Genomic DNA, 40,664 nt, shown 5'->3' with positions numbered 1-40,664 from the left:
GATCAGCGCGCCGTTGGTCGCATTGGGCTGTTCGGCGCCCGAGACGAACACGATCCGGCCGCTGTCGCGGGTCCAGCGGATGTCATAGCGGACCGTCTTGTCCAATCCGAGCGCGGCGCCGCGCGCGATGCTGCCCGGATCGGCGATGACGACCCGGACGGCCGTGACGTCGGGGTTCAGCCGACGCGTGCGCAAGGTAAAGGTCCGTTCGATGCCAGAGGGGCTGAAGGGGTCGTAGCTGAGGCTGAGTTCGCTCGACGATGCCCGAAAATCGGCGCATGTGGCGAGGGCTGCCTGCGGCGCGGCACAGGCCGCCGCGGCGACGAGGATCATTGCTGGCGTTTTCATTTCCGTTCCTCAGGTTCCAGGACGCCGCCGCGTTCCATTCCGGTGCTGCCCGCGGGAATTTCGATACGATAGACCGCAGTACCGTTAGCTGTCGGCATTTCGATGCGCCAGCGGCCTGGGCGAAGTCCCTGCACCGCGAAACGTCCCGCCCGGTTGGTGAACATGCGAATGGGTTCGCGATCGGGCGCCGCTTCTTCATAGGCATAGCCGGCAACCAGGCTGACCGGATCGCCGCGGCCGTCGAGCAGCTGGGCCATATAGCTGATGAAATAATCCGAACCGATCTCGACCACATGGCCCGACCGATAGGGCGGCTGGAATTGCAGGATGCCCGTGCCCAGGTCATATCCTGCCTGTGCATCGGGTACGTCATAGCTCATCAACCGCGGCGTATGGGCGTTCAGTTCGGGCATGACAGCGCCGCCCAATATGCCCGATCGCGCCGTATATTCTTCCTTGCGCGGGTCGAGATAGACGGCCGCCTTACCGAGCGATTCATGCGTTTTGACGATCGCGAAACTGTCGTAGATCGGCCGCGACACGGCGACTGTTCCGTCGGCATAGGCCAACGAAAAGGCGCCGCGAAGCGAGGTGCGCTGGTCGGTGATCCGACCGCTGTTCGAGAAAGAGGTCAGGTGCGATGCCCCGATTTCGGCGCGATTTGCGATCATGTTGAAATTGGCATTGGCGCCGACCGAATTTTCTACCCGATCGATACTGACCGACCCATTATAGGACCCGACGCCGGTTCCGCTCGACCGCTGATAGCTGATCCGCGCGCGTTCGCGGCGGCTGTCGAGGTCGGCTGTTGCGCTGGACTTGCGATCGAAACGATAGGTGAGCGAAAACCGAACGCCGAACCCTGACCGTTGCTGGCGATCTTCATAAGATGCCTCGGTCGTAAGCAGAAGTCGCTGGTTGGGACGCCATCCATGGGTGGCACGGAAGGACGACTGATTGGGGGTGTTGCCGCGGCCCACCGAATAAAAGGCGTCGGCGGTCACATAATGTTCGGCGCCAAGCGATTGTGAAAAGGTCGCTCCGAATTCGTACGCAAAGGGGTTATTCGCCACCATCGCACCCGGCGTCGCGAATTTGCGGCTGATCGTCTGGAACGTTGCGGTCAGCGACCGCGAATTATTGTCCGATCCCAGCCGGGTGAATTCATATCCGGCGTTAAAGGCGTAGCCGCTGCCGACCCCGTCGTTCTTTGACCCCGCGAGGTTGAACGCCAGCGTGCCGAGCGGCGCCGCCCAGACGATCTCTGCGCCGGCAACCCCGCCCTTGTCGGACAGTTGGAAATTGCCCCCGGCGGTCAATTCGTCGGTCAAGCCCCGGCGGTAAAAGCCCGAGGCGACGGGCCGGTCGCTGTAGCTGCGCCCGTTCAGGCTGAATGGCGCCTCCACGCCTGCGTAAAGGCCGAATTCGGTCAACCCCGCCGCGAGAAGGGTGCGGTCGAAGTTGAGCGAAAAGGACACGACCTGTTCGCGTCCCGTGTCGTCGCGAATGATCAGCCGGACGTCGTTCGATCCCTGGGCAAACGGAAAGTCGCCGATGTCATAGGTGCCGGGGTTGAGGCGTGTCTGCTGCACCGTCTGTCCATTGACGATCGTTTCGATCGTCGACGGCCGCGTCAGCGTGAACGATCGCTGGCCGCGCGGCTGGATGTTCCGCTGGGGCTCCAGATCGGCGTAGACGCGCACGATCGATGCACCTGCCATCGGCGATGCACCCGAAAACCCGCGGGAGATCGGCTGGAGATCGCCGGCGGTATAGCGTGCGGTGCGGCGCAGGTCGTCATAGACAAGGCGTGTCCCCTCGCGCCGGAATCGCCGCTGGACGCTCGCTTCGTTTTCCAGCACGAATCCGCCAAGCCGCGCTGCGCTGTCGAGGACGATATTGGGGGTCGACAGGCCTGTGTCGTCACCCTTGTGGACATAATCGGCGTTGATCGCCGCGGTCACATAGGCAGAGAAATTTGCGGGCGCGACAATCGGCCCCGACAACGGATCGATGCCGCCCGAAACGCTGATCATCTGCCGCGGGCGGAGCGCCGGGTCGATGTCCAGTCGCAGCCCGAAATTCGACGAGTCATAGGTCAGGCGGACGCCGAGATCGGCCAGTTCGGTGGTCGAGATCGCGTTCCGATCGCCGATCGCGGCGATCAGTTGTTGCAGGACGTCGGTGGTCAAGATGCGTTGCAACATCGGCAACAGCGTTTTGGCATCGACAAGGATGCGGTCGTCGGCCGTCAGCGTGTAGGAAACATCGCCCAGGATAAACCCGTTATCGACAAGCGGCCCGCCCATCGGGATGTCGCGTCCGGTGGGGTTCAACCGCTGGACGGGTTGCTGTGCGACGGCTAGCAGGCCCAGCGGCGCCGCGCCCGAGGGCGGCGCGCTGGGGGTGGATACGCCGGGCGCGACGTCCCTGGTCGCCATGCCCGCCGCGGGATGGGACAATATAAGCCCCCCCAAGGCGATCAGGCTGGAACGGGAACGGCGCACGGTCTCAGTTGTTTCCGGCCAGCGCCAGCTCGATCGACAGGGTTCCGGCTGCTTGCGGCAGTTCGACGTTGACGGGCAGGATACGGCTCTGGCCGGAGGGGACGAGTCCCATCCCCATGCGCTGGCTGATTTCGTCGGGTTCAAAGGTCTGACGGAAGATTTCTTCACCGCCGACACCGCGCTGGACGATCGTCATCCGCCGCTGCCCGACATAGCCATAGGTCGTTCCGTCGTTCCTGATCGTCAGGACAGGGCGCGGCTTGCCATTGGCATCGACATCGATCCGCGCTTCGGAAACATGCAGTTCCGACGTTGCCGAAGCGGCGCCGACGCTGACAAGAATCTTGAATCGGTGCAGCACCTGGATCGCGTTCTGATTTTCGGACAAGGCGACGGGAAGCTGCGCCGCTGTCACATAAAAATGTTTGCTTTCCGTGAGGTCGGGTTCGCCGACCCACTGGACGCGAAACGCCTGTGTCTGGCCGCCGGGGATCGTGGTCTGAGCCGGGAAGATCAGCAGGTCTTCCGCCTCCTCATCCTCGATTTCCTGCAACTCGCCATTCACGATGCGAATGGGGTGCGCGGTCAGTTCGACGGGAACGGTTTCGGGAAAAGTGTTCTGGAGGCTGATGATCGCCGACGCACTTCGGCCGGTGGACTGAAGATCGACGATCACAGGCTGCACGTTGATCGCCACCGCGGGCACGATAAGCGCCAACAGCAAAAGGGCGGCGATGACGCAGGCCGACCAAGGGCGTGCGAAGCGCAGGGACATTTTGTTCATATAATCGGGTTCACAAAAGAATCCGGGGGCAGGGCGAACCCTGCCCCCGGAAACATGTTAGGCAGCCGGCGTCAGTTCGATGGTGACGTAGCCGGTGTAGCTTCCAGCGATCAGCCGGCGATCGGTCAGCGACGACCAGTTGGTTGCAACCGGGGTCGAACCGTTCGACGAAGCGACGGCGTCGCCCTGCGCTGCGGCCTTCACGAACTTGATGTGCGTGTTGGCATCGCCAGCGCTCGTGTGGCCGCCGAAGGGCTGCGCAACGGTCGAGGCACCCGCGACCGAGGTCGTGTCGAGCGGCAGGCCGTTGATCGACGTGTCGAGGTTGTAGCGAACGAACTGCGCATAGCCACCAGTGGTGGTGCTGGTGCCGACAGCACCGGCGAGGGCGAGCACGGCGCGCTCGACCTTAACCTGGCTGCCTGCTTTGTTGCAGAAGGGGATAACCTTCGCCTGGTTCAGCTTCGTTGCGATTTCTTCGGTCACGTTCGAGCGGACCTTGGCATCGGTGCCGGTGATGTCTTCGAGCGAGATCAGCGACGACGATGCCGAGATGCCGCACTTGCTGGCGACTTCGGCGTTGATGTTGATGGTTGCGGTTTCAGCAGCCGATGCCGCGCCGGCAGTTGCGGCGAGAGCGATGGCCGTGCTGGCGGCAAGAACGATACGCTTCATAAAATTCAACTCCTCATTAAGTTAATTGACGCCCAAATATTAAGGACGCGGGTAAATCGAGGCCGGCAGATGGCCCCATCGGCTTCACCGGAACCCGCGGAAGGAATGTCCGGTGTGTCAGCGGCGCATCGACCCGCGCGCCGCCCTTCGTGGAGTGGGTCCGCATTATCCGCGAGGCCCCACCACCAGAATTAAAGTATCCTTGTAACGGCCGGCGGCGAGCCGGCGCGGCAGCGTCGACTGGGCCGGCCAGTCGATCGTGATGATCGCGTCGCGGCCGACGCTGATCCCGCGTCCCGACTTCAAGCCCTTGCCCGCGCGCGACGCGGCGAAATCGCAACGTCCATCCGCCGACAGTTCGTTCGACCGGCACCGTTCGCTGCGGACGGTGCCGCGGTCGGTTTCCAGCGCAATGGCAACGCGATATTTCTTTTCAAAGGCATAGCCCGAGCCGTCGTCGCTGGCATCGAGATTGACCAGCGCGCCATTTTCGGACGTCACGCCCACGGCATAAGGGGTGTTACAATCGAGCCCGACCTTGATCGACAGGCTGGCGGCATCCTCCAGGTCGCGCGGCGCATCGACGCTCGTCGGCGCCGTGCCCGTGAAGCCGCAGCGATCCTTTATTTCGGCGGTGACATCGATTGCGACGGAATCTGGGTGCGCCTGCGCAGGTGCCATTGCAGCGAGCAGCCCGGTAGCGATACACGCAATTCTGATTGCGGGCATAGCAAGCCCACCCCCGGTCACCATTCGCATCATTTTCCCCCAACCACATGTGCGGCGATCCCCAAGGACGCTTTACCGATGTGGACGCCGCGACAGGCGTTTTGGCTTCTCAGCGATTCGCTTCCTAAAAAGTTAAGGAAATTTAAGCAAATTGAAAGTTTGATTAATATGTTAGGTGCCCGATTTGGGACACAGCGCCGGGTGCATGTTAATGTTGCGGGCAGGGGCTGATGTCGCCGCGTCTGACCCCGGCGCCGTCGCCGATCGTGCGGATCATCTCTCCGCTTGCCCGCGACTTCGACAATCTATATCATTAGTATACTAAGCAAATCGGCCTAGAAAACGGGGTGCGCGGATGCGGGGATTTTTTCATAAGGACGGTCCGGACGGTCGGCGTCCGCCAAGGGTGGCCGCATGAACATGTCCTCGGATTTGCTGTCTCAACTGATGCATCGCATTGTCGGCGCAGGGGCGCTGTCGGATCTGAATCGTTTGTCGGGCGGCGCGAATATGGAAAGCTGGTCCTTCGGCTGGGGCGATTCGGCCTATGTTCTGCGCCGCGCGCCGTCGGCGGCCTATATGGCGGATCGGCCGTTCGGACATGCCGACGAGGCGGCGCTGGTGATGGCGGCGCATCGCGCGGGGGTGAAGGCGCCCGAAGTCGTCGGGGTGCTCGAGGACGCCGACGGGTTGGGCACGGGCTATGTGATGCGGCGGGTGGCAGGAGAGGTGTCGCCCGCGAAGATCTTGGCCGATCCGCCGCGATCGCTTCTTACGGACCTGGGGCGCGAGCTGGCGCGTATCCACGCGATCCCAGCTGACACCATTCCCGCGGCGATCCCTTTGATGGACACCGCTGCCGCGCTCGCCGAACTCAAGGCGCGCTTCCTGACCTATGGCGGCGACCGGCCGGTGATCGCGCTCGCGATCCGATGGTGCGAGGATCATCTGCCCGCACCTGCGGCGCCGGTGCTGGTCCATGGCGATTACCGGATGGGCAATATCATGGTCGATATGGCGCGCGGTGCGGACGGGGGCCTGGCCGCGGTGCTCGACTGGGAGCTGGCGCATCGGGGCGACGCACATGAGGATCTGGCTTTCGGCTGCATGAGCGTCTGGCGCTTCGGGCGGCTCGACCAGCCTGCGTTCGGCGTGGGCAGCCTGGAAGATTATTTTTCGGCTTATGAGGCGGCGGGCGGCGCGCGTGTCGATCCGGAGCGTTTCCGCTTCTGGCTGGTCTACCGGACGCTATGGTGGGCGCTTGGCTGTTTGCAAATGGGCGCGGCGTGGCGCAGCGGCGCTGACAAGACGGTCGAGCGCGTCGTTGTCGGGCGGCGGACCGCCGAGCAGGAACTCGACCTCTTGTTGCTGCTCGAAGAAGAAGCGCCCGCTGCCGAACGGACGCGGGACCTGCCCCCATCACCGGGGGCCACATCCGCGCCAACAGGCGAGCCGACCAATGCCGAGATGGTCAAGGCCGTGCGAGACTGGATCGAGAGCGCGATCAAGCCGGGTGCGGAGGGGCATGGCAAGTTCGAGGCGGTGGTCGCGATGAATGCGCTCGGCATCGTGATCCGCGACCTCGCGGCCGGGATTCGCGCCGAGGACGCGGTGCTTGCGACCGCTTTGCTGTCGGGCGCCACGACGATCGCTGAACCGGGCCTGCTCGCGAAACTGCGGCGCGACGTGCTGGACAAATGCGCGGTCGACAGCCCCAAATATGCGCCGCTCAGCGAAGCGCGCGCTGCCTGGCGCGGATAAAGGACAAGGGAGAGAAATAATGGATTTTGCGGTTCCAGCCGATTTGCAGGCCTATCTCGACGAACTCGACGCATTTATCGAAGCCGAGATCCGGCCGCTCGAAGAAGCGGACGACAATATCCGCTTCTTTGACCATCGCCGCGAGCATAGCCGCACCGACTGGGACAATCAGGGGCTGCCGCGCCACGAGTGGGAGCAGCTTTTGAAGCAGGCGACGCGCAAGGCCGATGCGGCGGGCCATTGGCGCTTTTCGGCGCCGAAGAAATACGGCGGCCAGGATGGCAGCAACCTGTGGATGGCGGTGATCCGCGAGCATCTGGCGGCGAAGGGGCTGGGCCTGCACAACGACCTTCAGAACGAACATAGCATCGTCGGCAACTTCCCCTTCGTCGAAATGTTCGAGCAGTTTGCCACCAGCGACGAACAGAAGGCGGAGTTCATCCTCGGCGGGTTCGAGGGGCGCCGCCGTACCGCGTTCGGCCTGACCGAACCCGATCATGGATCGGATGCGACACATATGGAGACGCGCGGCGTGCGCGAAACCCGCGATGGGATCGAGGGTTGGCGGATCGACGGGCGCAAGATGTGGATCACCGGCATGCATGTCGCGACTCACTGTGCGACCTTCTGCCGCACCGACGGCGAGGATGGTGATGCCAAGGGTATCACCTGTCTGCTCGTGCCGACGGGCACGCCGGGAATGACGGTCGACGAATATATGTGGACGTTCAATATGCCGACCGACCATCCGCGCATGACGTTCTCCGACGTCTGGGTGCCCGACAGCACGCGGCTCGGCCCGGTAGGCGGCGCCCTCGCAATCGCGCAGAGCTTCGTCCACCAGAACCGCATCCGCCAGGCCGCCTCATCGCTCGGCGCCGCAGTCTATTGCATCGAGGAGAGCGTGAAATATGCGCGCGAGCGCAAGCCGTTCGGCGAGGCGCTGGCGAAGAATCAGGCGATCCAGTTCCCGCTCGTCGAACTGGCGACGCAGGCGGAAATGCTGCGTCTGCTGATCCGCAAAACCGCCTGGGACATGGACAACACCCCGCACAAGCAGATCGAACGGACCCTTTCCGACAAGGTGAGCATGTGCAATTACTGGGCGAACCGCCTCGTCTGCGAAGCCGCCGACCGCGCGATGCAGGTCCATGGCGGCATCGGCTATTCGCGCCACAAGCCGTTCGAGCATATCTATCGCCACCACCGCCGATACCGCATCACCGAGGGCGCCGAAGAAATCCAGATGCGAAAAGTCGCTGCCTATCTGTTCGGCTATCTGGGACCACGAAAAGAGATGCTTGGGTAAATCGTGACCCGGCCCCGCACACTCTATGACAAGATATGGGATGCGCACGCTGTCGCCGAAGATGACGGCGAAACCTTGCTCTATATCGACCTCCACCTGTTGCACGAGGTCACGTCGCCGCAGGCGTTCGCTGGTCTTGCTGCCGCCGGGCGAGCGGTGCGGCGTCCCGAACGCGTGCTGGCGCTGTCCGACCATGTCGTGCCGACGGCGGACCAGATGCACGGGCCGGCCGGGGTCGATGATGCCGACGCGCGCGCGCAACTCGAAGCCCTGGCGGCCAATACGCGCCGTTTCGGGATCGAGAATTTCCCGATGGGCGACCCGCGCGGCGGCATCGTTCATGTCGTCGGCCCCGAACAGGGACGATCGCAGCCGGGGATGACGATCGTCTGCGGAGACAGCCATACCTCGACCCATGGTGCCTTCGGTGCCCTCGCCTTCGGGATCGGAACGTCAGAGGTCGAGCATGTGCTGGCGACGCAGACGATCCGCCAGCGGCGGTCGCGCAATATGCGCGTCACTGTGGCGGGTAAGCTGGCGCCGCATGTCCATGCAAAGGACCTCGCGCTGCACCTGATTGGCGCAATCGGGGTCGATGGAGCCGCGGGGCATGTGATCGAATATGCCGGCGAGGCGATCCGGGCGCTGTCTATGGAAGCGCGAATGACGCTCTGCAACCTCAGCATCGAAATGGGGGCACGGGCGGGGCTTATCGCGCCGGACGCGACAACATTCGCCTATCTGGCACGGCGGCCCGCGGTGCCTTCGGGCGCGGCGTGGGAGGCGGCGGTCGCGCGCTGGAACAGGCTTGCAAGCGATGCCGGGGCGGCGTTCGACCGCGAAGCGGCGCTGAACGCGAGCGACGTCCGGCCGATGGTGAGTTGGGGCACCGACCCGTCGCAGGTCGTCGCAATCGACGGGCGCGTTCCCGACCCGGCGATGCTGGAAAATCCCAAGCATCGCGCCGCGGCCGAGCGTGCGGTCGCCTATATGGGGCTGTCGCCCGGCGCGCCAGTCGCCGGGCAGCGGCTCGACCGGGTGTTCATCGGCAGCTGCACCAACAGCCGGATCGAGGATCTGCGTGTCGCGGCGGATATCGTCCGTGGCCGCCGCGTTGCCCCGCATGTCCGCGCCATGGTGGTCCCGGGGTCGGGGCTGGTCAAACGACAGGCGGAAGCGGAGGGAATTGACGCGGTGCTGCGCGACGCCGGGTTCGATTGGCGCGAACCTGGTTGTTCGATGTGCGTCGGGATGAACGCCGACCGGCTGCAAGTCGGCGAACGCTGCGCGGCAACATCGAACCGAAATTTCGAGAACCGGCAGGGGCGCGGCGGCCGGACACATTTGATGAGCCCGGCGCTTGCCGCAGCGAGCGCCATTGCGGGGTGCATCGCCGCGCCCGACATGATGCCCGATTTGGGGGGCTGACTTTAGCCCGTCGCTTCAAACCGCGCGATCGCGTCGGCATGGCGCAGCGTGCGGCTGATATCGTCCAGCCCTTCCATCAATATGCGGCGATCGTCGATGTCGATCGCGAAAGCGATCGTCTCGCCCGATGCCAGGCGGATCGTCTGCTCCGCAAGATCCACTTCGATCGGTGCATATTGCGCCAGCGCCACGGCGTCTCGCAGCCGCGCACACAGATCGTCGGCAAGGCGGATCAGAAGCAGCCCGTTCTTGCGTGCATTGCTCGCGAAAATATCACCGAAGCTTGGTGCGATGATGCAACGAATACCGAAATCGGTGAGTGCCCAGACCGCATGTTCGCGCGACGATCCGCAACCGAAATTGCGGTCGGCGATCAGAAACCCCGCTGCGCGGCAGGGTGGCCGGTTGAGGATGAAATCGCTGCGCTCGCTGCCATCTTCGGCATACCGAAGCGCCTGGAAGAGATGTTTGCCGAGCCCCGACCGGGTAAGCGCCTTCATATATTGCGCAGGGATGATCATGTCGGTGTCGACGTTCGTCAGCGGCAAGGGTGCCGCGATCGCTGTCTCGCGCACGAATTTTTGCACACCACCTCCTTTAACTTAGTAATCTAAGTAATTATCAAGGGCGACCTTGTCCAATATTATCGCGGATGATGCCGCCGAATGTCGTGCGAAACGGCGATGAAGATGGTTGCCGGGTGATTCTTCGCGTCCTAAGGTTCCTCCTTGCGCGGACGGGCGCCAAGCGCCGGGTGCCGCGACAGGGGAGCAGGATTTTGGCGAAAAAAACTCAGGATTATCGGCATCCAGCCGAATATTATACCGACCCGGAAAACAGCATCGGCTATCTCGCGCGCGTGGTCTTTCGGTCCTTTTCGCGGCTGCTCGAACGCCGCACGCTGACGCATGACGTATCTGCGGGGCAATGGCGTTTTCTGCGCCAGTTGTGGCGCGAGGACGGCATCACGCAGCGCGAACTCAGCGAACGCGTCGGGATGCGCGAACCGACGACGGTCGTCGCGCTGAAGGGATTGGAAAAGGCCGGGCTGATCACGCGCAAGAAGACCGCCGACGACCGGCGCAAGACCTTTATCCACCTGACCCCGCATGCCAAGAAGCTCGAACTGATCCTCGCGCCGATGAACGCCGAGATTCACGAGATCGCGACGAAGGGCATGACCGACGAGGAGGTTGAGGTGTTGCAGGGGCTGATGCGCCGCGTGATCGAAAACCTCGGCGATGAAACGCGCAAGCTGGCAGTGCTTTCCGACATCAAGGCCTGATGCTTGCAATTTGGTCGCCGCCCGGACAATAGGTTAGTATTCTAATTATCTTGTCGGGGAGAGAAAATGACCAGCATCGCCGTCGTCGTGGGCAGCACCCGCGAGGGATCATTCAACCGCAGGTTGGGCGAGCTCGCCGCAGCAAGCCTCGAAACCCAGGGCGCGAGCGTCACGCGCGTCGATCTGTCGGCATTCGACCTGCCGCTCTATTCGGCGGCGCGCGAAGCGAATGATTTTCCGCCCGACGCGCTGAAGCTCAAGGCGCTGTTCGCGGCGCAGGACGGGCTTTTGTTCGTGTCGCCCGAATATAATGGCTCGCTGCCCCCGCTGCTCAAAAATGCGATCGACTGGGCGTCGCGGCCGACGGGGGACGAGAGCCTTGTCGCGCTGACCGCCTATCGCGGCAAGGCCGCGGCGATCATGTCGGCGTCGATCAGCCCGTTCGGCGGCCTGCGGGGGTTGATGCACCTTCGTCAGATCTTGTCGACAATCCAGATGCTGGTGATCCCCGAACAGGTGCTGGTGCCGAACGCGCACGCCGCTTTCGCCGAGGACGGCAGTCTGAAGGAAGCGTTGCCGACGTCGCTGGTCGAGATGACCACGGGCCGATTGATCGCGGTCGCGACGGCCCTGTCGGGGTAGGTTCAGGGTGTTACGCGCCGGGGCGCGCGGAGGCGGTGGGTCCGATATTGTCGCCCCAGTCGGCCTCCAGCGCCGCGAGCAGAGCGTCAAACTTGTCCTGCCCCAACTTGGCCGCGATCTGCGCGGTAAGTGCGTCCATCGACCGCTGGGCATCCTTGCGCATTCGCGCCCCGAGATCGGTGAGGGATACGATCATGTGGCGGCGGTCGGCGGGGTCAACGTCGAGTTGCACCATCCCGAGCGCGACCATCTGGTTGATCGTGCTGTGGATCGCCTGACGCGACACGCCCAGGTTGCGCGCGATGTCGGACGGCCGGACGATGCCGCTGACGATATTCGTCATCACCATCGATTGCGGGCGATTGACGTCGGGCCAGCCATGATCGTGAAGTCGCGCTTGCAGACCTTCGTCGAGCCAGCAGAAGCGTTGGAAAAGCGCGATGATAAGCTGGTTTGTGCGCATGGACGCTATGTTATGCCCCTTTGTCGGCGGGGTGCCGACGAGCGTCACGCTAGAAGAGCGGAGCGGGCGAAGCAAGGCAGAGCGGCGTTGCAAAGGCAAAATGCTTAGTATACTATCTATTATAGCGAAAATAGAGAGAGGGTCGCATGGACGGGTTGATGCAGAATGTGCCGCTGACGGTCGACCGGATCATCGACCATGCCGCGAACTGGCACGGCGCGCGCGAGATTGTGTCGCGCGATGCCGAGGGGCGCGTCGCGCGTTCGACCTATGCCGACGTCCATGCCGATGCGAAACGTGTGTCGAACGCGCTGGCCGCCGAAGGAATCAAGCCCGGCGACCGCGTCGCGACGATGGCGTGGAACGGCGCGCGGCATCTGGCGGCGTGGTACGGGGCGGCGGGGATGGGCGCCGTGCTCCATACGCTCAATCCGCGGCTGTTCCTCGAACAGATCGCCTATATCGCAAACCATGCCGGCGACCGGCTGCTGATCGCCGATCCCGCGACTGCCGATCTGGTCGAACAATTGCTGCCGCAGGTGCCGTCGATCGAGAAGGTGATCTTTTTTTGCGATCGGGCATCGCTGCCGCAGACCGGCTTTGCCGCAACCGCCTTCGACGACTGGATCGCGGGGCAGCCGGCCGAATATGCGTGGGGCGGGTTCGACGAAAATGCCGCGTGCGGGCTTTGCTACACCAGCGGGACGACAGGAAACCCGAAGGGCGTGCTCTATTCGCACCGATCGAACTATATCCATGCGCTGATGACGTTGCAGCGCGACGCGCTGGCGCTGTCGGCGCGCGACACGGTGCTGCTCGTCGTGCCCATGTATCATGCGAACGCGTGGGGCGTTGTGTATTCGGCGCCCGCGGTCGGCGCGAAACTGGTGCTGCCGGGGCAGCGGATGGACGGCGAATCCATCTATAATCTGATCGAGGAAGAGGGCGTCACTTACTCGGCCGCGGTGCCGACGGTGTGGCAGATGTTGCTGCAATATATGCAGGAAAGCGGCAAACGCTTCACGACATTGGAGCGTGTGACGATCGGCGGTTCGGCGTGTCCGGAATCGATCATCCGCACTTTCCGCGACGATTATGGCGTCGATGTCATCCAGGGGTGGGGAATGACCGAAACATCGCCGCTCGGCACGGTGTCGGTTCCCAATGCGTCGGTCGCGGCGAAATCCGAACCCGAGCAGATGGCGTATAAGCTGAAGCAGGGGAGGCTCCTTTGCGGGCTGGAGATGAAGCTGGTCGACGATGCGGGCCGCCGCCTGCCGCATGACGGCAAGACGCCGGGGCGGTTGATGGTCAAGGGGCCGACGATCGCCGCCGCCTATTATGGCGGCGAAGGCGGCGACGTGCTCGACACCGAAGGCTTTTTCGACACCGGCGACGTCAGCACGATCGACGGCGACGGTTATATGCAGATCACCGACCGCGCGAAGGATGTCGTTAAATCGGGCGGCGAGTGGATCAGCTCGATCGAGATCGAGAATATCGCGATGGGTCATGACGCGGTCGCCAACGCCGCGGTCGTCGGCGTCGCGCATCCGAAATGGGACGAGCGGCCGATCCTGCTCTGTCAGCTGAAACCCGCCGCCCGCGCCTCGGCTGACGACCTTCGCGCCTATCTCGACGGAAAGATCGCGCGCTGGTGGATGCCCGACGACATATTGTTCGTCGACGACATCCCGCTGGGGCCGACGGGCAAGATCGACAAGAAAGCGATCCGCGCCGGGCTGGAGGGGTATAAGCTGCCCTTTGAAGTCACCCGCTGACCAATACCATAAACAGGAGAGAGATTGATGGACCCGAACGGGATTGAGGGACTGGACGCGCAATTCATCGGACGCGTGTCGCCGACGGCGCCGCGCATCCAGGCGGGCGGGCACCCGTGCCAGGGCATTTACTGGACCGAGGCGGGCAAGCGGCCCAAGGTTGCGGTTATCGCCACCCATTATAATGTCGATTTTTCCGAACATTATATCGCCCCATGGTTTGCGCGGCAGGGCTTCGGTTTCCTTGGCTGGAACACGCGCTATCGCGGCTTCGAGGATCAGTTCCTGCTCGAACATGCTGTGCTCGATATCGGCGTCGGCATGAAATGGCTGAAGGAAGAGGCGGGCGTCGAGGCGATCGTCATCCTTGGCAATTCGGGCGGCGGCTCGCTGATGGGCGCTTATCAGGCCGAGGCGATTGCGCCGACGCTCACCGATAGACTGCCTTCGGTTGGGCAGGATGCGCTCGCGCAATTGGTAAAGGGCGATCTCTATATCAGCTTCAACGCGCATCAGGGGCGCCCCGAAGTGCTCACCGACTGGATGGATGCATCGGTGATCGACGAGAGTGACCCTGTCGCGACCGACCCCGAACTCGACCCGTTCAACCCTGACAATGGTCCGCCTTATTCCGACGCCTTCGTTGCGAAATATCGCGCCGGGCAGCGCGCGCGCAACCAGCGGATCACCGACTGGGCGAAGGCTGAACTGGCGCGACTGAATGCGGCGGGCATTCCCGACCGCATCTTTCCCATGTTCCGCTGCTGGGGCGACATTCGCTGCGTCGATCCCGCGCTCGACCCATCGGATCGCAAGCCGAACTGGTGCTATCGCGGCGACCCGGCGGTCGCGAACCGGACACCCAGCATCGGCCGTGCGAACACGATCAAGACCTGGCTCAACATGTGGAGCCTAGAAACCTCGCCATGCCAGGGACAGCCGCACCTTGCGAAGCACGACACGCCGGCGCTTGTCGTGCAAGGGACGGCCGACACCGGCGTATTTCCGAGCGACGCGCGCAAGATCTTCGATTTCCTTGGCAGTGCCGACAAAAGGATCGAACTGATCCCCGGTGCCCATTATTTCGAGGATTCGGTCGAAGAGCGCCGTAACGCTGCCGACCTTGTCGGCGCGTGGATCCGGGAGAAGCTGTAACGTGACGGCGGACGCCGACATCATCGACGAATTGCGCGTCGCCGGTCTGCTGGGTGAGGGCGATATTGTGCTCGACCCCCTGACCGGCGGCGTGTCGTGCGACGTGTGGAAGGTTGAGAGCCTTGTCGGCCCGATCGTCGTCAAGCGTCCGCTGCCGCAGCTTCGCGTCGCCGCCGAATGGCTGGCGCCCGTTGAACGCGGGACCAGCGAGGTGCGCTGGCTGCGCCGCGCGCGCGGCGTCGATAGCATGATCGCACCCGAGGTGCTCGCCGAACTGCCCGGACACGCTTTCGCGATGCGCTTTCTTCCCGGCTGCCCGGTGTGGAAGGACGAGTTGATGGCGGGGCGCATCGACAGCGCGTTCGCGGCCCAGGTGGGCACGGGTATCGCTGCCGTCCACGCTGCTACGGCGGACAATGATGGCGACCGCGCAGACTTCGCCAATGACGAGATGTTCCGTGCGCTGCGCGTTGATCCTTTTCTGCTTTATGTCGCGCGGCATGACGCCGACTTGGCGCCGGCGCTGACCGCGCTCGCCGACGATCTGTCGGGGCGAAAGATCGCGCTCGTCCACGGCGACGTCAGCCCCAAGAATATCCTCGTCAGCGCCGATGGCCCCATATTCCTTGATGCGGAATGCGCCGTCTATGGCGATCCGGCCTTCGACCTGGCCTTCTGCACCACGCATCTGCTGCTCAAGGCGGTGTGGTCGGGCGACGTACGGCTCAATGAGGCCGCCGCGGCGCTCGTTGCCGCTTATCGTGCGGGCATCGACTGGGAGGATGCCGGGGACATATTGCTGCGGTCGGGAAAACTGACGGCCGCGCTGATCCTCGCCCGCGTCGACGGCAAGTCGCCCGCGCCCTATCTCACCGACCCCGAACACAAGCATGTCGTGCGCGATCAGGCGCGGGCGCTGATCCGCGCGCCAGAGCCCGTCGACGCGCTCGTGACTCACTGGAAAAGGACCCTCGCATGACTTCGCATATCGCCTCCGTCACCGGCCGCCAGCTCTGGGATTCGCGCGGCCGCCCGACTGTCGAGGCCGAGGTCGTGCTGGCATCGGGAGCGATCGGACGGGCGATCGCCCCCGCCGGTGCATCGCGCGGCGCGCATGAAGCGATCGACCTGCGCGACGGTGGAGCGGCTTTCGGCGGCTATGGCGTGGCGCGCGCCGTCGCGGGCATCGGCGCGGAGATCGCTCCCGCGATCGCTGGCATGGATGCACATGACCAGGCGGCGGTCGACGCGGCGCTGTGCGCGCTCGACGGCACCCCCAACAAGGCGCGGCTCGGCGCCAACGCTGTCGTTGCGGCGTCGATGGCGGTGCTTCACGCCGCCGCCGCCGATGCGCGGCTGCCGCTGTGGCGTTATCTCGCGGGCGACGCGACGGTGCGTGTGCCCCTCCCCGAAATCCAGATCTTCGGTGGCGGCGCCCACGCTGGGCGGCGCACCGACGTGCAGGATTTCATGGTGATGTGCCCCAAGGCGGGCAGCTTCCGCCGCGCGCTCGAAATTACCGACGATGTCTATCGCGCCGCGGGCAAGCTGATGGAGGCGAAAGGGCCGCTGAGCGGCGTCGCCGACGAGGGCGGCTGGTGGCCGAACTTCGCGTCGAACGAGGATGCGCTCGATACGTTGACGAAGGCAATCGAAGCGAGCGGGCACCGCCCGGGCGAGGACGTGTTCATTTCGCTCGACATTGCTGCGAACGAACTCGGCGACGCATCGGGCTACAGCCTCGCGCTCGATGACGGGCGTCTGACGAGCGAAGCGATGGCGTCGCGCATCGTCGAATGGGCGGGGCGCTATCCGATCCTGTCGATCGAGGACCCGGCGGGTCAGGACGACTGGGCTGCGATGGCGGCCGTCACCGCGGCGATCGGGGAGCGTGTTCAGATCATCGGCGATGACGTGCTGGTGACGAATGCCGAGCGTGTCGAACGCGCCGCCGAAGCGGCGGTGTGCAACGCGGCATTGATCAAGGTCAACCAGGTCGGCACCGTCACCGAAGCCAAGGCCGCACTCGACGCTGCGACGGCGCGTGGTTGGGGCGCGATCGTCTCGGCGCGGTCGGGCGAGAGCGAGGATGTCACGATCGCGCATCTCGCGACCGGATGGAACGCGGGGCAGCTCAAGGTCGGCAGCTTCACGCGCTCCGAACGCATGGCGAAATGGAACGAGATGCTGCGCATCGAGGAGACGATGGGCGCAGACGCCGTGTTCGCGGGCTTCTCGGCCTTTGCCGGGGCGATCGGGCGGGTCGCGGCATGATCGTCCTGCACGCGCGTCCGAGCCCGGGGTTTCGCGAAGCGGTCGATGCGATCTTTGGCGTCGGCGTCGTCGTGCATGTCGACGAGGCGGCACCGCTCGACGAGGTCGCACCCGACATCACCGTATTGCTCCATGTGCTGACCCCGGTGACCGCCCAATTCATTGCCGCTGCGCCGAAACTCAAACTGATCCAGAAGCTCGGCGTTGGGGTTAACACGATCGCGCTCGATGCAGCGCGTGGGTCTGGCGTCGCAGTGTGCAACATGCCGGGCACCAACAGCCAGGCGGTTGCCGAAATGGCGCTGTCGCTGATGATGGCGGTGTTGCGCCGGACCTGTTTCTTCGACGCGCGGACGCGCGCCGGGGAGGGCTGGACCGCCGACCCGTCCGAATTGGACAGTGTCGGCGAAATTGGCGGGCGTACCGTCGGCCTGGTGGGTTTCGGCAATTCGGCACAATTGCTCGCGCCGGTGCTCGCCGCGCTCGGCGCGAAAATCGTCTATACCGCGCGAAGCACACGCGATGGTCCTTATGAATTTTGGCCGATCGATCGGTTGCTCGCGGAAAGCGATATCGTATCGCTGCACATGCCGCTGACCGAGGAAACACGTGCGAGCATCGACCCCTTCGCGATGAAAAAGGGCGCGGTGCTGGTGAACACCGCGCGCGGTGAATTGGTCGATCAGGCGCGGCTGGTCGACGCGCTGGCTTCGGGACATCTTCGCGGCGCCGGGCTCGACGTTTTTGCCGACGAGCCATTGCCGCGCGGCAACCCTTTGCTGGGACTGCCGAATGCGGTGCTGGCACCGCATATCGCCTGGCTTACGCCCGAAACGCTGGTGCGCAGCCTGGCCGTGGCGCACGAAAATTGCCGCCGCCTTGTCGCAGGCGAACCACTCCTGCATCAGGTGGTCTGATGTCCCTGCCTATTGTCCTCATCACCGGCCAGCTGCTCACCGATGCGGTCTGGCAACCCTTGCTCAATGCGTGGCCCGATCGCGAAGTCATCATCGCCGACAATCAGAGCGACGACACGATCGAGGGTTTTGCGCAGCGCCTGCTGGTCGATGCCCCGCCGAAATTCGCGCTGGTTGCGCACGCGATGGGCGGCTTCATCGCGTTCGAGGTGATGCGCCGGGCGCCCGAGCGCGTCGCAAAGCTCGCCCTGATCTCGACGCTCGCCTCGGCCGACGGACCGGCACAGACGGCGCGGCGGCAGGGCTATGTCGACTTGGTGGAGAGCGGCCGTTTCGACCAAGTCGTCGAAGAGCGCATCCCGATCTTGTTTCCCGAGGAAAAGCGGGGTGATGCGCGTCTGCTGGGTATCGCGCGGGGGATGGCGGCCGATACGGTCCCTGACATCTTCCTCGCGCAGCAGCGCGCGATCATGGCGCGCATCGACAGCCGCCCGCGGCTCGGCGAGATTGCGGTGCCGACCTTGCTGATTTGGGGCGAGAAAGACGGCATCACCAGCCGCGCGCACCATGACGAAATTTTGGAGGCGATTGCGGGCGCGCGGCTTGAGGTGATCCCCGGCGCCGGACATCTGCCGACGGTCGAGGCGCCTGACGTGGTCGTGCCGCTGCTGACCGATTTTATCGACGGTTAAACCCCTCCCGCGCGCGGGAGGGGCAGCGAGACTTGCGAACTTGTTCGCTAGTCGCAGCGGGGAGGGCCATTGCTACGCTGCTGCCCACCCCCGACCCCTCCCGCAAGCGGGAGGGGAGCGTTAAGCCAACTCCGCCCGCACCATCGCGGTGCCGTCGACCATGGCCTTCAGCTTTGCCTGGCTATGCTCGCGGCTGTGGTATTTCATCCCGCAATCAGGCGCGATCCACAGGCGTTCGGCGTCGACGTAGCGCAGCGCCTCGCGGATGCGGCCCGCGACAACCTCGGGCGTTTCGACCTCGGGAATCGACAGGTCGAGCACGCCGTACATGATCGTCTTGGTCGGCAGTTCGGCAAGGATCGCAGGGTCCAGCCCCGGCTGCGCCGCTTCGATCGAGATGACGTCGATCGCCGACGCTTCGAGTTCGGCGAGGAAGTCATAGGCCTTGGGCTTCGGTCCGGTCGCGCCCGCGCCATGATGCACCATCGCATAGCCGAAGCAGATGTGGAGCGCGGTGGTGCCGCCGACGCCATCGAGCGCGCGGTTGATCGCCTCGATGGCGTAGCTGTTCGCCTCCGCCGCGCGCGCCTGCAAATAAGGCTCGTCGAGCTGGACGACATCGACGCCGGCAGCGAACAGATCCTTCACCTCGGCATTGACCGCGTCGGCATAGTCCATGGCGAGCGACCGCGCGTCTGGATAATAGCCATTTTCGGCCTGCTGCGTCATCGTGAACGGGCCGGGCAGAGTGAGCTTCACGGGCTTGGTCGAATGGCGGCGCAGGAAAGCGGCGTCCTGCGACTCGATCGGCGCGACGCGGCGGATCGGCCCCGACACGAGCGGCACCGGATTGGCGTTGCCGGTGCGGTCGATCGCGGTCCCGTGCTTTTCGCGGTCGATCCCGGACAGCGCGGTGGCAAGGCGGTTTGAATAGCTTTCACGCCGCATTTCGCCATCGCCGACAATGTCGATGCCCAGTTCCTCCTGATCGCGGATCGCCATCAAGGTCGCAGCCTCCTGCGCATCGGCGAGCCAGGGTTCGGGGATGCGCCACAGCGTTTCGGCGCGCACGCGCGGGGGCAGGCTGGCCTTCAACCGCTCGCGGTCGATCAGCCAGTCTGGCTGGGGGTAGCTTCCGACGATCGTCGTGGGCAATATGGGGTGGTCGAACAAGGCCAATCCTCTCGATTTTTGGGCTGGTCAAACATTTGCTTAGTATTCTATCTAATTCAAGTCGAAACGACGGTGGGAGAGCGAAATGATCGATCTGGAGGCCATCCGGACGCTGGCGGATATTCCGGCGGCGCAGGCGCGGGTCAGGGGACAGGCAACGGCGGTGAAGTTCGGGACGCGGGAGACGAGCTTTTCCGATCTCGACACTCGTTCCAATCGGGTCGCCAATGCCCTGGTCGCATCGGGCGTCGCGCCCGGTTACCGCGTTTCGGCGCTGACCAAGAACCACGACAGCTGGTATCCGCTCTTCTTCGGCGCCGCGCGCGCACGCGCCTGTTTCGCACCGATCAACTGCCGCCTTGCGCCGGCGGAAATCGGCTTCATCCTGGGCGATGCCGGACCGAAGCTGCTGTTCGTGGGAGAGGATTTCTTCGACTGTGCGCTCGCCGCCGTAGCGGAGTTGGCGGCGCCGCCGCGACTGATCGCACTTTATGGCGAGCACCCGGCATTCGAGCCGTTCGATACCTGGCTGGGCGGCGCTTCCGACGCGCCGCTCGCCGACCCGCCGGAACTCGCCGACGATGTGCTCCAGCTTTATACCAGCGGGACGACCGGGCTGCCGAAGGGCGTCGTGCTGACGAATGCGAACTACCGCACGTTTCTCGAAGCCGCGACTGAGGTCGATGGCTTCGCTTATGGCGAGGACGAGACGGTGATGATCGTCATGCCCTTGTTCCACGTCGCGGGCACGAACGTCAGCTTCTCCGGGCTGGCACAGGGCGGACGGTTGGTCCTCGTCAAGGACTTTACGGCCGCCGGCGCCGTAAGCATGATGCGCGAGGAAGATGTCGCTCATGCCTTTCTGGCGCCCGCGATGATCCAGATGATGTTGCTCCAGCCCGACGCAAATGCCGGCGGCTATCCGCTGCTCAAGTCGATCGCTTATGGCGCGTCGCCGATCGCGGAGGATGTGCTGCGCCGCGCGCGCCAGGTCTTCGGATGCGACTTTGTGCAATTTTACGGCATGACCGAATCCGCGGGGGGCGGCTCCTACCTCTCGCCCAGCGCGCATGACCTGCCGGGCAAATTGACCTCATGCGGCAAGCCCTGGCCGGGTGCCGCGATGGCGATCCTCGATGGCGCCGGGAATGAGCTTGGTGACGGCGAGATCGGGGAAATCGCGATCCGCGGCGGCATCGTGATGAAGGGCTATTGGAACCGGCAAAAGGCGACCGAAGAAACACTCGCGGGCGGCTGGCTCCACACTGGCGACGTGGGATATCGCGATGCCGAAGGGTTTTACTACGTCCATGACCGGATCAAGGACATGATCGTGTCGGGCGGGGAGAATGTTTATCCGGCCGAGGTCGAGGGGGCAATCATGGGCTGTCCCGGCGTCGCTGACGTCGCGGTGATTGGCGTGCCCGACGATAAATGGGGAGAAAGCGTGAAGGCGCTGATCGTCCCCGCAGCGGGCGCGACGCTTGACCCTGCGGATGTCGTGGCCTGGGCACGGACACGGATCGCGGCGTATAAAATTCCCAAGAGCGTCGAATTCATCGACGCGTTGCCGCGCAATCCGTCAGGCAAGGTGCTCCGCCGCGAACTCCGCGCGCCCTATTGGGAAGGCCGCGATCGCGCGGTGGGGTAGCGGGAGGTCGGCATTGGGGTGGGAAGCGGGCATTTAAATCCTCCCCATCGACTTGCGATGGGGAGGGGGACCGTCCGCGAAGCGGATGGTGGAGGGGCCGCAACGTCGCGCCAATAGCCCCTCCGGCCGTCTTCAAACTCGCGGCGGGATCAGGCGTAAGCGTCGATTGCGGCGAGGTGGCGCGCCTTTTCGGCGTCGCTCAGAAAAGAGCCGGAGAAGCTGTTGCGCGCGAGCGTCAGCAGCTCGTCTTTCGACAGGTCGAGCGCGTCGGCGACGGCCAGATAATTGCCGTTCACATAGCCGCCGAAATAGCTGGGATCGTCGCTGTTCACCGTCGCGTTCAGGCCAGCGTTCAGCATCGTGCGAAGCGGATGGTCGGCCATGTCGCCCACGACGCAGAGCTTGAGGTTCGATAACGGGCAGACGGTGAGCGTCATGCCCTCCGCCGCCAGCCGCCGGGCAAGCGCGGGGTCTTCGAGGCTGCGATTGCCATGGTCGATGCGGTCGACTTTCAGCAGGTCGAGTGCTTCGTGGACGTAAGCGGGCGGCCCTTCCTCGCCCGCGTGGGCGACGAGCTTGAGGCCGAGACCTCGCGCCCTTGCGAAAACGCGCGCGAACTTGGCGGGCGGATGCCCGACCTCGGACGAATCGAGCCCCACCCCGTCGATGCGGTCGAGGTAAGGCAGGGCTTCGTCGAGAGTGGCCTCGGCTTCGGCTTCGCTGAGATGGCGGAGGAAGCACATGATCAGTTTCGACGTCATGCCGTAGCGGGCCGCGGCGGCGTCGAGCGCGCGGGTGATGCCCGCGATGACCGTCCCGAACGCGACACCGCGGGCCGTATGGCCCTGCGGGTCAAAGAAGATTTCGACGTGGCGCACGGCGTCGGCGTGGGCGCGCGCAAGATAGGCCGCCGTCAGGTCGTAAAAATCCTGTTCGCGGTGGAGGACGCCCATCCCCTGATAATAGATGTCGAGAAAATCCTGGAGGTTCGAGAAGGCGTAGGCGGCGCGCACCTCCTCGATGGTCGCGAAGGGAATGGCGACCTTGTTGCGCTGCGCCAGGGTGAACATCAGTTCGGGTTCGAGCGAGCCTTCGATATGAAGGTGCAGCTCTGCCTTGGGCAGGCCCGCGATAAAGGCGGCGCGGTCGTCGGCCGATGCGAAACCTTCAGCCATCGGGTTGCTCCTCTTCGCGCAAGATGATCGCCGCTTCGGGCTTGTGCCGCCGGATCTCGTCGATCGTCAGCCCGTCGACCTCGTGCGGAAAGATCAGCCATTGGTCGGTTTCGTGGACAAAGAAATCGGGGCGGAGGTCGGTGACGTTGCGGCCCGGTTTGTACCAGACGGTCGCGATGCGGATGTCGCGGGGCATATTGTGGCGACAGCGCGCCTTCAGTTCGGCGATGAAGGCGCGGATACTGCGGCCGCTGTCGAAGACATCGTCGATGATCAGCAGCCGGTCGTCGGGGTTGAGCGTGTCGATGAGATAGCCCAGCGCGAAGACCCTGACCTCGGCGTCCTGCCTGTCGATCCCGTGATAGGACGAGGTGCGGATCGCGATATGGTCGCAGTGCTGGCCGTGATAGTCGAGCAGTTCCTGCACCGCGATCCCGACCGGAGCGCCGCCGCGCCAGATGCCGACCAGGTGCGTCGGCCGAAAGTCGCTGTCCAGCACCTGCATGGCGAGCCGAAACGAGTCGGCAAGCAGGTCGTTCGCGCTGATGAAGATTTTCTCGCCGCTCATGTGCGTGGATTAAGCGCGCGTGTCCAGCGGGGCAAGGCGAGTTTCGACTGGAAGCGGACCTATCCATCCTCGTCACCCCGGACTTGATCCGGGGTCCATGACGACGGTTCAGCTATGGATCCCGGATCAAGTCCGGGATGACGAAAGATACTCAGCGAACGCCCACTCCCCACCCCAAAACCGCCATTCGTGACCCGTTTCGGCCCGCTTACGCCGCGATCAGCACGCCATGATAGATGGGGTTCTCGAATGCGCGCCCGGCGCCCATCGCAACGCAGATCAACGCATCGTCGGCCACCACCACCGGTAGCCCGGTCGCTTTCGCAATCGCCTTGTCCATCCGGCGCAACAGCGCGCCGCCGCCGGTCAGCGTGATCCCCTCGTCGATGATGTCGGCCGACAGTTCGGGCGGTGTCTGTTCGAGCGCCGCGCGCACCGCGCTGACGATTTGCCCGACAGGCTCGACCAGCGCCTCGGCAATCTCGGCTTCGGTCACCTGCACCTCGGCGGGGCGGCCGGTCACCAGATCGCGGCCCTTCACCCCCATGACCATGCCATCGTCGGTGGGCGGGGTCGCGCATCCGATCGTCAGCTTGACGCGCTCGGCGGTCATTTCGCCCACCATCAGATTATGCCTTCGCCGGATCGACGAGGAAATCATCTCGTCCATCTTGTCGCCGCCGACGCGGACCGAATTGCTATAGGCAATGCCGCTCAGCGACAACACCGCAACCTCGGTCGTACCGCCGCCGATATCGACGACCATCGCCCCGCGCGGCTCGGTGACATGCAGCCCGGCGCCGATCGCGGCGGCCAGCGATTCCTCGATCAGCTGCACCGACACCGCACCGGCGTTGGTCGCCGCATCGCGGATCGCGCGGCGCTCGACCATCGTCGATCCCGACGGCACACAGATCACGACATTGCTGCGCTGCATGAACCGGCTCGCCCCGCCCTGCGCCTTGTCCATGAAATGCTTGAGCATCTGTTCGGCGACATCGATGTCGGCGATCACCCCGTCGCGCAACGGGCGGATCGCCTGGATATTGTCGGGGGTCTTGCCCATCATCAACTTGGCCTCGTTGCCGACGACCTTGACGCGGCGGATGCCGTCGCGCGTCTCCAGCGCGACGACCGACGGCTCGTTGAGCACGATGCCCTTGTCCCGCACATATACAACGGTGTTCACCGTACCCAGGTCGATAGCCATATTGTGCGCGGCCGGCGCAAACCGATTAAAGAACTTCATATACGGGGCAAATGCCTTCGGGAATGAATGGAATCACCAGGCGCGGCTGGCGCGTCAGCGCGCGCCGCGTCTGCCGTTCGACCGCTGCGGCGAAGGCGCGGGCACGTCAACGAAAGGCGGCGGCAATACTGCCAGAACGGTGGTTTCTCAGGCCCGGTTGATCGATCGGTTCAAAATTCGGGACCATTTGCGTCGGGCACCAGGAATTTCAGCCCGTGCAGCCGGATCACCCGGTCGTCGGCGCACACCGGCGCCGCGATCAGGCGCATCCACCGGCGCGGCGCCTGCGCGGGCTTGATTTCGACATCGATCGTAAAGCCGCGCCGATGCTTGATGGCATAGGCGCGCAGCTTCTCCATCGCCGCTCGCGATGGCTCGCCATACAGCGCGACGCTCTCTTCGCGGGTGACCGCGGCCCCACGCGGGATGCCGAAAATGTCATAGACATCGTCGGACCAGGTCAGCCGGTTGTTGTCGGTCAGGTCGCATTCCCACTGGCCCAGCCGTGCAGGCCGCATCGGCGCGACGATCGTGTCGAGGTCGGGAACCGGGTCCAGCGCCTCGTTCCCGTGAAGCTGCCCAAGCTCGAAGAAGCGGTCGCGCTCGTAAAGCGGCCAGCTATGGTGGACGGGCAAGGGATAGGTCTGTTTCAACGCCCCGGTCTTCCGCTGTGTCACCCAAGGATAGGCGCCGGCGCTTAACAAGTGATGATGCGGATTTACAGCAATCTTTGCCGCGCGAGCGCAATTCCCGCCAGATTTTGTGTCCGTTTGACGTGGCGGACCGCGGGCGACGCCCCATCGCCGACGAGCGCGCGGAACGCGGCCAGATGGCCCGCCGCGGCGCCGCGGGCGCGCATCGTGCCGTTCGCCTGCGCCACCACGGCCGCGGCGTCGCCGAGCAGGACGAAATTCGGCAACGCCAGATCGCGCGCCAGTCGCAGCGCCGCGATCAGCGCCAGCCACTCGGCATCCAGGCTGCTGCCGATCCCCGCGTCGCGCACGACCGTCGCGGCGCCGCCGGTCACGACGGCGGTCTCCATCTTGCCCGGATTGGGACGGCAGCCGCCGTCGAAATAGATTTTGATCCGGCGCGCCACCATCACACTCCTTTAGCCGGTCAGAACGTCCCGCGCACCGAAAAGGAAAAGATCGGCCCGATCAGCCGGTCGCGCTCTTCGACAAAGCTGACCGGGCTTTCACCGCGTACCCCGGTATAGGCCGTCCGGTCGCGCTTCGACCGCGCGTTGGCGATGTTGCGCACCGACGCGCGCACGGTCAGCCCCAGCACATCCTTATGCTCGACAAAGACCGATGCCCAGACCGGGCCCTCCCAGACCTTGTCGACCTGGTTGCGGCGATAATGGGGCTGATAATGGGCATATTCGACGTCGCCGCCCCACGCCCAGTCGCTGGCCGGAATGTCGTGACGCAGGCCCAGGCTGATCACCGTGTCGGTGAAGCCGTTCCACTGCCTCTTCTCGCCGGTGAAGGGATCGCGCAGCGAACTTTTCTGAAGCAGCAGCCGGGGTTCCAGCCGCATGCCCTTGATCCCGGCGGGGTCGAGGTTGATCGTCGCGGTCCAGTCGATCGCGCCCGCCTTCGCCTTCGCGATATTGCCGACCGCCTCGCCGTTGGTGCCGATCGGAATGACATCGACGCGGTCTTCGACGTCGCGATAGATCAGGATGATCTTCGTCGATCCCCACGCGCCGAATTTCTTGTTGATCTCGGCCTCATAGGTCCAGTCCTGCTGGGGCCTCAGGTCATTGTTGCTTTCATTCTGGTTGCCGTCGTTCAGAAAGGCCCGCGCAAGGAAATCATAGAAGGAAAGCTGGAGCACCCGGCGCCTCAGCTTGACCGAAATGTCGAAATCGGGCGCGGGCGTCCACGCCAGCGAGACCGATCCCTTGGGCCGGAAAAAGCTGCGCGTCAGGCCGTTTATGCCCGTCTGGGTGATCGTCGAATGTTCGGCGCCGGCGATGATCTGGACATTCAGCTTGTCGGTCAGCTTGCGGCCAAAGCTCAGCAATCCTTCGTACCGATCCTCGCTGACGCGTCCGGTGCCGCCCTCGAACGGCTGGTCGACCCATGCCCCCGCCGGGTCGAGCACCGCGATCGAGGCGACATTGTCGAGCGTGTTGAACGCCGCCTCGCCCGACAATTGCCAGTCGCCGCCGAACATCGTCCACTGATATTCGCCGCGCCCGATCGTCTCGCCCAGGTCGCCGGTCTGCGCAAAACGGTCGCCGGTCGCGATGCCGCCGTCGGGGGTCGCGATGATCTCTTGCCGATAGGGTTCGTGGCTGAACCGGCGAAGCCCGATCAGCTTCAGCTTTCCGGGGCCAAGCCCGAACTGATAGTCGCCGCTGACCTCGTAATTCCAGCTGTCGGCATTTTCATACACCGTGCGGATGCTGTCGGGCAGGCCGGGGCCGGTGCGCACGCCATCCTCGTAATAACGATCATATTTGCGCTGGTAATGACCGCCCAGATTGGCAACCGTATCGCCCGCCGGGTCCCACGTAATCCGCCCCGAAAGCTTCGGCGTGTCATAATGGGTGTTCCAGATGTCCGTGCGGCGTTCGGTGATGTTCCCCGCGCCGTCATAGATCAGCGTCGGCCCGCCCGCCCCGCTGCGCGCCGAATCGTCGTTGTTCAGCGCGACCTCATATTCGATCGCGCCCGTACGGCCGCGCACCGACACGTCGGCGCGGGTGAACAACGGGTCGGTGTAATGCGCGCGAAATTCGGGTTTCCACGAAAACTGCCCCGAAAAAGCATCGGCGCGATAGACGATATTGGCGACCTGCCCCGACAATCCGGGGATATCGAGCGTGGCGCCGTCGATGACCTCGATCCGTTCGACATTGCCCGCGGGGATGCGCGACAATTGGGTGTACATGTCGTCGCCCTTGTTCGACGGCCGCTCGCCGTTGAACAGCACATTGCCCGTCGCCTGCCCCAGCCCGCGCAGATTTTCATTGTCGCGGATCTGGAAGCTCGGGACCTGGATCAGCATGTCATAGGCGTTGTTGGGCGAATAGCGCGCAAAGTCGGCGGGCGCATAAACCTGCCGCGCCGCATTGCTGGTGCCGCCCGCGGGCGCCTCGGTCGGCGCGGGCGGCGGCGTGTCGCCGCTCGGCGCCGCCGTCTCCTGCGCCAGCGCGGGGGTGGAGAGCGCGGCCGCAACCGCCATCAGGCTGGTCCATCGCGTCACTTGGAAACGCCCCCCGCCGCGCGGTTCATCGCCTGCGCATATGCGCCCGTCACCCCCATCGCCTTCATGCCGACCACCTCGTCGGCGCTCAGCTTTCGGTATCCCGCCGCGGCGAGCCCGCGGACATAGGCGCCGTCGACGCCCAGCGCCTTGCACGCGATGGCATCCTCGACGTCGGTCAGCACCAGCGCCTCGGACCGCAGGTCCCGGATATAGTCGGGGCTGACCTCCAGCGCCGCCGCCGCGATCAGGTCGTCGGCATCCTTCGGCCGCACGCCTTCCTTCGCCAGCCCATCGGCCAGCTCGATCGTCGCGTCGACCATCAGCATCGCGAGCAGGGTGGAGCGGCGGTCCGGCGACAGGCCGCGATCGCCCAACGCCCGCTCGAAACCCGGATCGGAGGTGAAGCGGCATTCGCCCTTCCCCTCGAACGCCCGCGTCAGCGTGCCGGTGCATGCCAGCGTCCCCGCATCATGCGTCACGGTAAAGCGGACCGGCCCCGGCGTGCTCTGGCCGAGCGCGGCCTCGGCGGCGGCGAAATAGGGGCGCGAGCCGTCAAGCGCCTGATCGCTGCGCGACTGTTTATGCTGGATGCGGACGCGCGGCGCGCCCTTCTTTCCGCCCGCCGGTTCGGCGACCCAGCTGACGTCGCTCAGGACCAGCGGATCGGCGGCGGCGGTCGGCGCGGCGCAGGCGAGGATCGACAACAGCGCGGCGCCGCCGGCAAGATACAGGGCTTTCATTGGGTACACTCCTCCCTCCGTGCGCCGGGCAAGCGTCATCGCTCGCCGCCGCAACGGCGTTTCCAAACAGGGTTTCGATTAAGCGTCCGCGGGTGCGGACGAATGGCCGGGCGTCAGTCGCGGACGGGCGGCTCGGGCGGTTCGGGTGTCACGGGGAATGCGATCTGGGCGGTCCGGCCGTCGGCGCCCCGCGCCTCGATGACGCCGCGTTCCATATCGACCACCGCGACATTCTCGCCGCGCACCGCTTTCGTGACCGACCGGGACGCGCGCGCGGGACGGGATTTGGTCGCGCCGACCCACCCCGTCGCGCGCAGTTCGATCGCATCGTCGGCGTCGCGCATCTTCACCCCCGACCTTTGCATGTCGGTAACGAAATCGCAGTCGACCCCCATCGCCTTCAGCGCGATCAGGTCGTCGATGCCGACGTCGGGGAAGTGCGATTTCATGTCGCGGGCAAAGGCCGCGTTGACGCCGACATGCCGTGCACCGACCAGTGCGTCGAAATCGGCGCCTGGAATGACGCCGCGCATCTGCCGGATATAGGCCGGGTCAATCCCGCTCGCCTTGGCCGAGATGATCTCGTCGGCGTCGAGCGAGCCGCCCTGTTCGCGCATTTCGGCAACATATTCTGGGGTGACGCCCACCGCACGCATACTCACCAGCTGTTCGGCGGAGAGCGTCTGCGATGTCGCGGCGGCAACCGCCCTATCGTCGGCCGCTGCGGTCTTTCCGGCTGCCGCCGACGGCGATGTCAGCGTCGACGTCTTCCTGGAGGTCGCGGCGACGTCGGTGTGGACGTCCGCCGTCGCCGCGGGGCTGGCCGTCGCCGAAAAGGCGGCAAGCGGCGCCGTCACACCCGCCAGCACCACCAGGCTCATCAGGATCCAGCTCGCGCTGGCCGGCCCGCGCTTCAGGCTGCCGTCGAGGACGCGGGTAATCCGGCGCTTCAGGCTGTCCTTGCCCGGTGCGACGCCATGCGCCGCCAGCAGCGCGCCCTGATTGTCGTGCCGCGCGGCGCCGACCAGCAAGGTCGCATAATCGGGCCCGTCGATGTCGGCCATCAGCACCGCATCGTCGGCGGCTTCCTCGCGCAATTGGTGGCTCTCGCGCGCCAGCATCCACACCAGCGGATTGAACCAGAAGACCGCACAGGCGACCCGCGCCCCCAGCAGTTTCGCCCAGTCGAGCCGCGCGACATGCGCCAGTTCGTGCGCGATGATCGCCTCGGCCTCACCCGATGCGGCGACCGCCTTCGGGCTGAGCACGATCGTCGGGCGCAGCACGCCCCAGCTGATCGGCGAGCGCAGTTCGTCGCTGACCAGCAGCGCGGTGCCATGCTTGAACCCCATGCGCCGCTGCGCTTCGGCCAGCGCCGACAGCCACGACCGTTCGACCAGAATCTCGGCGCGTCCGCGCATCGCGAACAAACGCACCACCGCGAGCATCATCACTCCCGACAGCAAAAGCAGGGGGACAAGATAGAGAAAGGGGGCAAGGTCGCTCCCCGCCGAAATGATCGGCGTCGATCCGGCGCTTTCCACCACGACAGGGACTGACGCCGTGGCGGGGGCCGGATCGATCGCCGATCCCCCTGTTATGGTCGTTTCGGCCGCGGGCGCGGCGAACCAGTGCGCGGGCAGCGGCGCCCATTGCGGCAGCAGCAGCATCGCGGCCGGCAAGGCGAGCAGCGCGGCAAGCCCGGCATGGGCGATCATCGACCGCTCGCCCGCCGAACGCCCCTGCGCGAGGCGAAGCAGCCCCAGCGTCAGCGCCGCGACAAGGGCGGATTTCCAGGCAAGGCCCAGCAACATGGCGGTGGTCAGCATCATTCCTTCCCCTCGCGTGCCTTGGCGATCATCTGTTCAAGCTCGTCGAGTTCGGCGGTGCTCATTTCGTCCTGCATACCCAGCAGCGCGGCGGCCGCGCTCGTCGCCGATCCGTTGAAAAAGACGCGCACGACCTGGCTGAGCGCCGATTTGCGCGCGGTCTTGTCCGACACGCTCGGCGCATAGACAAAACCGCGTTCGGACTGCTCGCGAACGACAAAGCCCTTGGTTTCGAGGCGCTTCAGCATCGCGCGGATCGCCGATCCCGACAAAGCGTCGGCCAGCGCCTCGCCGATCTCGATGACCGTCGAAGCCCCGCGCTCATATAGGATATCGACGATTTCGCGTTCCCGCGGCGGCAAACTGGACAACATGCGACTCACCTCATGCGCTACATTTGTAGCGTGCTACATTTGTAGCGCATGATTGGCAAGGGGTTTTATTCGGCTAATACACGGCGCGCGACGAGGGGCGGATTTTGGGGTGGGGCGGATAAGGCCGCGATCGGTCGAACCCGGCCGCAGCGTCATCCTCATCGGCCATTCAGCCGCCCATAACTCAGCCGCCCATGACGCGCGCGATGAGCCGTTCTTCCTTGGCGATCCACGGCGCCATGCTCGGCCGCGACAGGATTGCCTCGCTCCACGCGGCAATCTTCGGGTGCTTCGCGGCGTCGATGCACGCGCCGCAATGGCGCAAGTTCATCAGCGGCGACGCCACCGCCAGGTCGGCGAGCGTCAGCCGGTCGCCGACAAGGAAACCCGAAGCCGGGATCGCGCTTTCCAGATAGTCGAGCAGCTTGGGCAGTTCCTCGCCTTCGGCCTGCGCGGCCGCCGCCAGATCGCCTTCGCGGCCCAGAAACTTCGGCGCGACGATCCGGTTGAAGAACATCTTTCCGCTGCACGCCGCGAACACCGTGTCGCCGAATTCTTCCCACCAGATCACCTGCCCGCGCTGCTGCGGATCGGCCGGGATCAGCACGGGGTCGGGATGCTTCGCTTCCAGATACTGGATGATCGCGCTCGAATCGGCCAGCAGGAAGCCATCATCGTCCATCGCCGGCATCTTGCCGAGCGGCGACGCGGCACGAAATCCCGGATCGGGATCGCCGATGCCGACGCCCTTCAGGTCAAAGGCTATGCCCTTTTCCCCCAGATAACCCAGCAATTTGCGCACGAACGGCGACACCAAAGACCCGTAAATAATCATCCCGCGACGCTCCTTTTCCCAAGGTTGCAGCATAGGGAAAAGGTTGCGCTCCGCAACCCATTCGCGGCAATATCGCCGTCTCGCGAAATATTCTTGCCAACGCCCGCGCCGCGTGGAACATCCATCACCGCGAGGGGGGCGCTGCCGCGGCAGCCAGCAGGCAGGAACAAAAAATGCGCCCTAATTCATGGGCAGATCGGCTGTTGGCGCTGCTGGTCCGGTTTGTCGGGCTGGTCATCCTCTTGGCAACGCTCGCCGCCGCGACTGCAAGTTTCCTGTATAATCAATCGGAAGAGGCTGATCGCGCCGAGCGTGTCGCGTCGCAGGTCAACATGCGGCTGCACGATCATGTCGCGGTGCTGAAGGGGGTGCGCGCGCTCTATCAATCCGACGCCGCCGCCAGCGGCCCCGCCATCCGCGCCTATCTCGCCGCGCTGCAACCGCAGGTGCAGGCGCCGGGGATGGAGGGGGTCGGCATCGCCGCCGCGATGCGCGCCGCGACCCCCGCGGCGGTCGAGGCGAAACTGCGCGAAAACTACGGCCGCGACATCAAGGCGTGGCCCACCACCGACCAGCCGATCGGCTTTCCCGTCGTCCTCGTCGAACCCCACACGCCGCGCCGCGATGCGGCGCTCGGTTTCGACATGTACAGCGAACCGACCCGCCGCGCCGCGATGCGCCGCGCCTGGCAGACCGGCCAGCCCGCGGCGAGCGGCATCGTCCAGCTCGCGCAGGAAAAAGTGACCGACGCCAAACAGCCGGGCTTTCTGATCTACCTGCCCGTTTACGCCCGCACCCCGGTCGGCGCGAACCCCGACACGGTCGCCACGGCGCCCGGCACCCGCGCGATCGAAGCGTTCGTCTACGCACCATTCCGCACGGCAGACATGATGAAAGCGGTGCTCGGAACGCAGCTCGACACCATCGACGGCATCGAAATCTACGCGGGCGAAGGCCCTGCGGCACCGCTTGTTTTTCGCAAGGGCGCAATGGGCTGGGACGCGCAGGAACAGGTGCTGCGCGTTGCCGACCGGCAATGGACGATGCGCATTTCCTCTGGCCGCCTGCTCGAACGGCTCGGGCGCCCGCTCGCCATCATGATCTTCGGCATCGCCGTGGCATTGCTCGCGACCCAGCTTCACCGCGTTCAGCGGCGGCGGATCGACGCGGCCCAGGCGCTGGCGGAGGAAAAGGCGCGCCATGCCGAGGATCGCGAACTGATGATCGGCGAAATGGCGCACCGGATGAAAAACGCCTTTGCCCGTATCGGCGCTCTCGCCCGCATCACGCTGCGCGAATCGGAAAGCCTCGCGGATTTCGAGGAGAAATTCGACGGCCGGATGCGCGCCCTGTCCGACGCCAAGCAGATGCTCGTCACCGGCGCCGTCGACAGCGTCGAACTCGGCCGCATCGTCCAGCGCGAACTCGAAATCGCCGGACGGTCGCCCGACCAGCTTGCCGCGATCACCGGCCCCGTCGTCCAACTCGACGATGAAGGTGCCCAGGCGCTTTCGCTGGCGGTCCACGAATTTGTCACCAACAGCATCAAATATGGCGCGCTCGCGGGCGAAGGCGATCTGGTGGTCGGCTGGCGCCGTATCGACAAGGATGTCGAGCTGCGCTGGGTCGAAAGCAATCTTCGCGAAACCCCGCACATCGACAGCGAAAGTTTCGGCACCCAGTTCATCCGCACGCTGATCGAGCGGCAATTGAAAGGCAGCTGGAGCCGCACCGCGGTTGACAACAGCCTCGCCATCGTCATTCGCTGGCCCGACAATGGCACCCCCGACTGACTGGCAAATCTGGATCGACCGCGGCGGCACCTTCACCGACGTCGTCGCGCGGTCGCCCGACGGCACCGTGGTCACGACCAAATATCTTTCGGAAGACCCCGCGCGCCCGGGCGATGCCGCGGTGGGCGCGATCCGCGACCTGACCGGCGCAGGCGCGGGTCCGCTGCCGCCGCTCGCGATCCGCATGGGATCGACCGTCGCGACCAACGCCCTGCTCGAACGCAAGGGCGAACCGACCTTGCTCGCGATCACCCGCGGCTTCGGCGACGCACTCACCATCGGCTATCAGGATCGCCCCGAACTCTTCGCACGCCGCCTCGACCGCATCGCGCCGCCGCACGCCGCGGTCGCCGAAATCGCCGAGCGCGTCGGCCCCGATGGCGCCGTCCTGACACCGCTCGACGAAGCCGCCGCGCGCGCATCGCTGCAAGCCGCACGCGACAAAGGGCTCACCAGTATCGCGATCATATTAATGCACGGCTATCGCTACCCCGCGCACGAACAACGCCTCGCCGAAATCGCCGCCGAAATCGGCTTCACGCAAATCTCGACCAGCCACGACGTCAGCGCATTGATCAAACTCATCGGCCGCGGCGACACGACGCTTGCCGACGCCTATCTGTCGCCCGTCCTCCACCATTATGTCTGCCAATTCGTCGCGCAGCTGGGCGACGGCAGCGACCCGCAATTCATGAAAAGCTCGGGCGGCCTCGCCGCCGCATCCGCCTTCCACGGCCGCGACGCGATCTTGTCGGGGCCTGCGGGCGGCATCGTCGGCATGGTCGGCAGCGCCGCGCCCTTGGGCAAGACGCGCCTCATTGGCTTCGACATGGGCGGCACCTCGACCGACGTCAGCCATTATGCCGGCCGCCTCGAGCGCGATAATGAGACGATCGTCGCGGGCACCCGCATCCGCGCCCCGATGCTGCGCATCCATACCGTGGCGGCGGGCGGCGGCTCGATCTGCCGCTGGGACGGCGCGCGCCTATCCGTCGGCCCCGAAAGCGCGGGCGCGAACCCCGGCCCCGCCGCCTATGGCCGCGGCGGGCCGCTCACCGTCACCGACTGCAACATCCTGCTCGGCAAGATCCAGCCCGCGCACTTCCCCAAACTCTTCGGCCCGAACGGCGACCAGCCGCTCGACCGCAAGATCGTTGTCGAAAAATTCGCGGCGATGGCTGACGAGGTTGGCAACATCACGCCCGAAGCCCTCGCCGAAGGCCTGCTCCAAATCGCGGTCCAGCAGATGGCAAATGCGATCAAGCGCATCACCATCGCGCGCGGCCACGACGTGTCGCAGGGTTACAGCCTCGTCGGCTTCGGCGGCGCCGCGGGCCAGCATGTCTGCCTCGTCGCCGATGCGCTCGGCGTCGACGAGATATTGCTCCACCCGCTCGCCGGGGTGCTGTCGGCCTATGGCATGGGCCTCGCGCGCCCCTCGGCGATCCGCGAGCGCACGCTCGGCCTCACGCTCGACGGCGATTGTGCCGCCGCCCTCGCCGCAGTCGAAACCGAACTCGCCGCCCACGCCCGCGCCGACCTGTCTCCCGGCGCCGAAACCAGCCGCGAAACCCTGCTCTTCGTCCGCCTTGCCGACAGCGACAATGCGATCGAACTCCCCCTCGCGCCGCCCGCCGAGGTCGCATCGGCCTTCGCCGCCGCCTTCCGCCAACGCTTCGGCTATGCCCCGCACGCCAATCTCGTCGTCGATCGCATCCGCGTCGAACTGACCGAGGCGGGCGATACCGCCGCCACCCTGCCGCCGCCCGCACCGGGTGCCGAAACCGCCCCCGAAACCGTCGCCGCCTGGCTCGCGGGCGCGGCGCACGACGTCCCGCTCCACCAGCGCGCCGCGCTTGCCCCCGGCCGCACCATCGCCGGCCCCGCCATCATCGTCGACGCGCTGGCGACCACGGTGGTCGAACCGGGCTGGACCGCGACGGTCGAGCAGGAGGGGACATTGCGGCTCGCCAGCGTGCCCCGGCGAAAGCCGGGGCCCAGCGCAACAGAAAACGCGCGCAGCAGCGCGCATCGGAACGCGGCCACTGGACCCCGGCTTTCGCCGGGGCACACGAATTCCGCCGAAGAACCCGACCCCGTCCGCCTCGAAATCTTCAACAGCCTGTTCATGGCGATCGCCGAGGAAATGGGCGGCGCGCTCCAGCACAGCGCCTCGTCGATCAACATCCGCGAAAGGCTCGATTTCTCCTGCGCGATCTTCGACGGCGAAGGGCGCCTCGTCGCCAACGCGCCGCACATGCCCGTCCACCTCGGCTCGATGGGCGAAAGCGTGCGCACCATCCTGCGCCAGCGCACCAGCGACGGCCGCGGTATCCGGCGCGGCGACGCCTATGCCCTCAACGCCCCCTATGACGGCGGCACCCACCTCCCCGACATCACCGTCATCATGCCGGTGTTCGTAGAAGGCGACGCGCCAAGCTTCTTCGTCGCCGCGCGCGGCCACCACGCCGACCTCGGCGGCATCGCCCCCGGCTCGATGCCCCCCGACAGCAAGAGCATCGAAGACGAAGGCATCCTCTTCGACAATATGCTGATCGTCGACGACGAGAATTTCCGCGACACCGCGGTCGCATCGCACCTCGTCGACAGCGCATGGCCCGCGCGCAATCCCGCGCTCAACATCGCCGATTTGAAGGCACAGGTCGCCGCCTGCCAGCGCGGCGCGAGCGCGCTCGTCGACCTCAGCGCCGCGCACGGCGCCGCCACCGTCGCCGCCTATATGGCGCACGGCCAGCGCCAGGCCGAATCCGCCGTGCGCCAGCTCATCGCCCGCCTCGACGACGGCGCCTTCCGCTACGCGATGGACAATGGCGCCGAAGTTGTCGTCGCCGTCAAAGTCGACCGCAAGGCCCGCCACGTCACCATCGACTTCACCGGCTCGTCGCCCACCCTCCCCGACAATTTCAACGCGCCGATGCCGGTCGTCCGCGCTGCCGTCCTCTATGTCCTGCGCACGATGCTCGACGACCCGATCCCGATGAACGAGGGCTGCCTCGCCCCCGTCACGCTGATCGTACCCCCGGATTCGATGCTCTCGCCGACCTATCCCGCCGCGGTCGTCGCGGGCAATGTCGAGACGAGCCAGGTCATCACCGACGCGCTGTTCGCCGCCTTTGGCGCAATGGCCCCCGCGCAGGGCACGATGAACAATTTCACCTTCGGCAACGACGCATATCAATATTATGAAACGATCGCCGGCGGATCGGGCGCCGGTCCGGGCTTTAACGGCACCAGCGTGATCCAGACGCATATGACCAACAGCCGCATGACCGACCCCGAAGTCATGGAGATGCGCTTCCCGGTGATCGTCGAGGAATTTTCGATCCGCACCGGCTCGGGCGGCGCGGGACGCTGGCACGGCGGCGACGGCGCCACCCGCCGCATCCGTTTCCGCGAAGCGATGGCGGCAAACATCCTCGCAAACCGCCGCAAGATCGCGCCCGCGGGGTTAGCCGGAGGCGCCGACGCCGCGCCCGGCCGCAACTGGGTCGAACGCGCCGACGGGTCGGTTGAAATGCTCGCCGCGACGGGGAGCGCGAACCTTGCGGCAGGCGACGCTTTCGTGATCGAAACGCCGGGCGGCGGTGGTTTTGGGAAAGCCGAGGGGGATGAGACTTGATGGAAGCGGCGCAAACCCTCCTTCTCCCTCGATGGGAGAAGGATATGCAGCCTTATCGCGCAGCGATTAGGCGAAGTTGGATGAGGGTGAAGGTGCGTCCATGCACCACCATCTCAGGCCGAGACCGCACCCCCACCGCTGCGACTAAGCAGCAAGCTGCCAAGTCTCGCTGCCTCCCCCATCAAAGGGGGAGGTAATAGACATGCTCGTCCTGATCGGCATCCTCATCATCATCGCGGGCTTCCTGCTCCGCTTCAACCCGCTGCTTGTCATCATGGCCTCGGCGCTCGCCACCGGCCTCGCCGCCGGGCTCGATATCGCCGCGATCATTGCCGCCTTCGGCAAGGCGTTCAACGACACGCGCTATGTCTCGATCATCTGGATCGTCCTCCCCGTCATCGGCCTGCTCGAAGCCTATGGGCTTCAGCAACACGCCCGCACCCTGATCGGCCGCATGAAGGGCGCGACGCTCGGCCGCCTGCTCACCGGCTACCTCTTGCTTCGTCAGGGCATGGCCGCGGTCGGCCTCACCTCGGTCGCCGGCCATGCGCAGACCGTGCGCCCGCTCGTCGCCCCGATGGCCGAGGCCGCCGCCGAGGCCGCGAACCCCGCGCTCTCGGACGAACAGCGCGAAGAGGTCAAGGCGCACGCCGCCGCAACCGACAATATCGGGCTGTTCTTTGGCGAAGACATCTTCCTCGCGATCGGCTCGATCCTGCTGATGAAGGGCGTGCTCGAAGGCTATGGCTATATCATCGAACCACTGCACTTCTCGCTTTGGGCGATCCCGACCGCGATCGCCGCTTTCCTGATCCACGGCTTCCGCCTCCGCCGCCTCGACCGGCGCATGGCGGCGAAGACGGAGGCCGCGGCATGATCACCCTCGGCTTCGTCTATGTGCTCGCAGGGCTGACCTTCGCGGCCTTCGCCGCCCTCGGCCTCCTCGACCGCAGCAACCCCAAACGCTTCGGCAACGCTGCCTTCTGGGGGCTGCTCGCGCTGTCGATGCTTGGCGGCGACCATCTCGGCGATTTCGGCAACGGCCTCCTCGTCCTCGCGCTTGTCGCCATCGCCGGCACCGGCCAGATCGGCCGCACCCCCGGCGGCGACGTCGCGGCCGATGTGCAGGCGTCGCGCGCCGCGCAGCATGGCCCCTTTCTCCTCCTCGTCGCGCTGATCATCCCCGCCGCCGCGCTCGCGGGCACCTTCCTGTTCAAATGGATTCCCGGCCTCGCCGATCCCAAACAGGCGACTTTGATCTCGCTCGCGCTCGGCGTGCTCATCGCGCTCGCCGTCGGCATGGCGCGCCTCAAACCGCCTGCGCTGCTCCCGCTGCAACAGGGTCGCCGCCTGCTCGACGCGGTCGGCTGGGCCGCGATCCTGCCGCAGATGCTCGCCAGTCTCGGCGCGGTGTTCGCATTGGCGGGGGTCGGAGAGGTCGTCGGCGACCTTATCGGCACCGCCATCCCGCAGGGCAGCCTGTTCGGCGCGGTGCTCGCCTTCGGGCTCGGCATGGCGCTGTTCACCATGGTGATGGGCAACGCGTTCGCCGCCTTTCCGGTGATGCTGGCCGCGGTCGGCATGCCGTTGCTCATCAAGCAATATGGCGGCGATCCTGCGGTGGTCGCGGCGATCGGCATGCTCGCGGGCTTCTGCGGCACGCTGATGACCCCGATGGCGGCGAACTTCAACCTCGTCCCCGCGGCGCTGCTCGAACTCAAAAACCCCTATGGCGTGATCAAGGCGCAGATCGGCACCGCGGTGCCGCTGCTCGCGGTGAACATCGTCTTCATCTGGCTGTTCGCTTTCTGACTCGCCGCGATCGCCTACCCCCATGTCGTCATCCCGGCGAAGGCCCGGATGACGGATGATTTGTTTCCGTTCGTGTCGAGCGAAGTCGAGACACCCATCGGTTGCGCGCTCCTTCGCGGCATCTCGACTTCGCTCGATGCGAACGGATAAGGAAAGTTCATGCACCTCACCCCCGACCACGCCGCCCGCTTTGCCGCCGCCACCCTCGCCCATCTCGGCCGCGAATATCCCTACAAGATGGACCTCGTCCTCACCGGCCCCGAGGATGCGAAACCCCCGCGCGAACATCATCCGATCTTCCACGGCAGTTTCGACTGGCACAGCTGCGTCCATGGCTGGTGGCAGATCCTCCGCCTCGCGCGCCGCTTTCCCGATCTCCCCATCGCCGCCGACATCCGCGCCCGTGCCGACGCGATGCTCGTCCCCGAAAAGGTCGCGGGCGAACGCGCCTTCCTCGATCGCCCCTACTCCGCCGCCTTCGAGCGTCCCTATGGCTGGGCGTGGCTCCTCGCGCTCCATGCCGAGGCCGAAGCACATAACGCCCCCTGGGCCGCCGCGCTCGAACCCCTCGCGCTCGCCTTCGCCGCGCGCTTCCACGCCTTCCTCCCGAAGCTCACCTACCCCTTGCGCGTCGGCACCCATTTCAACATCGCCTTCGCATTGCTCCTCGCGCGCCACTGGGCCAAGCCGCGCGACCCCGCGCTCGTCGCCCTCATCGACGCCCGCGCGCGCGACTGGTTCGGCGACGACCGCGACTGCCAGGCGTGGGAACCCGGCGGCGATGAATTTCTCTCGTCCGCGCTGACCGAAGCGCATCTGATGGCGGTCGTCCTCGGCGGCGACGTCCCGCGCTGGTTCGACGCCTTCCTCCCCCGCGCCGCGCAGCAGCAGCCCGCGACGCTCTTCACCCCCGCGACCGTTTCCGACCGCAGCGACGGCAAGATCGCACACCTCGACGGCCTGAACCTCAGCCGCGCGTGGAGCTGGCGCGCCATCGCCGCCGCGCTCGGCCCCGCGCACCCCGTCGCCGCGCAAGCCGAAGCCGCGGCGCAGCGCCACCTCGCCGCCGCGCTCCCCCACGTCACCGGCGACTATATGGGCGAACATTGGCTCGCCAGCTTCGCGCTCCTCGCGTTGGACGGCCTTTGAGGCCGCACGTCCCATTGTTCGTCACCCCGGACTTGATCCGGGGTCCATGACGACGGTGCTGCGATGGATGCCGGATCGAGTCCGGCCTGACGAACAAAGCGAACGCGCTGCCAGCCGACATTGACAAGCCATCCCCTCGCGGCGAGAGACGGCGCAAGGGGAGAGAGGCCAAGGTGAACGGAAAGATGCTGCGTCCCACATCGTTCGATGTCGCCGAACGCGCCGGCGTGTCGCAATCGACCGTGTCGCGCGCGCTCCGCAACTCGCCCGGCGTCAACGCCGAAACGCGCGCGCGCGTCTCGGCCGCCGCGCGCGAGCTGGGCTATGTCGTCGACCGCCACGCCTCGTCGCTGCGCCTGAAAAGCAGCGAGACGATCGCGCTCGTCACCATCTGCCGCCCCGGCGAGGACCGCAGCGCAATCAACCCCTTTTATTTCGCGCTGCTCGGCAGCATCGCCGCCGCAACATCGGCGCGCGGCTTCAACCTGCTCGTCTCCTTCCAGGAAAATCCCGACAATTTCCGCGCCGACTTCGTCGCTTCGGGGCTCGCCGACGCGATGATCGTCATCGGCACCACCAGCAATCGCGCGGCGTGGGACTATTTCGCCGCCGCACAGGCGTCGGGTCTCGATTTCGTCTGCTGGGGCAGCCCCGGCAGCCCCTTTCACTGGATGCGCAGCGAAAATGATATCGGCGGCCAGCTC

The 40,664-nt window shown here is 65.5% G+C and carries 35 protein-coding genes and 1 pseudogene; 18 read left to right on the top strand and 18 right to left on the bottom strand.

Annotated features, from left to right (window positions below):
* From A3E77_RS13805 to A3E77_RS13785, 5 genes are all read right to left on the bottom strand, one after another.
* Nucleotides 1–348: hypothetical protein (locus tag A3E77_RS13805; RefSeq protein ID WP_293646916.1), on the bottom strand; the 348-nt coding region annotated here is incomplete at its 3' end.
* Nucleotides 345–2,789, bottom strand: coding sequence for a fimbria/pilus outer membrane usher protein (locus A3E77_RS13800; RefSeq protein ID WP_293646914.1), 2,445 nt, complete (start codon nucleotides 2,787–2,789; stop codon nucleotides 345–347). The genes A3E77_RS13800 and A3E77_RS13805, both read right to left, overlap by 4 nt.
* A gap of 70 nt (nucleotides 2,790–2,859) precedes the next feature.
* Entirely contained in the window at nucleotides 2,860–3,639 is a 780-nt protein-coding gene (locus A3E77_RS13795; RefSeq protein WP_293646912.1) for a fimbrial biogenesis chaperone, read from the bottom strand.
* Nucleotides 3,640–3,696: 57 nt separating this feature from the next.
* Nucleotides 3,697–4,314, bottom strand: a complete 618-nt coding sequence (locus A3E77_RS13790) for a hypothetical protein (protein WP_293646910.1) — start codon at nucleotides 4,312–4,314, stop codon at nucleotides 3,697–3,699.
* A 165-nt stretch (nucleotides 4,315–4,479) separates the two neighbouring features.
* The gene (locus A3E77_RS13785) at nucleotides 4,480–5,043 is read right to left on the bottom strand and encodes a hypothetical protein (protein WP_293646908.1); all 564 of its coding nucleotides are present in this window, start codon (nucleotides 5,041–5,043) and stop codon (nucleotides 4,480–4,482) included.
* 414 nt (nucleotides 5,044–5,457) lie between these two features.
* On the opposite strand from A3E77_RS13785, the gene A3E77_RS13780 reads away from it, so the two are divergent.
* Genes A3E77_RS13780 through leuC form a run of 3 tightly spaced genes read left to right on the top strand, consistent with a single transcriptional unit; the run spans nucleotide 5,458 to nucleotide 9,541 of the window.
* Complete coding sequence (locus tag A3E77_RS13780) at nucleotides 5,458–6,804, top strand: phosphotransferase family protein (protein ID WP_293646906.1); 1,347 nt, start codon at nucleotides 5,458–5,460, stop codon at nucleotides 6,802–6,804.
* A gap of 19 nt (nucleotides 6,805–6,823) precedes the next feature.
* Nucleotides 6,824–8,113: an acyl-CoA dehydrogenase family protein gene (locus tag A3E77_RS13775; protein WP_293646904.1), complete on the top strand. Its 1,290-nt coding sequence runs from the start codon at nucleotides 6,824–6,826 to the stop codon at nucleotides 8,111–8,113.
* A gap of 3 nt (nucleotides 8,114–8,116) precedes the next feature.
* Complete coding sequence (gene leuC, locus A3E77_RS13770; protein WP_293646902.1) at nucleotides 8,117–9,541, top strand: 3-isopropylmalate dehydratase large subunit; 1,425 nt, start codon at nucleotides 8,117–8,119, stop codon at nucleotides 9,539–9,541.
* Nucleotides 9,542–9,543: 2 nt separating this feature from the next.
* Here the strand turns inward: leuC and leuD are convergent, their stop codons facing one another.
* Nucleotides 9,544–10,128, bottom strand: a complete 585-nt coding sequence (gene leuD, locus A3E77_RS13765; protein WP_293646900.1) for a 3-isopropylmalate dehydratase small subunit — start codon at nucleotides 10,126–10,128, stop codon at nucleotides 9,544–9,546.
* 191 nt (nucleotides 10,129–10,319) lie between these two features.
* Here leuD and A3E77_RS13760 point away from each other — a divergent pair, with 191 nt between their 5' ends.
* Together A3E77_RS13760 and A3E77_RS13755 are read left to right on the top strand one after the other, a co-directional pair.
* Nucleotides 10,320–10,826: a MarR family winged helix-turn-helix transcriptional regulator gene (locus tag A3E77_RS13760; protein ID WP_293646898.1), complete on the top strand. Its 507-nt coding sequence runs from the start codon at nucleotides 10,320–10,322 to the stop codon at nucleotides 10,824–10,826.
* 66 nt (nucleotides 10,827–10,892) lie between these two features.
* The gene (locus A3E77_RS13755; protein ID WP_293646896.1) at nucleotides 10,893–11,468 is read left to right on the top strand and encodes an NADPH-dependent FMN reductase; all 576 of its coding nucleotides are present in this window, start codon (nucleotides 10,893–10,895) and stop codon (nucleotides 11,466–11,468) included.
* A 10-nt stretch (nucleotides 11,469–11,478) separates the two neighbouring features.
* On the opposite strand, the gene A3E77_RS13750 is transcribed toward A3E77_RS13755, so the two are convergent.
* Entirely contained in the window at nucleotides 11,479–11,931 is a 453-nt protein-coding gene (locus A3E77_RS13750; RefSeq protein ID WP_293646894.1) for a MarR family winged helix-turn-helix transcriptional regulator, read from the bottom strand.
* A 146-nt stretch (nucleotides 11,932–12,077) separates the two neighbouring features.
* On the opposite strand from A3E77_RS13750, the gene A3E77_RS13745 reads away from it, so the two are divergent.
* From A3E77_RS13745 to A3E77_RS13720, 6 genes are read left to right on the top strand one after another with little or no spacing between them, the layout of a single operon-like run.
* The gene (locus tag A3E77_RS13745; protein WP_293646892.1) at nucleotides 12,078–13,712 is read left to right on the top strand and encodes a long-chain-fatty-acid--CoA ligase; all 1,635 of its coding nucleotides are present in this window, start codon (nucleotides 12,078–12,080) and stop codon (nucleotides 13,710–13,712) included.
* Between the two features lie 27 nt (nucleotides 13,713–13,739).
* Nucleotides 13,740–14,867, top strand: a complete 1,128-nt coding sequence (locus tag A3E77_RS13740; protein WP_293646890.1) for an alpha/beta hydrolase — start codon at nucleotides 13,740–13,742, stop codon at nucleotides 14,865–14,867.
* A 1-nt stretch (nucleotide 14,868) separates the two neighbouring features.
* Nucleotides 14,869–15,846, top strand: a complete 978-nt coding sequence (locus A3E77_RS13735) for a phosphotransferase family protein (RefSeq protein ID WP_293646888.1) — start codon at nucleotides 14,869–14,871, stop codon at nucleotides 15,844–15,846.
* Nucleotides 15,843–17,141 carry a phosphopyruvate hydratase gene (gene eno / locus A3E77_RS13730; RefSeq protein ID WP_293646886.1) on the top strand — a complete coding sequence of 433 codons (1,299 nt, stop codon included), beginning with the start codon at nucleotides 15,843–15,845 and terminating at the stop codon, nucleotides 17,139–17,141. The genes A3E77_RS13735 and eno overlap by 4 nt, the downstream gene beginning before the upstream one ends.
* Nucleotides 17,138–18,058, top strand: a complete 921-nt coding sequence (locus A3E77_RS13725; protein WP_293646884.1) for an NAD(P)-dependent oxidoreductase — start codon at nucleotides 17,138–17,140, stop codon at nucleotides 18,056–18,058. Before eno ends, A3E77_RS13725 begins: the two co-directional genes overlap by 4 nt.
* Nucleotides 18,058–18,750 (top strand): alpha/beta fold hydrolase, encoded by a 693-nt coding sequence (locus A3E77_RS13720; protein WP_293646882.1) that lies wholly within the window; start codon nucleotides 18,058–18,060, stop codon nucleotides 18,748–18,750. The genes A3E77_RS13725 and A3E77_RS13720 overlap by 1 nt, the downstream gene beginning before the upstream one ends.
* Before the next feature lie 120 nt (nucleotides 18,751–18,870).
* Here A3E77_RS13720 and A3E77_RS13715 read toward each other — a convergent pair whose 3' ends face one another.
* The gene (locus tag A3E77_RS13715) at nucleotides 18,871–19,905 is read right to left on the bottom strand and encodes a 5-methyltetrahydropteroyltriglutamate--homocysteine methyltransferase (RefSeq protein WP_458574455.1); all 1,035 of its coding nucleotides are present in this window, start codon (nucleotides 19,903–19,905) and stop codon (nucleotides 18,871–18,873) included.
* A gap of 103 nt (nucleotides 19,906–20,008) precedes the next feature.
* Here A3E77_RS13715 and A3E77_RS13710 point away from each other — a divergent pair, with 103 nt between their 5' ends.
* Nucleotides 20,009–21,574 (top strand): long-chain-fatty-acid--CoA ligase, encoded by a 1,566-nt coding sequence (locus A3E77_RS13710; RefSeq protein WP_293646878.1) that lies wholly within the window; start codon nucleotides 20,009–20,011, stop codon nucleotides 21,572–21,574.
* A gap of 149 nt (nucleotides 21,575–21,723) precedes the next feature.
* Here the strand turns inward: A3E77_RS13710 and A3E77_RS13705 are convergent, their stop codons facing one another.
* The 10 genes from A3E77_RS13705 to A3E77_RS13660 all read right to left on the bottom strand — a co-directional run bounded on the left by A3E77_RS13705 (nucleotide 21,724) and on the right by A3E77_RS13660 (nucleotide 31,566).
* Nucleotides 21,724–22,749, bottom strand: a complete 1,026-nt coding sequence (locus A3E77_RS13705; protein ID WP_293646876.1) for an adenosine deaminase — start codon at nucleotides 22,747–22,749, stop codon at nucleotides 21,724–21,726.
* Entirely contained in the window at nucleotides 22,742–23,317 is a 576-nt protein-coding gene (locus tag A3E77_RS13700; RefSeq protein ID WP_293646874.1) for a phosphoribosyltransferase, read from the bottom strand. Before A3E77_RS13700 ends, A3E77_RS13705 begins: the two co-directional genes overlap by 8 nt.
* A gap of 208 nt (nucleotides 23,318–23,525) precedes the next feature.
* Nucleotides 23,526–24,566: a rod shape-determining protein gene (mreB, locus tag A3E77_RS13695; protein ID WP_293646872.1), complete on the bottom strand. Its 1,041-nt coding sequence runs from the start codon at nucleotides 24,564–24,566 to the stop codon at nucleotides 23,526–23,528.
* 170 nt (nucleotides 24,567–24,736) lie between these two features.
* Entirely contained in the window at nucleotides 24,737–25,219 is a 483-nt protein-coding gene (locus A3E77_RS13690) for a hypothetical protein (protein ID WP_458574454.1), read from the bottom strand.
* Nucleotides 25,220–25,284: 65 nt separating this feature from the next.
* Nucleotides 25,285–25,668 carry a reverse transcriptase-like protein gene (locus tag A3E77_RS13685; RefSeq protein ID WP_293646868.1) on the bottom strand — a complete coding sequence of 128 codons (384 nt, stop codon included), beginning with the start codon at nucleotides 25,666–25,668 and terminating at the stop codon, nucleotides 25,285–25,287.
* A gap of 17 nt (nucleotides 25,669–25,685) precedes the next feature.
* Complete coding sequence (locus tag A3E77_RS13680; protein ID WP_293646866.1) at nucleotides 25,686–27,785, bottom strand: TonB-dependent receptor plug domain-containing protein; 2,100 nt, start codon at nucleotides 27,783–27,785, stop codon at nucleotides 25,686–25,688.
* Nucleotides 27,782–28,528, bottom strand: a complete 747-nt coding sequence (locus A3E77_RS13675) for a hypothetical protein (protein ID WP_293646864.1) — start codon at nucleotides 28,526–28,528, stop codon at nucleotides 27,782–27,784. The genes A3E77_RS13680 and A3E77_RS13675 overlap by 4 nt, the downstream gene beginning before the upstream one ends.
* A gap of 113 nt (nucleotides 28,529–28,641) precedes the next feature.
* Entirely contained in the window at nucleotides 28,642–30,360 is a 1,719-nt protein-coding gene (locus A3E77_RS13670; protein WP_293646862.1) for a M56 family metallopeptidase, read from the bottom strand.
* Entirely contained in the window at nucleotides 30,357–30,731 is a 375-nt protein-coding gene (locus A3E77_RS13665; RefSeq protein ID WP_293646860.1) for a BlaI/MecI/CopY family transcriptional regulator, read from the bottom strand. The genes A3E77_RS13670 and A3E77_RS13665 overlap by 4 nt, the downstream gene beginning before the upstream one ends.
* 184 nt (nucleotides 30,732–30,915) lie before the next feature.
* The gene (locus tag A3E77_RS13660; protein ID WP_293646858.1) at nucleotides 30,916–31,566 is read right to left on the bottom strand and encodes a glutathione S-transferase family protein; all 651 of its coding nucleotides are present in this window, start codon (nucleotides 31,564–31,566) and stop codon (nucleotides 30,916–30,918) included.
* Nucleotides 31,567–31,739: 173 nt separating this feature from the next.
* On the opposite strand from A3E77_RS13660, the gene A3E77_RS13655 reads away from it, so the two are divergent.
* From A3E77_RS13655 to A3E77_RS13630, 6 genes and pseudogenes are all read left to right on the top strand, one after another.
* Nucleotides 31,740–33,359, top strand: coding sequence for a CHASE domain-containing protein (locus A3E77_RS13655; protein ID WP_293646856.1), 1,620 nt, complete (start codon nucleotides 31,740–31,742; stop codon nucleotides 33,357–33,359).
* The gene (locus A3E77_RS13650) at nucleotides 33,343–36,999 is read left to right on the top strand and encodes a hydantoinase B/oxoprolinase family protein (RefSeq protein WP_293646854.1); all 3,657 of its coding nucleotides are present in this window, start codon (nucleotides 33,343–33,345) and stop codon (nucleotides 36,997–36,999) included. The genes A3E77_RS13655 and A3E77_RS13650 overlap by 17 nt, the downstream gene beginning before the upstream one ends.
* Nucleotides 37,000–37,201: 202 nt before the next feature.
* Nucleotides 37,202–37,876 (top strand): DUF969 domain-containing protein, encoded by a 675-nt coding sequence (locus A3E77_RS13645; protein ID WP_293646852.1) that lies wholly within the window; start codon nucleotides 37,202–37,204, stop codon nucleotides 37,874–37,876.
* Nucleotides 37,873–38,811: a DUF979 domain-containing protein gene (locus tag A3E77_RS13640; RefSeq protein ID WP_293646850.1), complete on the top strand. Its 939-nt coding sequence runs from the start codon at nucleotides 37,873–37,875 to the stop codon at nucleotides 38,809–38,811. Before A3E77_RS13645 ends, A3E77_RS13640 begins: the two co-directional genes overlap by 4 nt.
* A gap of 159 nt (nucleotides 38,812–38,970) precedes the next feature.
* Nucleotides 38,971–39,960: a DUF2891 domain-containing protein gene (locus A3E77_RS13635; protein WP_293646848.1), complete on the top strand. Its 990-nt coding sequence runs from the start codon at nucleotides 38,971–38,973 to the stop codon at nucleotides 39,958–39,960.
* Between the two features lie 185 nt (nucleotides 39,961–40,145).
* Nucleotides 40,146–40,664: pseudogene (locus A3E77_RS13630) on the top strand (LacI family DNA-binding transcriptional regulator); the annotation flags it as partial.

It is taken from the genome of Sphingopyxis sp. RIFCSPHIGHO2_12_FULL_65_19, assembly GCF_001830555.1.
In the GTDB taxonomy this organism is placed as follows: Bacteria; Pseudomonadota; Alphaproteobacteria; order Sphingomonadales; family Sphingomonadaceae; genus Sphingopyxis.
Note: the sequence above shows the minus strand (reverse complement) of the source record. Positions and strands in the feature narration are given on the sequence as shown.

Excerpts from the sequence above, each read along its gene's own strand:
- A3E77_RS13785 (WP_293646908.1), bottom strand. The coding sequence starts at position 5,043 with ATGCCCGCAATCAGAATTGCGTGTATCGCTACCGGGCTGCTCGCTGCA.
- A3E77_RS13720 (WP_293646882.1), top strand. The coding sequence starts at position 18,058 with ATGTCCCTGCCTATTGTCCTCATCACCGGCCAGCTGCTCACCGATGCG.
- A3E77_RS13790 (WP_293646910.1), bottom strand. The coding sequence starts at position 4,314 with ATGAAGCGTATCGTTCTTGCCGCCAGCACGGCCATCGCTCTCGCCGCA.
- A3E77_RS13650 (WP_293646854.1), top strand. The coding sequence starts at position 33,343 with ATGGCACCCCCGACTGACTGGCAAATCTGGATCGACCGCGGCGGCACC.
- eno (WP_293646886.1), top strand. The coding sequence starts at position 15,843 with ATGACTTCGCATATCGCCTCCGTCACCGGCCGCCAGCTCTGGGATTCG.
- A3E77_RS13795 (WP_293646912.1), bottom strand. The coding sequence starts at position 3,639 with ATGAACAAAATGTCCCTGCGCTTCGCACGCCCTTGGTCGGCCTGCGTC.
- A3E77_RS13745 (WP_293646892.1), top strand. The coding sequence starts at position 12,078 with ATGGACGGGTTGATGCAGAATGTGCCGCTGACGGTCGACCGGATCATC.
- A3E77_RS13660 (WP_293646858.1), bottom strand. The coding sequence starts at position 31,566 with ATGATTATTTACGGGTCTTTGGTGTCGCCGTTCGTGCGCAAATTGCTG.
- A3E77_RS13800 (WP_293646914.1), bottom strand. The coding sequence starts at position 2,789 with ATGGCGACCAGGGACGTCGCGCCCGGCGTATCCACCCCCAGCGCGCCG.
- A3E77_RS13740 (WP_293646890.1), top strand. The coding sequence starts at position 13,740 with ATGGACCCGAACGGGATTGAGGGACTGGACGCGCAATTCATCGGACGC.
- A3E77_RS13645 (WP_293646852.1), top strand. The coding sequence starts at position 37,202 with ATGCTCGTCCTGATCGGCATCCTCATCATCATCGCGGGCTTCCTGCTC.
- A3E77_RS13710 (WP_293646878.1), top strand. The coding sequence starts at position 20,009 with ATGATCGATCTGGAGGCCATCCGGACGCTGGCGGATATTCCGGCGGCG.
- A3E77_RS13655 (WP_293646856.1), top strand. The coding sequence starts at position 31,740 with ATGCGCCCTAATTCATGGGCAGATCGGCTGTTGGCGCTGCTGGTCCGG.
- A3E77_RS13685 (WP_293646868.1), bottom strand. The coding sequence starts at position 25,668 with ATGGTGGCGCGCCGGATCAAAATCTATTTCGACGGCGGCTGCCGTCCC.
- A3E77_RS13700 (WP_293646874.1), bottom strand. The coding sequence starts at position 23,317 with ATGAGCGGCGAGAAAATCTTCATCAGCGCGAACGACCTGCTTGCCGAC.
- A3E77_RS13775 (WP_293646904.1), top strand. The coding sequence starts at position 6,824 with ATGGATTTTGCGGTTCCAGCCGATTTGCAGGCCTATCTCGACGAACTC.
- A3E77_RS13635 (WP_293646848.1), top strand. The coding sequence starts at position 38,971 with ATGCACCTCACCCCCGACCACGCCGCCCGCTTTGCCGCCGCCACCCTC.
- A3E77_RS13725 (WP_293646884.1), top strand. The coding sequence starts at position 17,138 with ATGATCGTCCTGCACGCGCGTCCGAGCCCGGGGTTTCGCGAAGCGGTC.
- A3E77_RS13675 (WP_293646864.1), bottom strand. The coding sequence starts at position 28,528 with ATGAAAGCCCTGTATCTTGCCGGCGGCGCCGCGCTGTTGTCGATCCTC.
- A3E77_RS13665 (WP_293646860.1), bottom strand. The coding sequence starts at position 30,731 with ATGTTGTCCAGTTTGCCGCCGCGGGAACGCGAAATCGTCGATATCCTA.
- A3E77_RS13755 (WP_293646896.1), top strand. The coding sequence starts at position 10,893 with ATGACCAGCATCGCCGTCGTCGTGGGCAGCACCCGCGAGGGATCATTC.
- mreB (WP_293646872.1), bottom strand. The coding sequence starts at position 24,566 with ATGAAGTTCTTTAATCGGTTTGCGCCGGCCGCGCACAATATGGCTATC.
- A3E77_RS13640 (WP_293646850.1), top strand. The coding sequence starts at position 37,873 with ATGATCACCCTCGGCTTCGTCTATGTGCTCGCAGGGCTGACCTTCGCG.
- A3E77_RS13750 (WP_293646894.1), bottom strand. The coding sequence starts at position 11,931 with ATGCGCACAAACCAGCTTATCATCGCGCTTTTCCAACGCTTCTGCTGG.
- A3E77_RS13705 (WP_293646876.1), bottom strand. The coding sequence starts at position 22,749 with ATGGCTGAAGGTTTCGCATCGGCCGACGACCGCGCCGCCTTTATCGCG.
- A3E77_RS13670 (WP_293646862.1), bottom strand. The coding sequence starts at position 30,360 with ATGATGCTGACCACCGCCATGTTGCTGGGCCTTGCCTGGAAATCCGCC.
- A3E77_RS13780 (WP_293646906.1), top strand. The coding sequence starts at position 5,458 with ATGAACATGTCCTCGGATTTGCTGTCTCAACTGATGCATCGCATTGTC.